Genomic DNA, 57,671 nt, shown 5'->3' with positions numbered 1-57,671 from the left:
GCGAGGAGCACTCAAGCACCATCAGGTCGATGCAGATCGACTCGGCCGCCGCCCTCGGCCGTCATGCGAAGGTCACCTCCGACCTCTACATCGACTTCCCCGCCGACGAGAACTCCGCCCCCGACCTGGCCATCCTGCGCGAGGACGCGCGCAAGGAAGGCAAGCGCTACAGCTTCGAGGACGTCCTGCTGATCTCGGAGGTCGTCTCCACGTCCTCCGCCCGCAAGGACTACGACGACTGCACCGCGAAGTACGGCCGGTACGGCATCCCCGTCTACCTCGTCGTGGACCCCTACGCCCGGGAGGTCGTCCTGCACACCGAGCCCACCGCAAGCGGCTACAGCACCGCACACACCCGCGCATACGGCACAGGCAGGCTCCCCATCCCCCTGGCCGACGGCCGCACCTTCACCCTCGACCTCGACGAACTCCCCGTACCGGAACCGGAAGCCGACGCTCGCTGAGAAGACGGGGCCCCGTTCCGGTCGGCCCCGGGGGCTCGGGAACCGCCACCGACTCGCCGGCGGATGCCGAACGACGCACCGTGGTGGACAGATCGATCCGACCACCACCGGACGCCGGGTCAGGTGCGGGTGAGGTCGGACAGGAGCGCGAGCAGGAGGCGTTCCTCCATGACCGCGCTTCCCGACGCCTCCATCGCGCGGGCCAGTCCAGGATCCCAGGGGCTGGCCGCGAGCGGTGTGGACTCGCCCTCGCCGAGTGCCGCCGTGTAGTCGGCGGCCGTCATCCGCCAGGGGCGGGCACCGTGGCGGGCCACGGTGCCCGCGGTGATGCGCAGGCCGGCCCAGTCGAAGTCGGCGCGCCAGTTCGGCCGCCTCCCGCGCGTGCGGCGTCAGCGAGCAGTTTTTCGAGCGGGGTGCCGGGGACGAGGGCCTTGGTGCCACCGGTGGCCCACACTCGGCGAGGACCCGCAGCGGCAGGGCGTCGACCGCGTGTCCGGGGATCCGTTCCAAGTCGTCGGCCAGCCTTTCGAGCACGCGTACCGCCGCGTCGAGGAACAGCGCGTCCCCCCGGCGTACGAGACGGGTGAGGGTGCCGTCGGCGGCGATCCTGTCCAGCCACGTGGCGAACCATCCCTGCCCGTCACGGCAGGGGTTGTTCGGTCCAGATGATCTTGCCATCCGTGGTGTAGCGGGTTCCCCAGTGCTGGGTGAACTGGGCGATGAGGAAGAGTCCTCGTCCGTCCTCGTCCGTGTTCCGGGCGCGGCGCAGCCGGGGCGACGTGCTGCTGCCGTCGGAGACCTCACAGATCAGTGCGCGGTCGCAGAGCAGCCGGAGCCGGATCGGGCCGCTCGCGTGCCGGATGGCGTTGGTGACCAGTTCGCTGGCGACGAGTTCGGTGGTGAAGGCCAGTTGGTCCAGCCCCCAGGCGGCCAGCTGCTTGGTGACGGCCGCGCGGGAGCGGGAGACGATCGCTGGGTCGCTGGGCCACTCCCACTCGGCGACCTGCTCCGGCCCCAGGGCGTGCGTACGGGCGACGAGCAAGGCCACGTCGTCACTCGGGCGGGACGGGAGCAGTGCGTCCAGGACCGCGTCGCAGGTGTCTTCCGGCGCCCGGTCGGCACAGGCCAGGACAGCGCGAAGCTTGTCCAGGCCGATGTCGATGTCGCGGCCCCTGTCCTCGGTCAGGCCGTCGGTGTACAGCACCAGTTGACTGCCCTCGGCCAGCTCCAACTCGACTGTCTCGAAGGGCATCCCGCCCAGCCCGAGCGGAGGTCCCGACGGCAGATCGACGAAGTCCACCGCGCCGTCGGGTGTGACCACCGCCGGGGCCGGGTGACCGGCACGAGTGAGGGTGCAGCGCCGGGACACCTGGTCGTACACGGCGTACAGGCAGGTCGCACCGACGATTCCGGAGTCCTCGTAACTGGGCTCCACCGCCCAGCCCTCGCCCCGGTCGAGCCCCCCGACCAGGTCGTCCAGCTGCGTGAGGAGTTCGTCGGGCTGCAGGTCCAGGGAGGAGAAGTTGTGCACGGCGGTGCGCAGCCGGCCCATGGTGGCCGCGGCGTGCAGGCCGTGCCCGACCACGTCGCCGACCACGAGCGCCACGCGGGCGCCGGACAGCGGAATGACGTCAAACCAGTCGCCGCCCACCCCGGCCTGCGCGGGCAGGTAGCGGCAGGCGACCTCGACGGCCGTCGGCTCGGGCCGACCCCGGGGCAGCAGGCTGCGCTGCAGCGCCAGGGCGGTGTTGTGCTCGCGCGTGTAGCGGCGGGCGTTGTCGATGCAGATCGCGGCGCGGCCGACCAGCTCCTGGGCGAGGGACAGGTCGTCGTCTTCGAAGGGGGCGGGCTTCTCGGAGCGGTAGAAGCTCGCCACGCCGAGGATCGTGCCGCGGGCCCGCAGGGGCACCGTGATCAGGGAGTGGATGCCCTGCGCGAGGGCCTGCCCGAACCGTGCCGGATCCTGGGCGACCCAGCCCTCGGCGTCGGCCAGGACGGGTTCGAGCACAGACTGCCCGGTCTCCAGGCAGCGGACCTGCGGGGTGGAGGGAACGTACTGGACGGAGTCGCCGATGCCGTACACGGGCAGCTCCGCACGCACGGTGCCGATCGCGACACGGCGCAGCGAAGTATCCCCACCTAGCGGCCCGGGCTCCTCGCCGAGCAACACGGGGTCGGGCAGATCGACGACCATGAGGTCGGCGAACCGGGGAACTGCCACCTCCACCAGTTCCTCCGCGGTGCGGGTGACGTCCAAGGTGGTGCCGATACGCACACTGGCGTCGTGCAGCAGTTCCAGTCGCTTGCGGGCCAGTACGGCCAGCCTGCCGACGCCGGGCTCGCCGACGAGCAACACCCAGCCGTCTGCTGTGCCGGGGCCGCTGCCGTTCCCGTCGGTTCCGGCCTGGATCCGGGGTTGCGTGCCGGCCACGGGCGGCGCCGCTGCCGTCTGTGGGAGCGGTGGTCGGGCAGCATGTGGGGAGGCCGGGTATGTTCCGCTCCGCCTCGATACCGCGGAGACCGGCCCCAGCGGGATGGTCAGGGGCGGCACGGTCACCGGCGCCGGCTGGGTCGGCTCGGCCGGCGCGGTGAGTCTGACATGACGCAGGTTCGGGCCGCCGAGGACACGGACCTCCACGACCGTACCCGTCTCACCCGCCGCTCCCGTGACCTGGCGGCTCAGCAGTGTGGCGACCCGCCCGCCCGAGAGGACCACCTCGTCGAGGGTGCGCTTCGGTGAAGCGATGAGCTCTTCGGCTTTCTCCCGCAGCACGGCCAGATCGATCGCCCCGAGGCCGCCGCCCTCGGGGCCAGGCCCCGGGAGTGCCTGCGGGGGCTGCTGCGGTAGGCCACCGGCGCCGCACGTGTCGCGACGGGCCCGCCGGTACGCGGCGAGAAGCGCCCGTTCCCGTTCCGTGGCCTGTTCCAACAGCCGCGCCTCGATGTCGCGGGCAGCCTTCCGCACCAGTGCCAGCATGGCGGGGTCGCCGTCGCCACGCAGGCAGGTGAGGTCGAGGACGGCCTCGATACGCCCGCTGAGGGGGTCGCGGATGGGCGCGCCCGCACAGGTGAACGGCTGCAGGCAGTCGGCGAAGTGCTCACGACCGGCGAGATAGATCGGGCCCCGCCCGGCCAGCGCCGTGCCGACACCGTTGGTGCCAGCGACCCGCTCCGAGGCGTCGAAACCGGGGGCGAAGTTGATGTCGTCGAGGCGTTCGAGCAGCTGCCGGCCACTGCCGTACCGATGGACCATGCGGGCCTGCGCGTCGCAGAGCGCGACCGCCATGCTCACGTTGGCGAGCGCCCCGGTCAGGTCTTTCAGCACCGGGGCGCTCGCACGCATGAGGCGGTCGTCCAGCGTCAGGCCAGAGGCATACGGAAGCTGCACCCGGTGCGGCTCGACCCCTTCGGACCTGGACCGCATCCAGGATTCGAGGACCGAGCCCCGTACGTTCGTCTCGACTCGTGCACCGGCCAGAAAACGCTCATGGGCATCGGCGAGTCCGCCGATGTCGTCCCAGGCGACCGACACCGTGCTCACTTCCCTCACCTGGAGGCCCTGTCGCGGGCCGCCTTTCGGGCCGCTTCAGGGATGCCCTCCAACCACTGTGTGGTTAATCCCATTATGCGCGGATCGCGGTGGAAGACGCAGAGACCGAAGGCCCTCGCGAAACCGGCGGTACCGCTCCGCCGGGCACGGTCCCGGTAGCCGCTCAAGAGAGCCCCGGGGAGCCGTCGGCGCACGGACGACCACGGTGAGTTACATCACCAAGCGTGTGATCACGAGCTCGCCCGGCCCAGGAAACGTCGGACTTTGCCGAGCCTCCGGCCGAGCGGGGTGGCCCGGATGCCCTTGCCCCGCTCCCGGCAGCCGATGCGCCTGTGGCACCGGCGATCTCTGCGCTTGACGGCGGCCTCGTTCGACGACCCGACGGGACATCGCCCGGATTCGTGAAGGCCGTCCCCGCCGCCACGGGCGAGGAGGTGTGGCGGCGGCAGAGCGCGATGCCGATGTGCGCGTCGGTGCTGGCCACGCACGGCGACCTGGTGTTCACCGGCGAACCGTCGGGAGAGTTCGACGCGTTTGACGCGCGCACCGGGGAGCTGCTGTGGCAGTTCCAGACAGGAAGCGGCCACCACAGCAGCCCAACCGCCTACAGCGTCGACGGACGGCAGTTCATCGCCGTTCCGGTGGGTTGGGGAGGCTGGCGCTCGTGCTGCTGCGCACCGACGCCGGGCAGCGACAACAGTCCTGGTACGGCGGCCCGGTCCTGGTCATGTCCTGCTCGACGACGGCGACATCGACGCTGCCCGGCAGGCCGCGACCGAAACGCGCGGCCACGACCGACAGTGCTCGTCCTTGCCGACCGGGCCCACGCTGTCCGTCCTGCCGATGTGCCTGCGGTCTACCTACGCGCCCGGCCCAGCCGCTCATGAGACAGATGGACAACGCCATCTACGAGCAGCTGCCCCGTCTGCTGCTGAGTATGCGCGACCGCTGTCGCCGCCTGGGCACCGAAGACGAGTACACCGCGTACCTCAATGCTCTGCGTCCGGCCAGAAGCGCAAGCGGCACCTGATACGGCTCCTCGACCAGCAACGACAGGGGAGACAAGCAGCTCGTCGACGTCGCCCCGGACGCCCATGGATCATGAAGTGGCGGTGACAACCAGTACGGCCTCGTCATCGAGGGTGGCATCGCCCGCGAACGCGGTGACTGCGGCGGTGATGGACTCCATGAGGACGGCGGCGGTGGGCGTGGTGGTCCGGACGGCGGCAAGTCCGTCGGCCAAGCGGTCCTCGCCGAAGAACTCACCGTCGGCCGAACGAGCCTCGGTAATGCCGTCGGTGACCAGGACCAGGCTGTCGCCGGGGTGCAGTTCGATGCCGCACGGACAGACTCCGGGGTCGGGACGGATGCCCAACAGCAGGCCCGGTTCGACGAGTTCCACGACCGTGCCGTCGGCGCGGCGCACGAGTGGCGGGACGTGGCCGGCTCGGATCAGATTCAGCGCGAGATGAGACGAGGTGTGCCGCAGCTCACCGTAGGTGAGCGAAACGAACTGGTCCTCATCGGCGGTGCTCGCCATCAACGCGTCGTTGATGGCGGCGACCACCGCCGCCGGGTCGTTCAGAAGACGTGCGGCGGCGCGTGCGGTGTGCCGGACGATTCCGGTGGTCGTGGCGGCCAGCGCGCCGCGCCCGGACACATCGCCGATCATGAGCACCCAACGGTCGTCGGCCAGTGGGAAGACGTCGTAGAAGTCGCCACCGACGTCGAGTCCTTCACCTGCCGGACGGTACGAGGCCGCCAGGGTGGCGCCGGGAATCCTCGGCAGTTCGGGAGGCAGCAGACCTGCCTGCAGATCGCGGGCCAGCCGGACACGGTCGGTGAACTGGTGAGCGTTGTCGGCACTCGATGCGGCCCGGCGGCCGAGTTCCTGCGCCAGGGCGATCGTGCGGTCGTCCAGGGGAAGGTCGGTGGCCAGAAGGGTCAGCGCGCCAAAGGCGTGGCCCCGGGTAGCCAGTGGCACGCACACATAACCCGTGACACCGAGCTGCGCGCAGCGGCCGTCGGTGTGGGCGGTCTCGGTGGTGCCGGAGGCCAGCACGCGGGCAACCACGGCGTCCACCTCGTCACGCAGTGCGCGGGAAGAGAGGAGCTCTTCTCCGTCCCGGGCCGCCGCGGCGACGGCGATGCGCTGCGCCTGGCCGCGCTCGACGACGTGGACGGAACACAACGGCGCCAGAGCCGGAACGGTCAGCCGCGCCATGCGCTGCAGGCTGTCGGCATAGTGTTTCTCGTGCGCGATGGCGGTACTGGCTTCCAACAGGAAGGCCAGATCCTCATGGGCTGCCCTCTCGCGCTCCTGAGCGGCGTGACTCGCCTCCACCGCGGAGTGGCGTTCGACGGCCAGCGCGGCAATGCGGGTGAACGCCGCGCTGAGCGCGACGTCCTTGTCCGTGGGAGCCCTTCGGGTGCGGTGGTACATCGCGAAGGTGCCCAGCACCCGGCCGTCCGCGTCCTGGATCGGAGTGGACCAGCAGGCCGCGACCCCGGCCCGCGACGCCAGTTCGCGGTAGTCCTGCCACAGGGGATCGGTGGCGATGTCGGTGACGATCACCGGCCGACGCCGGTAGGCGGCCGTGCCGCACGAGCCGACTCCCTCGGCGATGGGCGTCCCGTCGATCGCCTCGTTGTAGAAGTCGGGCAGGCGCGGGGCGGCGCCGTGCCGCAGGCGCTGTCCGTCGGCGTCGACGAGCAGTACCGAGACGATCACGTCCGGGGAGAGCGCCTCGATCGCCGTGGTCATGCCGACAAGGATCTCGTGCAGCGGGGCGTCGCGTGCGATCTGCTCCAGCAGCACTCGCTGCTCGGCCGCCAGGAGATGCGCGTGGTGGTACGCGGTGGTCTCGACTGCGATCACCACGACCCCGTCTATCCGGCCGCCGGCGTCGCGGCGGGGCTCGTAGGTGAAGTCGAAGAACCCTTCCCGCTGTCTGTCCGACCCGCCCAGCAGGAGCCGCCCGTCTCGGGCCCGGTACGCGACGCCGGTGCGGTAGACCTCATCGAGCCGGTTGAGGACGCCCTGCGGAACCAGTTCCGGAACCACCTCTGCGAGCGGCTCGCCGACGCGGCCGCGGTCGCAGCCGACGGTCTCGAAGAACGCCGAGTTCGCCGCCTCCAGCAGGTGCCTGGGGCCAGTGAGCGCAGCGAAGATCACCGGGGCCTGGTCAAACAGGTCCGCATACTCCTCGCTCCGCCGCTCGACGGAGACGGAGTGTGCCGTGACCGAACCGCAAGGTTCGAAATATGTGGACATGACAGGCACCCTCTCCTGCCCCATTCCTCCACTCTGACACGTTTCCGCGTTTCCAGACCCACCGTTACCAGACTTGTACTGCCCGAGATGCACGCCGTCCACGAAGGCGTCTGCGCCCTTTGGCCTCATCGCTACATGTAGAACACACAAGAAAAAAGATATTGAAAGCACACAGGAGGCCCGAACGGGCAGGTGGTTTAGACCAGAATCCATTCAAGAGAATGACCAAATCCCAGGTCACCCGCTATGCGATCTGGGCTTTTTCAGAGCCGCCTTCGGGATTCGAACCCGCAGGCGTCTCGCGCGGCATGGGATACGTTGCAATCAGCTCTCGACAGGAAGTCCCAAAAAGTCCCCGGCGTGATCCAAGGCAACTCCGAGCATGCCAAAACTGGAGGTCAACACCATGATCAACAGCCGTCCGCATGTACGTCAAGTACTCGGAGACGGCGCGCGGGGGGGCTCGCGGTGGACATCATCGAGTGTTAGGGAAACGGGCCCTGACCGGAACGTTCCTGTCTTTCGGTACTGTCGGGACCTTCCCTGCTTGCTGAGGACCGCGCACCGCATCGCGGAAGCGCGCTCCTTGCGCCGGGCCCTGTACCGAAGGCCGGGGTGGGTCGCCCCTGTTCGGGAGCGTCCCACCCCGGCTATCGGTCGTTCTCTACTTTCTCTTGAGGGTGAAGTCCTTGGTGACGGTGGACTTCTTCTTGATCTTCACCGTCGCGACGGTCGGCTGGAAGCCGTCCTTGGCGACGATGACGGTGAGCGGGTTGTTGCGGACGTCGAGCCACAGGGCGTACCCGCCGTGGGTGTCCGTCGTCAGCGTGTAGCTCGTGGCCCAGGTGTCGATCTGGACGGTGGCCCCGGCGATCGGCGCGGTGCCGCCGTTCGCGGTGACCCCCAGCACGGTGCCGGTGATCTTGCCCCAGGTTTTGGGCGGGGCGACGTCCATCTCCACAGGGAGACTGGGCACGGCGTACGGGGTGTCGGAGCTGACGGTCAACCGGGCGGTGAAGGCTCCCGGCTGGGTCACCTCGGCCACGGAGGCGTCCAGGGTGATCGTCACCTTCGAGCTCTTGCCGGGCTGGAGGGTGAGCTGCTGCTCGCTCTCGCTGAGCCAGCTGACGTCGGCCGTTCCTCCCTGGTCGTAGCCCGGCAGCACCTCCACCGTCGTTGCGGGGGTCGCGAGCGCGACGCCGCCCCCGACCTTGAAGAAGCCGAGCGCGCCTCCACCGCGGTAGGTGGCGGTGTCGGTGTTGGGGAGGGCGGTCCAGGTGCCGGCCTCCGGGTCGAAGGCGAAGGCCTGGTTGGTGATGCTGTTCTGGGTGACGCCACTGGCGGTGACGAGCAGGCCGTTGGCGGAGGTGTAGGCGGCGCCCCAGAGGGTGATCGGCAGGTCGGCGACCTGTGACCACGCGTTGGTGGCGGGGTCGTAGACGTAGGAGTGCTTGTCCTCGCTGTTGCCGTTCAGACCGCCGGCGCAGTAGAGCTTGCCGCTGATGCCGGCGCAGGAATTCCAGGAGATCGACTCCGGGTAGTCGGCCACCGTGGACCAGGTGTCGGCGGCCGGGTCGTAGACGGTGACGTCCGTGCTGCCGCAGGATTCCGCCCCGCAGCCGCCGACCACGTAGAGCTTGCCGTCGAGCACGGCGTTGCCGGAGCCGGCGTAGGGCTTGGGCGAGGCGGCGCCGGTGGTCCAGGTGTCGCTTGCCGGGTCGTAGATCTCCAACTTGGAGTCGGGGTCGCCGCTGGCTCCCCAGCCGCCGACGGCGTAGAACTTGCCGTCGATGAAGCCGTGGGCGGGATCCTCCCGGGTGTCCGCCGCGCCGGCCAGCTTGGTCCAGGTACCGGCGACCGGGTCGAGGACGTACATGTCCTTGGTGTCGGCGCTGCCGTTGAAACCGAAGGCGGAGTAGACCTTCCCGTCGTTGGTGGCGACAGCGTTGTCCATCAGCTTGACCGGCAGGTCGGGGGCCGCCTGCCAGGCGTCACCGGCGGCTCCGGGAGCCACCTTGGCGGTGGTGCCCGCGGCGGTCGCGGCGGCCTTGCTCGACAGCGGGGAGTAGGTGCCCTTGACCAGTTTCAGCGGGGCGCCGCCCGCGGACTCGATGCTGAACCCGCCGGACTGTTCCCCCAGTTTGACGGTGGCGGCCGCCGTGCCGGTGTTCTTGACGGTCAGGGTCTGGGTGGTCTGCTGGCCCCAGCCGACCGACGCGGTGAGCGAGGTCTTGTCGAGCGTCAGCTGCCCGGCACCGAGTGCGAAGTCCGCGCCGACCGCACTGTCGGCCGCCACCTTCACCGTCTTGTCGAGGCCGGTGTAGTGCGGCTTCGCCGCGGTGAAGCCGTGGCTGCCGAGGGAGGAGAACAGGGCGTAGACACCGTCGCCCAGAGCGGGGTCGTCGGGAGTGGCGAGGGTGACGGTGCTCTGCTTGTCGTCGTCCTTGTTCGTCACGGTGGCGCCGACCAGGCCCGTGGCGGTGTTGGCATCCGTCACGGTGCCGGTGAGCAGACCGCCGGGCAGGGGCGTGACGTGGCGCTCGCCGACGAAAACGTTGTCGACCTTCCACCACCAGCCGAACGAGCCGGTGAAGTGGAAGCGCAGCTGGACCGATGCCTTGCCGGCGTAGTCGGTCAGCGGGAGCTCGACCTTCTGCGCGCCGAAGGTGGTCTCCGTGGCGGACCAGAGACTGGTCCAGGTGGCACCACCGTCGGTGGTCACGTCGACGCCCGCGCTCTGGCCCCCGATGGCCGAGTAGTCATTGGCGAAGGCGATCTCGGGTGCGGAGTTGTCGGTGAAGTCGTATACCGGGCTGAGCAGTTGGGAGTCCTGGTGCGCGCCGTTGCCGTAGTGGTCGCTGTCGACGACGGCGAACCCGCCGTCGCCGCCGGTGGTGTTGCCGCGTGAGCCCGGGTCGTCGAAGGCCCAGCCGCCGGTCGTCCCGTCGGCGTTGACCACGCTCCAGCCCTTCGGGGCGGAGTCGGTCGAGTCGAACGTCTCGGTGGTGCCTTCGTCGTGCACCGAGTAACCGGTGGGCGCGGTGGCCCCCCACGGGTCGACCGGGACCGCGACGTTCAGACTCTGGTCGGAGTCCGCGACGGTGATCTTCTTGGTGGGCGACGTGTAGCCGGGATAGGCGCTGGTTACGTGCAGGGTGTAGTCGTGGCCCTGGGGCAGCTTCAGGTCGAAGGCGCCGGTGAGCGGGTCGGTCCACACCGGGCCGCCGGGGACGCCGTCCGCGGTGATCTTGGCGTAGAGCGGCCAGCCGTGGCCGGAGCCGTCGGTGACCTTGCCGGAGACCGTCCGGCTGGGGACCGGGGTCAGGGCGAAGTTCTTGGTGAGGGCGTCGCCGTCACCGAGGGACACGCCCGAGGCGGTGCCGGTGGCGTAGCCGTAGGCTTCGACGGTGATGTCGTAGCTGCCGACCGGCAGGACGAGCGAGTAGGTCCCGTCGGCAGCGGTGTGTGCGGTGCCGCCGCCCTGGGTGGTGACGGTGGCTCCGGCGACCGGCTTGCCGGTGCTGTCGTCGGTGACGGTGCCGGAGAGCTTCCCGTGCGGGCCGCTGCGGAACGCGGCCAGCCCGTCGGGGGTGCCCAGGCCGGTCGGGCCGTCGTAGCCGGCACCGGCGGTGCACAGGTACGCGGGGGTGCAGGTGCCGTTGTCGCCTGTGGTCACGTCATTGAGACCGGTACCGGAGGCGTACGGGTAGGAGTTGGGGTACGTACCCGCGACGGGGGTCCCGGCGTCCGCGTACACAGCGGCGATGATCGGTGAGGAGGCGCTGGTGCCGCCGTACACCTGCCAGCCGCCACCGCCGTAGGTCTGGTAGACCGCGACGCCGGTGCCCGGGTCGGCCACGGCGGAGACGTCGGCGACGGTGCGCTTGTCGCATCCGGTGTCCGTCTGGAAGGCCGGCTTGGGCTCGTAGAGGGAGCAGCCGGATCCCGGGCCCAGGCCATCGCGGTTCCAGACCGACTCGGACCAGCCGCGTGCGGTGCCGGAGTCCCGGACCAGTGAGGTGCCGCCGACGGAGGTCACGTAGGGGGAGACGGCAGGGTAGGCCACCCCGTAGTCGCTGTCACCCGAGGAGGCGACCACAGCGACACCGGGGTGGTTGTAATGGGCGTCGTACGTCGTCTCGTCCGGGGTCTCGCCGCTGCCCGGGGTGCTGTTGTAGTTGGTGCCGTAGGAGTTGGAGACGTACTTGGCACCGAGCGCGACCGCCTGGTCGACAGCCGCCCCGAGGTCCTCGAAGCTCGGCTGGTCCGCCTCGACGAGCAGGATGTGCGCGTTCGGCGCGGCCGCGGAGACCATGTCCAGGTCGAGTGAGATCTCGCCGGCCCAGCCGGAGTCGGGCGCGGGGTAGTCGGTGCCGCCGCGCTCGTCGACCTTGGTGAAGCAGCCGTTTGCCGTGGTACAGGCGGGCAGCCCGTACTGCTCGCGGTAGACGGCCAGGTCGGCCTCGGCGCTGGGGTCGTCATAGGCGTCGACGATGGCGATCGTCTGGCCCGCACCGCCGTCCGCGGGAAGGCTGTAGGCGCTCTGCAGGTCCCCGGCGCCGTAGCCGCTGGGGCTGACGGAGGCGGCCAGCAGGCCCTTGACGGCCTTGGTGTCGGTGCGGCGCAGGGCGAAACAGGCGGCCTCGCCCTTCTTGGGCGTGGAACAGGAGGGTTCGAGGGCGACCTTCTTCTTGGCCGAGGACGCCGAGGCAACGGACGGGGGCGCCGCGTGGGCCGGGATCTGCATGCCCAGGACCGTCATTGCGGCGGCACTCAGGACCGTCAGGCAGGCGGCGGCTCTTCGGCGTAAAGCTGAACCGGTTCTCGGTGAGAGGCGCAAAACGTTACTCCTCAGTCTGCATTGCAAGGGTCGACTCGTGTGCGATTCCCGGTCGACGGCGGATACGTGAAGTCGCATTCGCCACCATCAATTGGCGTACCCCGAAGGGCAATTGACAATAAACGCCGTGTTACATGTACATGTCGTTGGATCGAATCCGCACAAGGGGACTGCGATCCGGGTCGGAAATTAATTCCCATGCCAAAGGAACCCCGCCGCTAAAATCAAAGAAGCGTGGGGCCTATTTCTGCACGGTAGTGATTTCCAGTCGGCTGCGGCGGCCTGGGACCGGGGCGCACGCTCTGCGGCGGCCACGGGAGTTGTCGGTCCGGACATGTGGTCAGAACGGAGATCACCGCACCGGTGACCTGCGATCATCCTGATCTCGGCAGCCTCGCCTGACAAGATCCGCCGCCTGCGGGCCCGCGCAGTTGCACACTTGCGTAGCATCGGCCTGAACCTCGTTCCGATCTTCCGAGGAGTCGCTGGTGGACGTGTCCTCCCTAGATGCGTTGTGGCCAGGCACCGGCCTGGGCGCCCTCGCCCGGCAGGCACTGGAATACCTGGTCGGCCATCCGGACGCGGACGAGGACGCGGTCGCGGCAGGGATCGGCGTGCCGGTCCCGGCGGCCCGGACCGCCCTGCGGTCCCTGGAGGCCGAACTCCTGGCCGTACGCGTCAGGGAACGGCCCACGCGCTGGAGCGCCAGCCCGCCCCGCTCCTCGCTGGGCGCCCTACTCGCCCGTAAACGACAGGAGTTGGCCAGGGCAGAGCTGTACGCGGAACAGCTCCACGAGGTCTATCGCACGGCCCCGGGCCGGCAGATCGCCTCGGACCTCTTCGAGGTGGTCGAGAGCGATGAACAGGTCGGCGCCCGCTATGCACACCTTCTGAGGAGCAGTCGGCAGGAGGTCCTGCACTTCGCGAAGCCGCCGTATGTGACCTCGCGGATCGCCCCTACCGACGCTTCCACCGCGGCGGGCGCCACGGTCCGTCCCGGCGTCCGGCTCCGGTCCGTGTACGACAGCGACGGAATCGCGGACGACGGATGCCTGGAGACGGCCCTCCGGGGCAAGGCTACGGAAGGGGAGCTGCGGCTCGTGCCCGGACTGCCCATGAAACTCGTCATCTTCGACGGCGTCGCGGCGATCATGCCGCTGCGGCGGGACGATCCTGCCGCGGGGTCACTTGTCGTGCACTCCTCGACACTGCTGGACGTACTGACCGCCCTCTTCGAGAGCGTATGGGAGCGTGCGGTGCCCCTCTCGCTGGAAAACCGGGCCGCCTCGTCCACCGCGAGCGCCGAGAGACAGGATGGCGCTCTCCACAGTCGGACGCGGGACATTCTTCGCCTGATGTCCGCCGGAATGAAGGACGATGCCATCGCGCGCGCCTTGCGGCTCAGTCGCCGGACCGTTCAGACCCACATCAGCGATCTGGGTAGACAACTGGGCGCACGGACCCGCTTCCAGATAGCCCTGCTGGCCCAGGAACGCGGCTGGTTCGGGGATCCGGAGGATTGACGTGCCCCCGCCCCGAAGGACTTGTCGGCGGATCCGATGACCGCTCTCGGGCGCCTGCACGCGCATCCGCCGCCGTCACGAACCGCCCGCCTCCGCAGACTTGGGGTGCCGGACCCAACCGACGACATCGGGCCGACCGCGCGAACGACGGAGCCCCGACCGCCACCGGCCGAAAATCCCCCGAGAAAACCCCACTGATCGGTTCGATCAAGAAAATCCCGGCAAACCCGCATGCCAATGGGCTTGTCGCGTCCGCCGCCCCCTACTCCGTCAAGTACCAGGAGACGGCACGGGGGGCTCGCGGTGAACATCATCAAAGTGCTAGGGGAATGGGCCCTGACCAGCGCGTTTGTTCCTTTCGGCGCTGTCGGAGCCTTCCCTGCTTCCGCGGCGGAAAGTCCGCGGAAAGTCCCTGAGACAGGCTTGAAAGTCCCCGGGATGTCCCCACGGAATGGGCGCTTGATCTGCGGATCGCGGCACATGGCCAACGCCGTACACGGTGCCCGCCCACCACTGGACGTATCAAATCGATCCCCTGAGCACACCTGGTGGGCACCATTCGATGGGGCTTGACCCGGAATCTCGGACACGGGTTACGCGGCTTGGACCAAGGTAGTTGATGTTGCGTTGAGTGCCGTCTCGTAGGCAATGGGACTGCGTTGTCCGAGGCTGGAGTGGCGGCGTCGCGTGTTGTATCGGTGCAGCCGGCGGAACAGGTCGATGCGGGCTTCGTAAAGGGCCGCCAGTTCGCTGCCGAACAGGCGGGCGTCGAAGGCCATGTAGTGGAAGACCACGGGGGATTGGCTAGACGGGACGTACTGGTTCGGGGGTCCGTGCCTCGGCGGATGTCGCCGCGGAGCCTTCGTGGCTGCCGTTCTTGCCGGGCCGGGGCGACCAGGCGCGGTCGCCGAGCAGGGTCATGGCGGCCGGCAGGAGGACGCCGCGGACGACGGTGGCGTCGACGAGGATGGCGACCGCCATGCCGACGCCCATCATCTTGTACTCGATGGCGGAGAGACTGACGAAGACCGTGAACACACCGATCATGATCACGGCCGCGCTGCTCACCACACCCGCGCTGCTGCTGATTCCGCCGATGACCGCGGCACGCGCGTCGGCACCGCCCACCCAGCGCTCCTTGATCCGGCTGAGGATGAAGATGTGGTAGTCCATGCTCAGCCCGAAGAGGATGACGAACATGAACAACGGCAGCCAGGCGACCACACCTCCGTAGGAGGTGAAGCCGAGCAGCGACCCCAGATGCCCGTCCTGGAACACCCAGGTGAGGACGCCGTACGCCGCGCCGATCGAGAGCAGGTTGAGCAGGATCGACACCAGCGGGATAGCCCAGGAGCGGAAGGCCACCACCATCAGGACGAAGGCCAGGGCGAGGATGAAGACGAAGATCACCGGGGCGCGGCCGTTGAGCTGGTGGGCGAAGTCGTACGGCGTCGCCGTCTTGCCGCCGACCGCGTAGTCGATGCCCTGCACCTGGCCGAGGGTGGCGGGCAGCACCTTGTCCCTCAGCTTCTCCAGGGACGCGTTGGAGGTGTCGTCGGTGCCCTTGCCGACGAGCGGTACGCGCACCACCACCACGTCGCCGACGGAAACCCAGGTGATCGGCTCGGCGATTCCGCTGCCGGCCGTGGCGGCCTCCCGGTGCAGGCCGTCGATGGCCGTACGCAGGGCGGGGGTGTCGGCGCTCGAGCCGTCGTCGGCGGCGATCGCCACCCGGGCCGGGCTCGCGGCACCCGGGAACGCGTCGTTCATGCGTACCGCGGAGTCCACCTGGGCGACGCTGCGCGGCAGGCTGTCGGTCGTGGCCGGGTCCTGGAGCCGCATCCCGAACGCGGGCAGCGCCACGAGCAGCAGGACCAGGGCGGCGACGCCGCCCGTCAGCGCGGGGCGCCGTACCACGGTGCGGGCCACCGAGGACCAGATGCGCGACTCGCGCGCCGCGGTCCGGCGCCGGCCGAGCCAGGGGATGCGGGCCTTGTCAATCCGGTGCCCCAGGGCGGCGAGCGTCGCGGGCAGCACGGTGACGGAGCCGAGCACCGTCATGCCCACGACGATCACGGTGCCGGCGGTCAGGCCCTTGAAGACATCGAGTCCGGAGAACAGCAGGCCGAGCACGCACACCATCACGGTGAGGCCGGAGACCACCACGGCGCGGCCCGAGGTGCGGGCCGTGATCGCGAGCGCGTCCCGGGTGTCATGTCCCGCCAGCCGTTCCTCCCGCTCCCTGCGCAGGTAGAACAGCGAGTAGTCGATGCCGACCGCCATGCCGATGAGCAGCACGATGGAGGAGGCGGCGCTGTTGACCGGTACGAAGTGCCCGACGGTCTGCAGCAGTCCGAAGGTGCCGATCACCGCGGTCGCGGAGAGCAGAAGCGGAATACCGGCGGCGATCAGCGAACCGAACACGACGAGCAGGATCACCAGGGTGAGGGGCAGCGAGGTGACCTCGGACTTCTTGAAGTCGTCCTTGATCGCGTCGTCGACCACGGCGTTCAGGCTGCGGTCGCCGGCCGGCACGATCCGCAGGTCCGGGTTGCTGTCCTGTACCTGCTTCAGCAGGCTGACGACCTTGGCGTAGTACTCCTTCTGTTTCTCCAGCGGTCCGCCGAGTTCGAAGGTCACCAGGCCCGACCGGCCGTCGTCGGACAGCCATCGCTCGCCGTTGTCGCCGAGCGGCGAGCCGATGTCCCGCACCCCGGCGTCCGCGCCGCGCAGCTTGGACACCAGGTCCTTGGCGGCGCTCTGCAGCCGGCTGCTCTCGGTGAACTTGGGGCCGTCCGCCTCGCGCGACTGGAACAGCACGTTCTCGCGGATCGAGTCACCGCTGTCCTCGGTGCGCACGATCTGCTGGGCCCGGCCCGCCTCACCGGGATCGGTGGACCGGGCGTCGGAGCCGCTGATCAGCGCGCTGGAGAGGATGGCGACGATCACCAGCGCGAGCCAGCCCGCAATGGCGAGGCCCTTGTGCCGGACCGACCATCCGGCGACGGTCTCCACGACCCCGCGAGCAGGTCCCACCGGGTCCAGGGCCCGCGATGCGTCCGGCCGCTCTTCTTCTGCGGGCAGCCCGCGGTCTGACTTGCCTTTGCGCAGCATGAGCTGCTCTCCTTAAACGAGGAGGAGCGTATCCAGGGAAAACTCGCCCAGCGGCGAGGGACATGCCTTCCGGGCACTGGGTCGCCGAGTTGCAGCTCGGCGACCCAGTTATGCGTCTACTCGACTTCTTTGAGGATCCGCTCCAGCGACGCCATGCGGCCGTCCATGTCGGCCAGGCGGCGTTCCGTCTCCTGCTGGGCCGCGAGCGACTGCTCGGCCAGCTTGCGGTACTCCTCTTCGCGGGCCAGCACGGCCTTCGCGCGCCAGTTGGCGCCGAACTGCCAGACGATCACCGTGAGTACCACGGTGATCAGCAGGAAGACGCCGATGACGCCGAACACTTCCTGCCAGTCGGTACCGGTCTGATAGTCGGTGGCCTTCATCAGACAGTCCCCTCCCCGTCCCCACGGGTCGTGTCGACACCGGTCAGCTCCGGTACCACGGCCGCGATCGCCTCCGGTGTCAGGTGCACCGAGAACCGCGTCACCTCGTAGAACTTCATCGCTTTCCCATCAGGTGAGATCTCCAGCTGCGCCGACACCAGTCCCGCGGCCTCCAGCTTCTTCAGGTGGACCTGGAGAAGCGCGCGGCTGATCCCCATGTCCCGAGCCAACTGGCTCACGTACTTTCGCCCGCCGGCCAGCATCGCCACCACCCGCAGACGGTGTGGGTTGGCCAGCGTCGCCAGCGTCAGCACCAACTCGTCTCCGCTTGGCAGAGGCGCCTTCATAGCAACACCCAGCACATGCCAAGAAACGTTAGCAGGTACCAATCAGAGTTGGCACCTGCCAGGCAGAGACTCGGCCTGCCTGGTCACCACGGGCCGGACCGCCCGGCATCCTGGGCCAGTGCCGTACTCGACGGTCACGGGGCCGGCCTCGGCCGGCCGGGTCTCCAGATCCCGGAGCTCCGCGACGATGCCGACGCCACAGACCTTGAGCACCGCCTCCTTGCGCGTCCAGGCCCGGCAGAACAGCTCCGGCGCCGCTCGGGCAGATCCGCGCGCCGCATGAGGCCGAGCTCGTCGTCGGCCAATGCCGCCTCGGCCACCTGGTCGGGGGGCGCACCGCTCGACGTCGGCTCCGACCTTGTCCCCCGCCGTCACGGCGAGCAGCCAGTGCGGCCCCGCCCTGCAGAGGCTGAAGTCGAGGGCGGTGGCGGGATGCTCGATCCGGGGGCAGCCGTGCCCAAGATCGGCGCAGCGTTCGAAGATCTCAGCGTACGAACCCGCAGCCCACAGAGTGCCGACCGGGACAACGACCCGACGGTCCGGCTCGAACACGCTGTTTGAGCCGGATCCCCAGCCGCGTGTTTTCGGGAGTCGTGTCTCACCGACCGCCGGTCAGCGCGCTTCCCGGGCCACGGAACACGGCCGAATCGCCGTGAGCGGATGCGCAAGCGACGTTCGCCGTCGGCCGCCGGTCAGCCCGCCGTCAGCCACGCGCGCGTGCCGAACGAGGCGCACGCGCGGGAGGCCACCGCCGCGGCCCGTGCCAGGGCTTCGGTGAAGACCGGTCCGTCGATGCGGTCGTGGGCGCCCAGGTGGTAGGCGAGGGCACCGTGCAGGACGTCACCCGCGCCCAGCGTGTCCACCACGCGGGTCTCGGGAACGTCGACCAGCCCACCGCCGCCGGGGCCCGCCCACACGATCGGCGCCCCGCCACCGGTGACCGCCGCCCAGGTCACCCCGTGGTCCCGGAGGAACTCCAGGGTCTCGGCGGGCGTGCCAGCGCCGGGCGGGTGGAAATCCGCCGAGCACACGGCGATGTCGGTCGACGCCAGCAGCCTCTCCGTGCCGTGCTTCCAGCTGCCCCCGTCGAGGACGGTGGGCCGGCCGGCCGAGCGGGCGGCGTGCGCGACGTCGACGGCCAGTTCCATGTGATGCCCGTCGAACTCGGCGATGTCGCAGGACACCACCAGCTCCGCCAGATCGGCCGGGGCCCGCAGCCGGTGCCCGGTCGCGTTGGTCGAGGCGACCGCGCGCTCTCCGGTCGCCTCGGTCACCAGAACCGAGGACACCGCGGGCGGCTCCGCACGGCCGGCGGCGAGGTCCGAGACGCGCACGCCGAGCGCGTCGAGATCCGCCCGGACGCCGAGCGCCAGCGGATGGGAGCCGAGGCCCGTGAGCAGCCGGGGCAGACCGCCCAGCCGGCCGAAGGCCACCGCCGCGCCGGTGGCCGGGCCGCCCGCGGCCACCACCTGGTCACGGGCCGTCAGCTTCTCGTCCCGCCCCGGCACATGGTCCACCAGCTGGATGACGTCCAGGGTGCACAGCCCAACGAACAGCCCCGCGGGCCGCCGCCCCGCCACCGGATCCGACCCCACCAGCGCCTCCTCCGGCCTCGGCATGCGGTCAGCGTACGTGCGGCCCCCCGAGTCCCGAGGGAGTCCCGAGGGAGTCCCGGAGGCCGATGTTCCTCCAGGGGCTACCGCTCAGTAACCGTCTGCTTCTACGCTGCCGCCAACTCACCAACAACCCAAGGGAGTTGGGTCATGCGTGTACTGAGACGGCTGGCGGCCGTCGTGGGTGCCGGGGTCCTGTTCGCGATGGCGGGCTCCGCCGCGCACGCGGACACGGGCCTGAACGCGGCGAAGTTCTCCGAGACCACCACCATCGGCACGCACAACGCGTACGAGAAGGACAAGTACACCTACTGGGCGCAGGCCCTGGACTCCGGGGCCTCGCTGCTGGAGCTGGACGTGTACGTCGACAGCATCAGCAAGCGGTGGCGGGTCAGCCACAGCAACCCGTGGGGCGACGACAACAACTGCGAACACGCCAACACGCCCGGCCAGTTGTACAGCCAGGCCACCAGCCAGGACCTCGGCAGCTGCCTCGACAACATGGCGGCCTGGGAGCAACTGCACCCGGACCACGCGCCCGTCGTCGTCAAGGTCGAGATGAAGGTCGGGTTCAACCAGACCATCGGACTCGGGCCCACCGCGTTCGACACGCTCGTCTCGCAGAAGCTCGGCAGCAGCGTGTACAGGCCGGCCGACCTGCTCGGCTCCTCGTACTCGACGCTCGACGCCGCCGCCAAGGCCAACGCCTGGCCCACCCGTGACCAGCTCAAGGGCAAGTTCATCTTCGAGCTGATCCCGGGCACGGTGGAGGAGGCCAACCCGTTCGACCACTACTGGACGGACGAGGAGTACGGCGACCACCTGCGGGACCTGTACGCGGCCGGGAACATCTCCCAGGCCCAGGCCTTCCCCGCCGTGCTGGGCGCCGCGAACGGGGATCCCCGGACCAGCAGGTACGACGCCTCGATCCGGCCCTGGTTCGTGTTCTTCGACGGGGACGCGGCGACGTACGTGAACAACGGCTACGACACGTCGTTCTACGCCACGAACCACTACATCCTGATCATGACGGACGCCTACAACGTCTCACCTGCGATCTCCTCGACCGCTCCGACGGACGCCGAGGTGGCCGCCCGGCTGGCGCTGCTCGCCTCGGACCACGCCGGCATCATCACCTCCGACTGGTCGACGAAGTCGGCGGCCGTGCTCGGCGAGGTGGCGGCCCGCGGCTGACAATTCACGGGCCCTCGCGGATCCCTCTCGGCGTGTCGGGGCATACGACCTACGCAGTTGCAATTCGTGTCACCCCACTGGCACCCAGGGAGCCCCCGCACATGCTGCACGGAATCGACGTGAGCGCGTACCAGTCATCGGCCTACGACACGGACGGCCTCTCCTTCGTCTTCATCAAGGCGACGGAGGGGCGTTCGTACGTCAACCCCAAGCTCGCCGCCCAGACCAAGACCGGCCGCGACGCCGGACTGGTCGTCGGCTACTACCACTTCCTCTGGCCCGGCAACCTCACCGCCCAGGCCGAGTACTTCGTCCAGCACGCCCCCGAGAAGGCCGGCGAGATCCTCGCCGTCGACTGGGAGACCACCGGCGACGGCACCCACGCGAGCAACGCGGAGAAGGACTCCTTCATCCGCAAGGTGAAGGCCCTGCGGCCCAGCCACCGGGTCGTGCTCTACACCAACCGGAACTTCTGGCTCACCATCGACACCACGTCGTACGCCGGCGACGGGCTCTGGATCGCCGACTACGTCAGCGCCGGCCACCCCCGCATCAAGGCCGACTGGCGCTTCCACCAGTACACCAGCGACCCCCACGACAAGGACGTGGCGGACTTCGCCAGCAAGGCCGCCCTCAAGGCGTGGGCGTCGAAGGAGGACTGAGCAGCGGCGCCCGTCCGGGGCGGCGGGACGGGGCTCCCCGGTTCGATCCCACCGCCGGCCACCCCGGCGGACCCGGCCGGCCGTCAGCCCCGGAAGTTCTCCTGACGCTCCGGGGACGCCTCCGCCAGGGCCTTGCGTACGCCCTCGACGCCGGCGCGCAGGCCGTACACCGGGGTGCCCGGCTGCTGGCGCCAGGAGTCGTCGATGCCGCCGTTGTCGACCGTGTCGAAGCCGAGCTCGTCGACCAGGGCGCGGACGACCCGCTTGGCGGCCTCGTCGTCGCCGGAGACCGGGACGGCCTGGCGCTCGGGGTCCCCGGCGGGACGGCCGCGGTCCAGGATGTCCTGGGCGAAGGTGCCGTTGAAGACCTTGATCACGGGGTGGCCGATCTGCCGCTCGGTCCAGCGGCTCTCCGTGATGCCCTCGTCCTCGATGCCGGCGATCCGGCCGTCCCGCTCCCGCGGGTAGTAGTTGCCGGTGTCGATCACCGCGACGTTCTCCGTGGCGCCGTCCAGGAGCCCGGACGGCAGGTCCGGGACCGCCTTCACCGGGACCGTGACCACCACGACCTCCGCGCCCCGCGCGGCCTCCTCGGCCCGTACCGCCGTCGCTCCCGTCTCCTCGGCCAGGGCGGCGAGCGTCTCGGGGCCCCGCGAGTTCGCCACGGACACGTCGTGCCCGAGGGCGGTCAGCCGCCGGGTGAGGTTGCCGCCGATGTTCCCCGCGCCGATGATGCCGATCTTCATGACACGCCTTTCGAGAGTCCATGCGCCTGCATACATACGCTGCTGTGCGGCGACAACCTCGGGCGTGCGCGGCCTATTCCACGGCTGGGCCGAGCGGGTGAGACCCGGTTCCGGCCACCGGGTCCCGCCGCTCAGATCCGTACGACGATCTTGCCGATGTGCGTGTTGGACTCCATCAGGCGGTGCGCGTCCCGGATGCGGTCCAGGCCGTCCAGCACCTCGCCGACGACCGGGCGGAAGCCGCCGTCGGCCAGGCCCGCGTTGAGGAAGGCGGTGGAACGGCGCCGGCCCTCCGGGGTCGAGGTGAGGGCCTGGTTGGCGTAGGTGTGGATGGTGAAGGGCCAGTTCCAGGGGATCTCGGCGGGGCGGCGGTCCAGCCAGCCGTAGACCACCACCGAGCCGCCCGCGGCCAGCCCCTCCGCCAGCGGGCGGAAGTCCGGGCCGCCGATCGCGTCGAACATCACCTCGGCACCCCTGCCCCCGGTGAGCCGCCTGACCTCCTTCGCCACCGCCTCCGCCGTCGACTCCCCGGTGACGATCACCTCCGCCGCGCCCAGCTCCAGCAGCCGCTCGCGCTTGGCCTCGGTGCGGGTGGTGGCGAGCGGGACCGCGCCGACGCGGCGGGCGACCTGGATCGCCGCGGTGCCGACGCCGCTGGACGCCCCGGTGATCAGGACGTGGTCTCCGGGCCGCAGCCCCGCGGTCTCCAGCAGCCCGCCGTACGCCGTCGTGTACGTCAGCCAGGCCGCGGCGCCGGTGACCGCGTCCACGCCGTCGGGGCGCGGGACGACGGAGGACGCGGGCAGCACCACGCGCTCGGCGTACACGCCCCGCGCGCTCATCTCGATGCCGGGGCCGGTGGTCACCGGGTCGCCGACGGCCGGTTCGGTGACGCCCTCGCCGACGGCCTCGACGATCCCAGCGGCCTCGTAGCCGAGCCGGGAGGCGGGCAGGGTCGGCTGGTAGTAGTAGGTGCCCGAGCGGAAGAGGGCTTCGGCCCGGTTGAGGCCCAGCGCCTCGACGCGTACGACGACCTCGCCGGGGCCGGGGTCCGGGAGCGGCACGTCCTCGACGGTCAGGACGTCGGGTCCGCCGGTCTCATGGAAGAGCACGGTGCGTGCGGTGTTCGACATGCCATCGACGCTAGGCGGCGCCCGCGAGACGATCCATGCCCTGCTGTCTCGCTTTCCTGTCCGAGCGTCTCGCCGGGCTACGGTGTGGACATGGACGTACTGAGCGACGCGGTCGCCGCGATGCGCACCGGGCGGCCGCACTCCTCCCGCCGGGACAAGCACGCGCCCTGGGGGATGCGGTTCGCGGCCTCGGCGGGCGCCGGGTTCCATGTGGTGCTGCGCGGGTCGGCATGGCTGCTGCCGACGGCCGGCGAGCCGCTGGCGCTGGGGCCAGGGGACGTGGTGTTCCTTGCCCACGGTCACGGACACGCGCTGGCCAGCGGACCGGACGTGCCGCTGCAGGACGTGCGCCCGGGACCGGACGGCCGCTGGCCCGTACCGCCGCGTACGACACGGGAGGCGGAGCCGGACACGGTACTGCTGTGCGGCGCCTACCAGTTGGACCGCTCCCGTGCCCACCGGCTGCTCTCCGAGCTGCCGGAGGTGGTCCATCTGCCCGCCCGGGTGGGCGCCCAGCGTTCGCTGCGGGCCGCGGTGGAGCTGCTCGGAATGGAGCTGGAGGAGCGGCAGCCGGGCGCGGACGCCATCGTCACCTCGCTGCTCGACACCCTGCTGCTCTACATCCTGCGGGCCTGGTGGCAGCGGGAGCGGGGCGGCGAGCAGGGCAGGGGCTGGTCCGCCGCGCTGGCCGACCCCGCGGTCTCGGCGGCGCTGCGTGCCGTCCACGGCGACCCGGCCCGCCCCTGGACGGTGGCCGAGCTCGCCGCCCGGGGCGGCCTGTCCCGGGCGGCCTTCGCCCGCCGCTTCACCGCGCTCGTGGGCGAACCGCCCCTGGCCTACCTGACCTGGTGGCGGATGACCAGCGCCGGCCGGCTGCTGCGCGACAACACCCTCACCCTGCGCCAGATCGCCGAACGCACCGGCTACACCTCGGAGTTCGCCTTCGCCAAGGCCTTCAAACGGGAGTACGGCACAGCACCGGGCCAGTACCGCAGAGCCACCGGCGGCCCGACGACCGGCACCCCGGACGAACCCACAGCCAGCACCGCGGACCGCCCCGCGAACCGAACCCCCCGCCCTGCCCACCCCGCCGGCTGACCCGCGAACGGATCCGCCGGATCCGCCCGCGGCACCTCCGCCGCCGCGGCGCCCTCGGACAGCGCGCGTGCCGGCGCCTCATGGGCCGCGTCCCCGGTGTCCGGGTCCGTCGCCGGACGCGCTGACCGGCGCGGGACACGCCAGGGAGATCCTGGAGGCGACCGGCCGCGGTCCGTACGCCTTCGCCGAGTGCCGGGTGAACGGCGCGACGACGGTCTGGGGCGCGGCGAAGGGCCCCTCCCCGCCGGCCGCGTCCGTCGGGGCGGTCCTGTCGGCGGTGAACCGGGCATGAGAAAGGGGCGCCCGCGCTCCAGGAGCCGGGCGCCCCTCCGCTCCTGGGACCTACTTGTTCAGGTAGGCCCAGTACTCGTCGAACGACAGGACCTTGTCGCCGTTGAGGTCGCGGGTCTTGATGATGGCCTCGGCCACCGCCTCGGTGACGTTCCAGTCGCCCCCCTGCGCGAGAGCGGACTTGAACTCGGCGGCGGTGATGAAACCGTCACCGTCCGCGTCGATCCGCTCGAAGTGCGCGCGTGCCTCGTCGATGTCCGCCACCGATCCGCCCCTTTATGTCCGTGTTTCCATTGCCGTACCGGCGTACTGCCGCAGGCCAGGTTAACGGCCCGGCCAGGCCTTCAGCGCAGCGACCACCCAGCCGAACTCCTCCTGGTACTGCGGCGGCGCCGGAGCGCCCTTGATGATGTTCACCAACTCCCGGTAGCGGGCGACCTCGTTGCCCAGGTCGATCCGGCGCAGCACCGCCGCCCGGTCGGTGCCCGCCCCGAACACCTCGGTCAGCACGGCGTCCGCCTCCGGCGCCTCGGGCGCCACCCCGCGCTCCCGGGCCGCGCCGACGACGTCGACCAGCTTGCGGAAGAACCACTGCGAGGCACCGGCCGGGGTGTCCGGCCCCCGGTCCGCCGCGTTGAACTCGATCATCCTGCGCATCGCCGCCCGGAAGTCCGGGTTCCGCAGCAGTTCGGCCAGCTCCACCCAGGCGTCCACCTGTGCGGGGCCGGGATCGTCGGGCAGCGCCACCCCAAGGGTCCGGGTGCGCTCCCGGATCCACGGGTCGGCCGTGTCCAGCCCCTCGAAGATCTCCTCCACGAAGTCGTCTACGATCCGCTGCCGCTCGGCGGCCGACAGCCGCGCCAGTCTGTTCATCAGGGTCATCTCCTCCGCGTCCGAACCGCGTCGCGCCACGGTCGACAGCACCGCACGGGTCACCTTCAGCGCCCGGATCTGCGCGTCCAGCGCCGCCACGTGCGTCTCGGCGACCTCCGCCACGGTCCGCTCGCCGGAGAGCACCTGGCGCACATGCCCCAGGCCGAGCCCCAGCTCGCGCAGGGTGCGGATCAGCTCCAGGCGGGCGAACGACTCGGCGTCGTAGAGCCGGTAGCCGCCGGCGGAGCGGGTCACCGGGGCGAGCACGCCCTCGTCGGACCAGTAGCGGATGGTGCGCACGGTCAGCCCGGTGGCCTTCGCCAGCTCTCCGATGGTGAAAAGTCCGGTGCCGTCTTCGATCATGTCTGCGAGTGTGGGCCTTCCAGTGGGTGGAGACTCAAGGAGCACGGTGACAGAGACCCTGCGGGACATTCTGGACGCGGCGGCCCGGGGTGTCTTCCCGCCGCCCGACGGCCGTACGACGGTCGTACCGCAGCCCTCCCCGCGGGACGCCGGGGTCCTCTCCTTCACCGCCCACTCGGTCGTCTTCGTCGACGAGGACCCGCAGTGGGTGTACGACACCCTGCGCGCGACCCCCAGCGACCCGCTGGCCGCGACGATGAACTCGCGCTTCCTCACCGCCCTGATGGACCGCACCGGCCGCGAGCAGGAGACGATCGACGCGCTGCTGGTGGCCGGTCCGCTGCCCGGCCGCCCGGACCTCCCCCTGACCGAGCTCACCGGCCCCGACCACTCCCGGGTCGCCTACGCCCGGGCCCGCCGGGACGAGGTGCGCGCCTGGACGGCGGCGGGCGGGGTGCTGACGCTGGGGCGCGGGGTCGCGGGACGCCTCGAGGTCTCCGTGGAGGTGGACGAGGAAGTACGGCGGCGGGGGCTGGGCCGGGCCCTGGTGACCGCCGCCCGGCAGCTCGCGGACGAGCCCCTGTGGGCGCAGGTCGCCCCGGGGAACGCCCGCAGCGTCCGGGCGTTCCAGGCGGCCGGCTATGTGCCGGTGGGCGCCGAGGCGTTGCTGCTCAGGGCCTGAGGCCGGGCCTCAGCGGAAGATGCCGGTGTGGCCGAGCGAGTAGCGGCCCGGTTGCGGGTAGACGGCGAGGCCGTGCGGGCCGCTGCCGACGTGGATGCGGGCCAGTTCGGTGCCGGTGCGGGTGTCGATGGCGTACACCTCGGAGTTGTAGCGGCCGGACAGCCAGAGCACCTTGCCGTCCGCCGAGACCCCGCCCATGTCGGGGCTGCCGCCGCCCGGCAGCCGCCACTTCCCGGTCAGCCGGTTCCGGGCGAAGTCGAAGAGGGAGATGGTGCCCTCGCCCCGGTTGGAGATGTACATCACGCGGGAGTCCCGGCTGACGTACAGCCCGTGTGCGCCCTTGCCGGTGGCCATGAAGGTCGGCCTGGTGAAGGCGTCGCCGTCCAGGACCCACACCCCGTCGGCCATCATGTCGGCGATGTAGAACCGCTTGCCGTCCGGCGAGACCTTGACGTCCTGCGGCATGGCGCCGTGGTACGGCAGTTTCTCCTGCCGGAGCACCTTCATCTGCTCCGTGTCCACCTTGAGCACTTCGCCGCTGAACTCGCAGGAGACGATGAAGTACCGGCCGTCGAGGGAGAAGTCGGCGTGGTTGACGCCGTAGCAGCTGACCGGGACGGCCTTGACGGTCTGCATGGTGTGCGCGTCCCGGAAGACCAGCTGGCGGTCGTTGGAGGCCATCACGATCGCGTACCTGCCGTTGGGCGTGAAGTACAGGTTGTACGGGTCGTGCACGGCGACGGGCTTGCCGACCCTGCCGGTCCTGGGGTCGATGGGGGTGAGGCTGTTGCCCAGGTCGTTGTTGACCCACAGGGTCTTCAGGTCCCAGGACGGCACGACGTGCTGCGGCTGCCGGCCGACCCGGACGGTCTCGATCACCCGGTACGTCTTCGGGTCGATGACCGAGACGGTGTCGGAGTTGGTGTTCGGGACGTAGACCAGGGACGGGAAGCCCTTGACGACGGGTGAGAGGTTGCCGGGGCGGTCGGCGGCGTACACGTCCTTCGGGTCGAGGACCGGGGGCATCCCCGGCAGTCCGTCGACGGCCTGCTCCGCCTTCTTCGCCGGCGGCTGCACGGCCGCGGTGGTGCCGGCGGCCGGTGTCCCGGGGCTCTCGGAGCCGCCGCTGCACGCGGGCAGCAGCGCCAGGGCGGCGAGGACGGCACCGGCGGACAGCAGACGGGCGGCGTTCGTGGTTCGCATCAGCTGAGCAGCTCCGTGGTGGTGACCGCGCGCAGTCCACGGCGGTGGAGTTCTTGGAGGACGTCGGGGAGGGCGGCGACCGTGTCCGGATACCCGAAGTGCATGCTCACCACCGAGCCGCCCGTGACCTCCGCGAGCACCTTGCGGGTGATGGCCGACGCACCGGGCCGGGTGTAGTCGAGCGAGTCGACGTCGTACGACAGCACGTGCGGGTAGCCGGCCTCGGCCGCGAGCCGGGCGACGAGCGGGGAGGCGGTCGGCGCCCTGGAGGGGCGGAACCAGCTCCCGATCGATCCGGTGAGCCGCCTGAGCCGCTGTGCGCAGTCGGTGATCTCCTTGCGGGCGTCCACCTCCGCCATGGCGTTGATGGAGACGTGCCGCTGGGTGTGGTTGCCCAGGTCGTGGCCGCCGTCGAGGACGCGGCGGGCCATGGCGGGGTACGCGTCGAGCCAGCTGCCGACGGCCAGCACGGTGAGGTGGGCGCCGTGCTGCTCGGCGGTGGTGAGGAGCCGGTCGGCGAGGGCGGGGTCGCCCTGGCCGTGGAAGGTGAGGGCGACGGATGCGGTGGCGCGGGGGCCGTGGGTGACCTGGAAGGGGAGCCGGGTGAGGGAAGCCGACGGTGACGTGGGGGTGGTGGCGGGGGGTGCTGCGGTGGCCGTACCGGTGTTGCCACAACCGGTGATGAGCGCGCCTACGGCGGTGAAGGCGGCGCCGGCGCGGAGGAGGTCACGTCGGTGGGTGGGGGTCACCTGCACTATTTAAGGGTGCACAGGTAAGAAAATTGGCTATTGACCCGAAAAGGGTTGTTCTTGCACGTTGCGGCCGGTGGGGGCCGGTCACGCCCACGCGGCGGCAGCCGCACATCGGTACAGCACCCCTTCGGGGCGCGCTCGACCGGGCCTCATCTGTCAGCCACCCGCATCTCGAACCACGTCGTCTTGCCCCTGGGCAGCAGATCGACACCCCACCGGTCCGACAGCTTGTCCACCAGGAACAGTCCCCGACCGCTGATGTCCGTCTCCTGAACCGGCATCAGGCAGGGCAGTCCGCGCGACGGATCGCGGACCTCCACCCGGATCCATCCGGGGCGGCGGCGCATCCGCAGGCCGAAAACCCGGGCACCGGTGTGCCGTACGGCGTTGCCCACCAGTTCCGAGACGAGTAAGACCGCGTCCTCCGTCATCTTGGGGCTGAGCCGCCACTGGCGGAGGACGACGACCTGGGCGAGCCGGCGGGCGGTCGCCGCGGACTCGGGGCGGGACGGCAGCGGAACCTCCGCGTCCGTCGGGTTGCCGAACAGTTCGATCGCCTTGAGCGCCCGCTCGTCCTCGACCGCAGGCGACCAGCGCGCCGCGGCCGCACGGCTGTGTCCCCGCGGCTGTTCGATGCCCTCCAGCCCCGCCATGCCCCCATCATGGCCGCCCGGAGCGCCCTCCGTGGCCGTTCCTGGGGAATACGCCCCCGCAAACCTTCTGCCGGTTTCCGGGTGATCGGCATATGCCATCGGCATTCCGCACGCCTCGACAGCCGGTCCGACCTGCGCAGACGTCCCATCTCCGGGCAATCGCCAGACCCCCTCGACAAGGCGGACTTAGGGTTGCCTTAAGGCTCCCATAATCCGCCCCATCGGGGGACCCGGAATCAGACATCGCGTCAATTGCAAGCGGTTCGGGGCTTTCACAACAGGGCGAAGATCACAGGAACTTGGCCTTGCCCGGCCCCTCCTCGACGAAGCTCCGCATCCCGCGCTCCCGGTCCTCGGTCGCGAACAGCCCGGCGAACCAGTTCCGTTCGACGGCGAGCCCGGTCTCCAGGTCGGTCTCGAGACCGGTGTCGACCGCCTCCTTGGCGGCCCGCAGCGCGATCGCCGGCCCCTGCGCCAGCTTCGCAGCCCAGGCGTGCGCCTCGGTGTAGACGTCGGCGGCGGGCACGACACGGTCGACCAGGCCGATGGCGAGCGCCTCGTCGGCCTTGACCATACGGCCCGTGAAGATCAGGTCCTTGGCCTTCGACGGCCCGACCAGCCGGGGCAGCCGCTGGGTGCCGCCGGCCCCCGGGATGAGCCCGAGCAGGATCTCGGGCTGCCCGAGCTTGGCGTTGTCGGCGGCGATGCGGTAGTCCGCACAGAGGGCGAGTTCGCAACCGCCGCCGAGCGCGTAGCCGGTGACGGCGGCGACGACCGGCTTGGGAATCCGGGCGACGGCGCTGAAGGAGTCCTGGAGGTCACGGGAGCGCAGAACCATGGCGGCGTGGTCCATGTGCTGCATTTCCTTGATGTCGGCTCCCGCCGCGAAGACCTTCTCGCCGCCGTAGATCACGACGGCACGAACGTCTTCGCGACGGGTGGCCTCTGCGGCCAGCTCCTTGATCCGGTCCTGGGTGGCGACGTCCAGCGCGTTCATGGGGGGCCGGTCGAGACGCAGCGTGCCCACACCTGACGAGACTTCGAGGGTTACAGTCATGCCTCGCAGGTTAGCGGGCGTTCACCACCCCTACCTCAGGGGCGCTGGGGGTACCCCGGCCGAAGGCTGCGGGAGGAACTGCGCGACCAGCCCCCACGCGCCCGCGGCAGACGAACTACTTGGTCCACTCGGCCCAGGACATGTTCCACCCATTGAGCCCGTTGTCGGGCGAAACCGTCTGGTCGTTGGAGTGCTTCACCGTCACCACGTCCCCGATGATCGAGTGATCGAAGAACCAGGCGGCGGGCAACGCACGGTCACCCCCACCCCGGATGTCCCGAAGGCCGACGCACCCGTGGCTCGCGTTGTAGTTGCCGAACGCGTCGCCGCCCCAGTAGTTGCCGTGGATGAACGTCCCGGACGTGGTCAGCCGCATCGCGTCCGGCACGTCCTTGATGTCGTACTCGCCGCCGTAGCCGACCGTCTCGCCGTTCATACGGGTCACGCGCAGCTTCTCGCTGATGACCATCTGGCCGTTCCACGTGTCGTAGCCCGGCTTGCCGGTCGTGACCGCGAGGGTCTTCACGACCTTGCCGTCCTGCATGACCTTCATCGTGTGCTTCTTGGCGTCGACGATCGACACCTGGTTGCGGCCGATCGTGAACTTCACGGTCTTGGCCTGCTCCCCGTACACCCCGTCCCGGCCCTCGACACCGTTGAGGTTGAGGGAGACGGAGACCTTCGTGCCGGACTTCCAGTAGTTCTCGGGGCGGAAGTCGAGGCGGTCGTTGCCGAACCAGTGGCCCTCGACGTCGACCGCGGGCTCGGTCTTGATGGTGATCGCCTTCTCCACCGCGTCCGGATCGGTGATGCCCCGGGTGAAGTGGATGGAGAACGGCATGCCGACGCCGACGGTGGAACCGTCCTCCGGCGTGAAGTAACCGACGAACGTGTTCTTCGGGGTCAGCGTCGTGAAGCTGGAGTCCTCCGCCGACTCACGGCCGTCGGCGTCCTTCGCGACCGCGTGCACCGTGTACTTCGTGGAGTTGGCGAGGTGCGTCGAGGGCGTCCAGCTGGCGCCGTCCGCCGCGATCGCCCCGGCTATCTCCTTGCCCTTGGCGTCCTTGACCTCGACGTCGGTCAGCTTGCCCTTGGCGGCGCTGACCTTGAGCGCACCGCTGGTGTCCACGCCGGTCGCACCGGACTTGGGGCTGATGCTGACCGTGGCCACGGACTGCTTGCTCGCCTGGGTGGTGGAGTCCTTGGCCTTGCCCTGGTCCGCCCCCTTGTCGGAAGAGCCGCCCCCGCCGCAGGCGGTGACGGCCATGAGCAGGACTCCGGCGACGACCGCCATCCCCTGCTTCCTCCGCGCCCCCCGAACCGACGCCCCCGATATCGGCCGCTCGTTCAAAGTCGTTCTCCCCTCCCAGGGCCTGGTCAGGCCCACCCCGGCGCGTCAGGCGCGCGCTCTGGCGCATAGTAACCGCAGGGTTTTGAGCTTGGTGTTGGGCGAATGTCACCGTTGCGTCGCAACTTCTCGCCCCCACCGACCCGCCCCCCACCTGGTTACTTGACCGCGCTGCCCGCCTTCCACTCCTTCCACCCCATGTTCCACCCGCCGAGACCATTGTCGGGAGAGACCGTTTTGTCCTCGCTGTTGACGACTTCGACCACGTCACCGATGAGACTGCGGTCGTAGAACCAGCCCGCGGGCGTGTCCGAGCTGCCGCCCTTCACGTCGCGCAGGCCCACGCAGCCGTGGCTGACGTTGACGTGGCCCGGGGCGTCCGGCGCCCAGTAGTTGCCGTGCAGGAAGGTGCCGGAGTCGGTGAGTTTGAGGGCGTGCGGGACGTCGGGGATGTCGTACTCGCCGCCGAAGCCGACCGTGCGGCTGTTCATGCGGGTCACGTCGTGCATCTCCATCACCACCATCTTCCCGTTGTAGGTGGTGTGGTCGGGCGCCCCCGCGGTGATCGGCACGGTGGCGAGCAGCTCGCCGTCCCGGCGGACCTCCATCGTGTGGGCGGCCGCGTCGACGAGGGAGACCTGGCTGCGGCCGACGGTGAAGGTGAACGTCTTGGACTGGAGGCCGTAGACACCGCGGGCGCCCTCCACGTCGCGGAGGTTCAGGCCGACGGTGACGACCGTGCCGGGTTGCCAGTAGCGCTCGGGGCGGAAGTCGAGGCGGTTCTTGCCGAACCAGTGCGGGCGGACCTCGACCGCGGGCTTGGCGGTGACCTGGATCGCGCGTTCGACGGCGGCACGGTTCTCGATGTCGCGGCTGAAGGCGAGGGAGACGATCATGCCGGTGCCGACGGTGGCCCGGTTCTCCGGGGTGACGTACCCGATGAAGCGTTCGTCGGGGACGAGTGTGGTGAAGGTGGTGTGGCGGGCCGAGCGGTGGCCGTCGCCGTCCAGGGCGACCGCGTCGACGGTGTACTTGGCGGCGAGCGCGAGTTTCGGGTCGTCCGGCCGCCAGGTCCTGCCGTCCGCGCCGATGTGCCCGGGGACCGGGGAGTCCTGGGCGTCCTGGGACCTGACGACCCTGACGGACTCCAGGCGGCCGGCCGGCACCCGCACCGTCAGCCGTCCGTCGGGCCGTACGGCCTTGGTGCCGTCGTCCGGGGAGATGCGGATGACGTCCTCGGGGGCCGGGGGTTTGCCGCCGAGGGCACGGTCGATGCCGAGCCCGTCCGTGCCGTCCGAGGAGCAGCCGGCGGCGCCCGCCAGCAGCCCCGCCCATGTCAGTGCCGCGGCCAACGCGGCCCCCGCGCGCCGTGCGCGCCCTTGTGGATGCCTCACGTGCGGCTCAACGAGCGGGCATGCCCCTGGGAAACGTGAGTGCGACGCCGGCACTGGGCAGAACAGAGGGAAGGACGACGAGCTGGGGAGCCGCCATGCCCGTGCGAGAGCCGTCGCGGGCATGTCCGTAGCGAGCCGCCGACCGTGCCCGGGACCGGGAGTCCGGGCGCCGTCGGCTGCTCGGACACGGGTGGGCGCGCCCCGGTGGTCGGCGAACCGCGGAACACAAAGAGGGGCCGACAGGTGACGAGCGCAGCCGAGCAGCAGGGGGCACCGGCGCGGGCCCCGAGGGCGGACGGCACCGCGGTGCACGCCCCCGCGGTGAACGGGACGGCCCTCCCCGTCCCGGCGGCGTGGCCGGGGGCGTCGACACCGCTCGGCGCCCGGTTCCGGGTCGGTCCGGACGGGGTGGCGGGCACCAACTTCGCACTGTGGGCGGCCGGGGCGGAGGCGGTCGGGCTCTGCCTCTTCGACGAGCAGGGGCGGGAGACCCGCATCCCGCTGACCGAACTCACGCACGAGATCTGGCACGGGTTCGTCCCCGGTGTGCTGCCGGGACAGCGGTACGGCTACCGGGTCGACGGCCGCTGGGACCCGTGGACGGGCGCCCGCTGGAACCCGGCGAAGCTGCTCCTGGACCCGTACGCGCGGGCGGTGGACGGCGAGTTCGCGCTGCCGCCCGAGGTGTACGGGCACGTCCGGGACTGGCCGGACCAGCAGGTCGCCGACACCGTCCGCGACGACCGCGACTCGGCGCCGTACGTCCCGAAGGGCGTGGTCGTCCACGATGACGACGACTGGTCCGACGACCACCGCCCGAAGACGCCGTGGGCGGACTCCGTCATCTACGAGCTGCACGTGCGCGGCTTCACCAGACTGCACCCGGGGATACCCGAGGAACTCCGCGGCACCTACGCGGGACTGGCCCACCCGGCCGCGATCGAGCACCTCGTCGGCCTGGGCGTGACGGCCGTGGAGCTGCTCCCCGTCCACCAGTTCGCCCACGAGGACCACCTGCTCAGGCGCGGCCTGAAGAACTACTGGGGCTACAACTCCATCGGCTACTTCGCCCCGCACGCGGCCTACGCCGCCTCCGGTACGAGGGGACAGCAGGTCGGCGAGTTCAAGCGGATGGTGCGCGCGCTGCACGCGGCCGGGATAGAGGTCATCCTCGACGTGGTCTACAACCACACCGCGGAGGCCGGCGAGCTGGGCCCGACGCTGTCCCTGAAGGGCATCGACAACCGGGGCTACTACCGCCTCCAGGACCACGACGCCCGGCGCTTCGCCGACTACACCGGCTGCGGCAACACCCTGCACGTGGTCCGCCCGCACGTGCTGCGCCTGATCACCGACTCCCTCCGCTACTGGGTCACGGAGATGGGCGCGGACGGCTTCCGCTTCGACCTCGCCGCCGCGCTGGCCCGCTCGATGCACGACGTCGACATGCTCTCCCCCTTCCTCGCCGTCATCGCCCAGGACCCGGTGCTGCGCCGGGTGAAGCTGATCGCCGAGCCGTGGGACGTGGGCTCGGGCGGCTATCAGGTAGGCGCCTTCCCACCCCTGTGGACCGAATGGAACGACCACTACCGCGACGCCGTCCGCGACTTCTGGCGCGGCGCCCTCCCGGACGTGCGCGACCTCGGCTACCGCCTCTCCGGCTCCAGCGACCTCTACGCCTGGGGCGGCCGCCGCCCCTACGCCTCCGTCAACTTCATCACCGCGCACGACGGTTACACCCTGCGCGACCTGGTGTCGTACGAGCGCAAGCACAACGAGGCCAACGGCGAGAACAACCGGGACGGCTCCGGCGACAACCGCTCCTGGAACTGCGGCGCGGAGGGCGAGACGGACGACGAGGACGTACGGGCACTGCGCAGGCGCCAGTTGCGGAACCTCCTCACCACCCTCCTCCTCTCGACGGGTGTCCCGATGCTGGTCGCCGGCGACGAACTGGGCCGCACGCAGCGCGGCAACAACAACGCCTACTGCCAGGACAACGACATCAGCTGGCTGGACTGGAGCCTGCTGGACGACCCCGCCTGGCGGCCGCTGTTCGACCTCACCTCCCGCCTCATCCGGCTCCGCCACCGCCACCCGGTGCTGCGCCGCCGCGCCTTCTTCTCCGGCCGCGCGCACTCGGCGGACGGCCTGCGCGACCTGGCCTGGTTCACGGCCCACGGCGAGGAGATGACCGCGGGCGACTGGTACGCGCCCGCCGCGACCCTCGGCATGTACCTCTCCGGCCGGGACATACCCGGCCGCGACGAACGCGGCGCCCCGGTGGTGGACGACAGCTTCCTGACGATCCTCCACGCCGGCGACCGCCCGGCGGAGTTCGTCCTGCCGGGCCCGCCGTGGGCGGAGCGCTACGAGGTGCTGGTGGACACCTCACTGGAGGAGCAGGACGCGGAGCCGGGGGTGGTGCACGAGGGGGGGACGGTGATCACGGTGCCGGGGCGGGCGGTGCTCTTCCTGCGAGTGGTTGGCTGAGGCAACGTTTCAGGCGCATGAAATCGACGCGGCACTTGCAGGCAGAATCGAAGGCATCCCGGGAGCGGATCGCCTCAGGGCTCCTCCCCTACCCTGGTTGGGCTCCGGGAGCGAAGGATTGAGGGCCGAGTGCTCGGAGAGCAGCCAGTACCGCCCGTATCCGAGGAACTTCGTGGGTACGGTAGACACCTGTTCCCCCAAGATGCGCCAGCACTGTGAAGAAGCCTTCGGCGGTACGGAACTCGTCCTCGAAGAGGCTGAAGGCATGCGGCAGGGAGTGGCAGATGGGAAGACCCATCCGTCGAAGCCGGAACGTGTTCAAGAGGGCACGGCCCTGATAGTGAACACGGGCATCGGCGGATATGTGCCCGTCGTGGGAGAAGCCGATCCCGGGGTCGATGACGATTCGATCGACCCCGGCCGAGCGGGCGTGATCCACGCGCCTCCCGAAGTAGTCGAGCATCCCGGGGATGGGATCCTGGTCGATGCCCTTGGCGCGCACGTCCCGGGAGTTCTTCCCTTCGACATGGCACAGGACAACCGTCGCTTCATGGTCGGCCAGCATGGGGAACATCTCACCGTCCGATGCCAGCCCGCCGGAGTAGTTGAGCAGGAGCGCCCCCGCCTCCAGGCACGACCGGGCGACGGCAGGCTCGTAGGTCTCGATCGACACGGCGATGCCTTCCGCGGCGAGCCCCTTCACGACCGGCACCAACACGGCCACCTGTTCCTGCACGGAGACCTGCCGAGTGCGGGGATTGCTCGACTCGGCACCGATGTCCACGATATCGGCGCCTTGTGCCGCTAGGACGCGACCTTTCCTGACCGCGGACTCGGTCGAGGTCGCGACGCTCTCTCGATAGGTGGAGTCCTGAGAGAGGTTGACGCATCCCATGACGGCGGGGGTGGTGTCGACATCGATTTCTCGGTCCCCCACTCGAAGTGGTGCGACGGGTAAGGAGAGATCACCCTCGAATCGCCGTGCCAGATCCAACAAATGCGCAAGGGAAATCATCCGACCTCATTCCTGTACGACCGCCCGAGAAGCACCGCGCTATCCCAGAATCCCCCGCTGGTACCCCGTCGCGACCGCCGCCGCGCGGTCGTTGACGCCCAGTTTGGCGTAGAGGTGGGTGAGGTGGGTCTTGACCGTGGCCTCGCTGATGAAGAGTTCGCGGGCGATCTCGCGGTTGGAGGTGCCCCGGGCGACCAGGGCCAGTACCTCGCGTTCGCGGGCGGAGAGCGGTTCGTTGCCGGGGGCGGCGGGGGTGCGGACGGCGGAGACCAGGCGGGAGGCGACGGCCGGGGAGAGGACGGTGCGGCCCTGGGCGGCGGCGCGGACGGCGGTGAAGAGCTCCTCGCGCGGGGCGTCCTTGAGGAGGTAGCCGGTCGCGCCCGCCTCGATCGCGGGGAGCGTGTCGGAGTCCGTGTCGTAGGTGGTGAGGACCAGGACCTGCGCGCGGGCGTCCCGCCGGGTCAGTTCGCGGATGGCGTCGACTCCGCCGCCGCCCGGCATGCGGAGGTCCATGAGGATCACGTCGGGGTCCAGGGCGGCGGCGAGCGTGACGGCCTCGGCGCCGTTGGACGCCTCGCCGAGGACCGTGAAGCCGGGGGCGGACTCGAACATGCCGCGCAGGCCGTCGCGGACGACCGGGTGGTCGTCGACGATCAGCAGCGTGATCGGGGGCTCAGTTGTCATGGCGGACCAACGGTACGCGCGCCGACAGGGCGGTGCCGAGCCCCGGTTCGGACTCCACGGTCAGGGAGCCCGCGATGCGCTCGGCGCGGGCGCGCATCCCGTCCAGGCCGAAGCCGCCGGCCCGGCTGCGGGCGGGCACGGTGAGCAGGTCGAAGCCGGTGCCGTCGTCGCGGATGTCGAGGATGACCTCGTCCCCCAGGTAGGAGAGGGTGACGCCGACCCGGGAGGCGTGCGCGTGCCGGGCGGCGTTGGACAGCGCCTCCTGGACGATGCGCAGGAGGGTGGCCGCGACCTCCTCGTGCAGTTGCTCGGCGGTGCCGGTGACGGTGAACTCGGCGCGTATGTCGGTCCGTTCGCCCCATTCGGCGACCGTCTTCTGCAGCGCCTCGGGCAGCCCGTCGTGCTCCAGGGCCACCGGGGCCAGGTTGTGCACGGAACGCCGTGCCTCGCCCAGGCTGTGCCGGGCCAGGGCCAGGGCGCGGCCCACGTGCTCCTCGGCCGCCTCCGGATCGGGGGTGTTGATGACGACCTGGAGCTGGGCGATGATCCCGGCCAGCCCCTGGGCGATGGTGTCGTGGATCTCGGCGGCGAGCCGGCGGCGCTCGTCGGCGACCCCGGCCTCCCGCGCCTGGAGGAGGAGCTGGGCGTGCAGGGCCGCGTTCTCGTCCAGGGCCTGACGCAGGGCGGCGATGGTCTCGGTGCGCTCGTGGGACCGCCGTTTCTCCTGGTCGTCGAGGTGGGCGATCCCCACCTGGAGACCGGAGTTGACGACCAGCAGCACACCGAAGAGGACCCACTGGACCACGCTCTCGAACGGCATCCCGCCCGTCTGCGCACCGGCCACGGTGACCGCGCTCGCCAGCAGCCCGAGCCGCCGCCACCGCCGCGGCAGCAGCTCGTCGGCGTCCATGTAGCCGGAGGCGGCGTAGAACGCGAAGAACGGGTTGAGCCAGGTGAGAGCGAAGCCGAGGGCCCAGCGGACGACGTAGTACAGACCCCCGGCCGGGGAGGGGGTACGGCCGCGGCCGGGACGGCGGGACCGGGTGCCGTGCCACCACAGCTGGAGCGCGACCGCGACGCCGACCAGGGACCAGCCGGTGTACCACGTGGCCGCGCTCGCGTGCGGGTCGGCGGAGGCGATGCCGAGGACGATGCTGATGCCGAGGAACCCGTACGGCGCCCAGGTGTGCAGCTGCTCCCAGCGCCGGTCGAGCCGGTTGTCGTCCGCGGTCATGTCCTCAGTCTGCACGGCGGTCCGCCCCCTACTCCCAGCGGAACCAGCGGGCGGCACCCGCGGTCAGCAGGACCGTCCAGGCCGCGAGCACGCCCAGGTGGTCCCAGCCGGGCCACTGTCCGGCGGCGGCCCGGTCCAGGGCGCGGGCCGCCGCGCCGAACGGGGTCAGCTGCACCACCCGGGCCATCGCGTGCGGCATCTCCCGCACCGGGATCCACACGCCCGCGCAGAACATCATCGGGAAGAACACCGCCGAGCCGATCGCGCCCGCGATCTTCGTGGTGCGGGACAGCGCCGAGACGACCGAGCCGAGGGCGAGGGCGGCCGCGGCCGCGAGCAGCAGGGCCAGCAGGTAGCCGCCGGGCTGCTTCGGCAGCCGTACGTCGAAGGCGAGCCGGCCGACGAGGAGCGCCAGCAGCGCCGAGCCGAGGGCGACCGTGCCCTGCACCACCATCTGCGCGGACAGCAGCGCGGAGGGCCGTACGGGGGTGAGCCGCATCCGGCGCAGGATGCCCCGCTCCCGGTGGCCGGTGAGCGCCTGGGGCAGGGTCTGGACCCCGGACATGATCAGGGCGATCAGCACGGCGATGGGCACGTACGCGTCGACCGGGCGCAGCCCGCCCAGGGACGTGTCGGCCTCCCGGAACGACGGGATCGAACCGAGGATCACCAGCAGCAGCGTCGGGAACAGGAAGACCCAGAAGACGGCGCCGGGTTCGCGGCGGAACAGGCGGAACTCGGTGCGCAGGACTGCGGTGTTCATGCTGCTTGCTCCTTCGTCAGGTCGAGGAACGCGTCGTCGAGGGTGGCGTCCACGACCCGTAGCTGGTGGGCGGTGATGCGGTGCCGGGCGAGCAGGGTGATGACGGCGTTGACGGTCTCGTCGGTGCCGGAGAGCGTGATCCGGCCGTCCTTGCGCTCGATGGAGGCGAGGGCGGGGAGGGCGGCGAGGTCGTGGTCGTCCAGGGGGGCGGACGGTGTGAAGCTGATGACGGTGGCCCCCGCGCTGCGGCGGATCAGCCCGGCCGGGGTGTCCAGGGCGGCCACCCGCCCCCTGTCGATCACCGCGACCCGGTCGCAGAGCCGCTGCGCCTCCTCCATGAAGTGGGTGACGAGGAGGACGGTGACGCCACGGTCCCGGACGTCCTCGATCAGCTTCCAGGTGTCCCGCCGGGCCCGCGGGTCCAGCCCGGTGGTCAGCTCGTCGAGGACGACGACCCGCGGGTTGCCGATCAACGCCAGCGCGATGAACAGGCGTTGCCGCTGCCCGCCCGACAACTTCCCGAACCGGGTGGCGAGCTTGTCGCTGAGCCCGAGGCGCTCGGCGAGCGGCGCCCAGTCGAGCGGCGTCGGATAGAAGGAGGCGTACAGCTCGAGGGCCTCGCGGACGGTGAGCTTGGGCTGCAGCTCGCTCTGCTGCAACTGGGCGCCGAGAACGCGGGAGACCTTGTCGTGGTCGGCGACGGGGTCGAGCCCGGTGACCCGGACCCGCCCCGCGTCGGGCACCCGCAGCCCCTCCACACACTCCACCGTGGTGGTCTTGCCGGCCCCGTTCGGCCCGAGGATCCCGAAGATCTCGCCCTCCTCGACGGCGAGACTCACCCCGTCCACGACGGCCCGGCCGCCGTAGGACTTCCGCAGGTCTGTCACTTCGATCACGGTTGGCATGCTCCGAGGGTCCCGTCCGCCCCGGGTCCGCCACATCGGCCGTCCCGCTCGAACCGCCATCAACCGATCGGCTGATGCCGTGGATCCACCCGTACGACCCCTCGAACGCCCAGGTCGTAGGACCAGCGGCCGACTGCGGTCCGGCCAAAACTCGGTAGGCGTTGTCAGTGCCGATCCGTAGGCTCGCCCCTGATGCCTCCGACACGTGCAACCACCAAGGACCGGTCCGCCGTCCGCACCCTGCTGCGCCTGTGGCCGTACGTACGGCCGGTGCGGGTGCGGCTGTCCATCGCCGCGTTCGTGGCGATAGTCGCCTCCTGTACGGGGCTCGTCATCCCCCTCGTCCTCAAGTGGATGGTGGACGGCCCGGTCGCCGACCGCGACCCGGCCGGGGTGTGGCTCGGCGCGCTGTACCTGCTGCTGCTCGGCATCGCGGAAGCGCTGCTCTTCGGCCTGCGCCGCTGGCTGGTCGCCCGGCCCCTCTCCCATGTCGAGGCGGGGATGCGGGCCGACCTGTACGGCCACCTCCAGCGGCTGCCGGTCGCCTTCCACGACCGCTGGGCCTCCGGCCAGCTGCTCTCCCGGGCCACCACCGACCTGATGCTGCTCCGCATGTTCCTCGCCTTCCCGCTGACCTTCCTCCTGGTCAACGGGGTGACGATCCTCGTCGGCGTGCTGATCATGCTGGCCCAGGACTGGACGCTGGGCCTGGTCATCCTCGGCCCCACGATCCCGGTGATCTGGACGTGCGTGATCTTCGAGAAGCGGTACGCGGAGGTGGCGCGGCTCGCCCAGGACCAGGTCGGCGACCTGACGACGGTGGTCGAGGAGAGCGTGCTCGGCATCCGCATCATCAAGGGCTTCGGCCGCCACCGCAGCCAGGCGCACGCGTTCCGCGAGCTGGTACGGACCCTGCGGGGCACGGAGCTGCGCAAGGCCCGGATGCTGGCGATGATCTGGGGCGTCATCGTGACCCTGCCGGAGGTGGCGATCGGGGCGGCGCTGCTGTGGGGCTCGATCCAGGTCGCGGAGGGGGAGCTGAGCGCGGGGACGCTGGTGGCGTTCCTGTCGACGGCGCTGGCGCTGCGGTGGCCGGTGGAGTCGATCGGCTTCCTGCTGGCGATGAGCCAGGAGGCCGCCACTGCCACTGAGCGGTACTTCGAAGTGCGGGACGCGTTGCGGGAGGACGCCGATTCGTCGTCGGCTGCGGGTGCGTCGGAGCTGGTCGCGCAGTTCCCCGCGCCCCTACGGGGCGCTCTCGAACCGGCGGCTGAACAGCGCCCCGTAAGGGGCGCGGGGCGAGACAATGTGCGGCTCCGCCCCGCGGGCGCGACCAGCCCCCACCGGCCCGCACCCGACCACGGCCCCCTCCCTCCGGCTCCCGACAACGATGGCATCCGCTTCCACTCCGTCTCCTTCCGCTACCCGGACGCCTCCCCCGACGCGCCCCCGACCCTCGAACTCGTCGACCTCCACGTCCGCCCCGGCGAGTCCATGGCCCTCGTCGGCGCCACCGGCAGCGGCAAGACCACCCTCACCGCCCTCATCCCCCGCCTGCACGAGGCCACCTCCGGGCGGATCACCCTCGACGGCCGGGACATCACCGCCATGCCCCGCGAGGAACTCCGCTCCCTCGTCGCCGTCGCCTTCGAGGAACCCACTCTCTTCTCCGCCTCCGTCGGCGAGAACGTGCTCATGGGAGCCGGGGACGGCGCCGGCGAGCCCGAGCTGGCACGGGCCCTCGCCGTCGCGCAGGCCGACTTCGCGCACGCCCTCCCCCAGGGCACCGGCACCCAGGTCGGCGAGCAGGGCCTCAGCCTCTCCGGCGGCCAGCGGCAGCGCCTCGCGCTGGCGCGGGCGGTCGTCGGCCGGCCCCGCTTCCTCGTGCTCGACGACCCGCTCTCCGCCCTGGACGTGCACACGGAGGCCGCCGTGGAGGCCGCCCTGCGCGACGTACTCGCCGACACCACCGCGCTGATCGTGGCCCACCGCCCCTCCACCGTCCTGCTCGCCGACCGGGTCGCCCTGCTCTCCGGCGGCCGGGTCACCGCCGTCGGCACGCACCACGAACTCCTGCGCACCAACGCCGAGTACGCCCACCTGATGTCCGGGGAGGATCACCGCCGATGACCACAGCCACCTCCCTCCCCGCCCCCGACGAGGACGACGAACGCCCGTACCCGCACCCGGCCGACACCGCCGGCGGCGACCCCTTCGACCGGGACGTCCTGCCCACCCCGCCCGGCGCCACGGCCACCCTGCTGCGCTCGCTCCTCGCCCCCATGAAGGCGCGGGTCGCCGTCACCACGCTCCTCCTGCTGCTCCAGCAGGCGGCGGTCCAGGCGGGCCCGCTGCTGGTGGCGTACGCCATCGACACGGCCGTACCGGCCTTCCGCCGCCACGACCACGGCCCGCTGTTCGCGGTCGCGGTCGGCTACGGCCTGAGCGCCCTGCTCTCCGGCGGCCTCCAGTACGCGTTCGTCAAGGCCTCGGCCCGCGTCAACCAGGACGTGCTCCTCGACCTGCGCGGCCGCATCTTCCGCCACGCGCAGGCGCTGAGCATCGACTTCCACGAGCGCTACACGTCCGGCCGGCTCATCTCCCGGTCCACCACGGACGTCGAGTCGCTCCGCGAGCTCCTGGCCGAGGGCCTCCAGGAGCTGGTCACGGTCATCCTCTCCTTCCTCTACATCTCGGCGATGCTGCTCTGGCTGGACCTGGGCCTCGGCGCCGTCGCGGTGGCGAGCTTCGTGCCGCTGTACCTGCTGGTGCGGCTGTACCAGCGGCGCGCGGTCCGGGTGTACAAGGCGCGGTCCACGGCGATCGCGTCGGTGATCGTGAAGTTCGTGGAGACGATGAACGGCATCCGCCCGGTGCGCGCGTTCCGCCGGGAGGCCGCCAACGACGCCGAGTTCGCCGTGCTGAACCGCCGCCACGAGCGGACGAACGGCGACGCGCTCCTCGAGATGGCGCGATACGTGGTCGGCTCCCGGCTGGTCGCCAACACCTCGGTCGCGGTGATCGTGCTGTGGGGCGCCTACCGGGTGGCGTCCGGCTCGTTGGAGCTGGGCGTCCTGGCCGCGGCCGTCCTCTATCTGCGGCGGCTGTACGATCCGATCGACCGCCTGGGCATGTTCCTCAACTCCTACCAGTCGGCCGCGGCCTCCCTGGAGAAGATCGCGGGCCTGCTGGCCCAGACCCCGTCCGTCCCGGAGCCCTCGGTCCCGAAGGAGCTGCCCCCGCCGGCGACCGAACTGCCAGGGCGCGAGGTCGTCTTCGACGGCGTCCGCTTCGCCTACCGCACCGGCGGCGAGGTGCTGCCCACTTTCGACCTCACCCTCCCCGCCGGGCAGACGGTCGCGGTCGTCGGCTCCACCGGCGCCGGAAAGTCGACGCTCGCCAAACTGCTCGCCCGCTTCTACGACCCTTCCGACGGACGGGTCCTCCTGGACGGCGTGGACCTGCGCGAACTGACCGTGCCCGAACTCCGCCGCGGGGTCGTGATGGTCACCCAGGAGGCGTTCCTGTTCTCCGGCACGGTCGCCGAGAACATCGCCATCGGCCGCCCGGACGCCACCCGCGAGGAGATCGAGCAGGCGGCCAAGGCGATCGGCGCGCACGAGTTCATCGCCGCCCTGCCCGACGGTTACGACACGGACGTCCGCAAGCGCGGCGGGCGCATTTCGGCCGGGCAGCGCCAACTGGTCGCGTTCGCACGCGCCTTGCTCGCCGACCCGGCGGTGCTGATCCTCGACGAGGCGACCAGTTCCCTGGACATCCCCGGCGAACGGGCCGTGCAGCGGGCCATGTCGACGGTGCTGAAGGGCCGTACTGCGGTGGTGATCGCGCACCGGCTGTCCACCGTGGAGATCGCCGACCGGGTGCTGGTGATGGAGCACGGCCGCATCGTCGAGGACGGCCGTCCGGCCGAACTGATCGCCGGCACGGGCAGGTTCGCGGATCTGCACCGGGCGTGGCGGGACAGTCTGGCCTAGTCGGGAGAACGCCGGGAGAACGGGGGTCGCAGGATGATCGACGCGTACGAGGATCCGGGCACGCCCGACACGCGCGGCGGTTGGTCCTACCTGTGGTGGCTGGTGACCCGCCAGCGGGGCCGTTCGCTCGCCGGGGCGCTGCTGGCCAGTGTCTGGCTGACGCTGATGGCCGCGACGCCGTACATGATGGCCCGGGCCGTGGACGACGGTCTGGTGCCGGGCCGTATGGGGGTGCTCGCCGGCTGGACGGCGGCGATCTTCGTCCTCGGGGCGGTCAACGCGTGGATCAGCATCATGCGCCACCGCACGATGACCCGGGTGCGGATGGACGCGTACTTCCGCACGGTCAAGGTGCTCGTCGGGCAGACCGTACGGCTCGGCGCCGAACTGCCGCGCCGGGCCGGCGCCGGGGAGGTCGTGACGATCGGCGTCGGCGACGTGCACACCATCGCCCAGGCGCTGACCGTCGTCGGCCCCGGGGTGGGCGCGGTCGTCGTGTACGCGGTGGTGGCCGGCCTCCTGCTGACGATCTCGCCCCTGCTGACCGGCGTGGTGCTGCTCGGGGTGCCGGTGGTGGCCCTGCTCGCGGGCCCGCTGGCCCGGCGGCTGCAGGGCAGGGAGACCGAGTACCGGGAACGCCAGAGCGTCCTCACGGCCCGGATCGGCGACCTCGCGGGCGGCCTCCGTGTCCTCAACGGCCTCGGCGGCAAGGGGCTGTTCGCGGACGCCTTCCGCCGCGACTCCGTGCACCTGCGCGCCCAGGGCTACCGGGTGGGCGCGGTCGCCAGCTGGGTCCAGGCGCTGGGCATGGGGCTGCCGACGGTGTTCCTGGCGGTGGTGACCTGGCTCGCGGCCCGGATGGCCGCCCGCGGCGACATCACGGTGGGCCAGCTGGTGTCGGTGTACGGCTATGTCGCGGTCCTGGTGGGCCCGGTGGCCTTCTTCCTCGACATGGGCTACCAACTCAGCCGGGGCGTGGTGGCCGCCCGCAGGGTCGTACACCTCCTGCGCCACGCGCCGCAACCGGACGAGGGCACCGAGCGGCCCCCGGCCGACCCGGCCGTCCTGCACGACCCGGAGTCGGGCGTATGGGTCCGGCCCGGCCGCCTGACGGCCCTGGTGACCGCCGGCCCGGCGGAGGCGGGAGCGGTGGTGGACCGCCTGGGCCGCTACACCCGCTCGGACGTGACGTGGGGAGGGGTACGACTGGACGCCGTACCCCTGGCGGAGGTACGCGCGCGCATCCTCGTCGCCGACAACGACGCCGACCTGTTCGCAGGCTCCCTGCGCAATGCGATTGGCGCGGGACGGTGCGAAAAGGGCGCCCGCAACGCGCCCCAGAAGGGCGCGGGGCTGCAACCAACGTGCGGCTGCCGCCGCGCGGGCGCGACCAGCCACGACCCAACCGACCACACATCTCAGGACGCCGGCCACAGCGCGCCCCAAAGGGGGGCGGGGCTGCAGCAAACGTGCGGCTGCCGCCGCGTGGGCGCGACAAGCCCCCACTCACCCGCACCCGCCGAGGCACCTCAAGCCGCACCCCCTGACGCGCACATCACCCGAGCCCTCCACGCGGCCGCGGCCGACGACATCGTCCAGGCCCTCCCCCACGGCCTCGACTCCCCCATCGACGCCCAGGCCCGCAACCTCTCCGGCGGCCAGCGCCAACGGATCCGCCTCGTAAGGGCGTTGCTCACCGACCCCGAGGTCCTCCTCGCCGTGGAACCCACCTCCGCCCTCGACGCCCACACCGAGGCCCTCGTGGCGGAGCGCCTCCGTGCCGCCCGCGACGGCCGCACCACCCTCCTCACCACCACCTCCCCACTGCTCCTGGCCCACGCCGACGAGGTGGTCTTCCTCGTCGACGGCAAGGTCGCCGCGACCGGCACGCACGAGGGACTGCTGGAGGACGAACCCGGCTACCGCGCCCTCGTGGCCCGGGACACGGAGGACGAGGAGGTCGTACGGTGACGACAGGTCAGCTGCCGGTCGCCGGACGCGCCGACGTACGCCGGGCCACCCTCCGCCTGGTGAAGGCGGACCGCGGGCCCTTCGCCGCCGCGCTGCTGCTGAACGCGGCGGCGGCCGGCACCGGCCTCGCAGGCCCCTGGCTGGTGGGCCGGATCGTGGACGAGGTACGGGCCGGCCGCGGGGTCGGCGCCGTGGACCGCCTCGCCCTGTGGATCCTGCTCTGCTCCCTCGCCCAGCTGCTGCTCGCCCGCTCCGCCCGCTACCTCGGGCACCGCTTCGGCGAGCGGACACTGGCCCGCGTCCGCGAGGAGTTCGTGGACCGGGCACTGGCGCTGCCCGCGTCGGTCGTGGAGCGGGCCGGCACCGGCGACCTGACCGCGCGCGGCACGGGCGACGTGAGCACCGTCGGCACCACCCTGCGGGACGCCGGGCCCGAACTGCTGGTCTGCACGGTGCAGGCGCTGTTCGTGATGGGCGCGGTGTTCGTCCTCGACCCGCTGCTGGCCGCGTTCGGGGTGCTCGGGCTGACCCCGGTCTGGTTCGCGCTGCGCTGGTATCTGCGCCGGGCCCGGGACGGCTATCTCGCCGAGGGCGCGGCCACCAGCGGCGTCGCGGAGATCGTCACGGCGACGGTGGCGGGGGCCCGCACGGTGGAGGCGTTCCGGCTCCAGGAACAGCGGATCGCGGCGAGCCGGGACGCGCTGGAGACCAACCGGAAGGCCCGGTTCTACACCCTGTGGCTGCGGACCGTGTTCTTCCCGGCCGTCGAGGTGTCGTACACGGTGCCGGTGGCCGGGGTGCTGCTGGTCGGCGGGCTGCTGCACGCCGGCGTCGGCGTGGTGGTGTCGGCGGCGCTGTATCTGCGGCAGTTCACGGAACCGCTGGACCAGATCCTGATGCGGGTGGAGCAACTCCAGTCCAGCAGTGCCTCGTTCGCCCGGGTGGAGGGGCTGGCACGGGCCCCGCGGGCGGCGTCGGACAGTGCGGCGCCGGCTCCGGCGGACGACCGGATCGACGTGCGCGGGGTGCGGTACGCCTACGAGCGCGGCGGCGAGGTGCTGCGCGGGGTGGACCTCACGGTGCGGCCCGGTGAGCGGCTCGCGGTGGTGGGACCGTCCGGCGCCGGGAAGACGACGCTGAGCCGGCTGCTGGCGGGCGTCGACGCGCCGGGGTCGGGCACGGTGACCGTGGGCGGGGTGCCGATCGCCGGTCTTGAACCGGAACGGCTGCGCCGCCAGGTCGTCCTGGTCACCCAGGAGCATCACGTCTTCCTCGGCACGGTCCGGGAGAACCTGCTGATCGCCGAACCGGCCGCGACCGACGCCGACCTGTGGGCGGCGCTGACCGCCGTCGGCGCCGACGACTGGGTGCGCGGCCTGCCCACCGGCCTCGACACCCCGATCGGCACGGGCGGTTCGGGCGGGCCGGCCACCGACGGCTCCCGGGCCCAGCAACTGGCGCTGGCCCGGGTGGTGCTGGCCGACCCGCACACGCTGATCCTGGACGAGGCGACCGCGTTGCTGGATCCGGCGACCGCCCGGCACACCGAGCGCGCCCTGGCCGCCGTACTCGAAGGCCGTACGGTCATCGCCATCGCGCACCGCTTGCACACCGCCCATGACGCCGACCGGGTGGCCGTGATGGAGGACGGCCTCCTCACCGAACTCGGCACGCACGAGGAGCTGGTGGCGGCGGGCGGGGCGTACGCGGCGCTGTGGGCGACCTGGCACGGCGACAAGGCACCCTGAGGCCCCGGTCCCCGCGCCCGCCCTCGGCGCCGCCCCGGCGCCTCCCTCTACGTCCCCTCAACAATCCGCATACCGAACATGAACATCCGGACAACGGACGATTTCCGGCCAAGTTTGTGACGCGGTCCTGACAGGTGGCGTTTTCTGCTGCCACTCTTCCCACGGCCGACTCACAGCAACCCCACAGATTCACCCCACCGCTGCTGTCGGGTCCGGCACTGCACACGCACATGGTTCCGCGTTTCGCCCAGTTCTGCCCGGCCGGCCCACCCGCCGTCCGGATCTCCCCTGGCCGTGTGACCCACGGCCACGCAGAAGGAGTCAGTGTTGAGAAGCAGTTCCTCTCGCAGACGCACCCCCCACAGCACGTACCGCCGCACCGCAGCAGTGGCCCTCGCGGGCGTCAGCGCCCTGATCGCCGCCGCCGTCCAGTCGGGCGCCGCCAGCGCAGCCCCGGCAGCCCCGCAGACCGGCCGGATCAACCCGGCGCACGCGGCCGTCAAGCTCTCCCCCTCGCAGCGCGCGGAACTGCTCCGCGACGCGAGCACCGAACGGGCCGCCACCGCCAAGGCGATAGGCCTCGGCGCCCAGGAGAAGCTGATCGTCAAGGACGTCGTCAAGGACGCCGACGGCACCCTGCACACCCGCTACGAGCGCACCTACGCCGGTCTGCCGGTGCTCGGCGGCGACCTGATCGTCGACACCGCCAAGTCGGGCGCCACCGAGCGGGTCGTCAAGGCGAACGGCCACACGCTCAAGGTCGCCGACCTCACCCCGGCCAAGAGCCCGGCGAGCGCCGAGAAGACCGCCCTCGCCGCCGCCAGGACGCTGGGCTCGACCAAGTCCGCGGCCGACGGCGCCCGCAAGGTGATCTGGGCCGGCTCCGGCACCCCCGTCCTCGCCTACGAGACGGTCGTCGGCGGCTTCCAGGACGACGGCACCCCCAACCAGCTGCACGTCATCACCGACGCCGCCACCGGCAAGAAGCTCTTCGAGTACCAGGGCATCGAGAACGCCACCGGCACCGGCAACACCCAGTACAGCGGGACGGTGTCGCTGTCGACGACCCAGTCGGGCTCGACGTACAACCTGACCGACGGCGACCGCGGCGGCCACAAGACGTACAATCTGAACCACGGCACCTCGGGCACCGGCACGCTGTTCTCGCAGTCGAGCAACACCTGGGGCAACGGCACCACGTCGAACGCCGCCACCGCGGGCGCCGACGCGCACTACGGGGCCGCCGAGACCTGGGACTTCTACAAGAACACCTTCGGCCGCAGCGGCATCAAGAACAACGGCGTCGGCGCCTACTCCCGCGTCCACTACGGCAACTCGTACGTGAACGCGTTCTGGGACGACAGCTGCTTCTGCATGACCTACGGCGACGGCTCCGGCAACGCGGACCCGCTGACCGCCCTCGACGTGGCCGGCCACGAGATGAGCCACGGCGTCACGTCGAACACGGCCGGTCTCAACTACAGCGGCGAGTCCGGCGGCCTGAACGAGGCGACCTCCGACATCTTCGGCACCGGCGTCGAGTTCTACGCCAACAACTCCTCCGACGTGGGCGACTACCTCATCGGCGAGAAGATCAACATCAACGGCGACGGCACCCCGCTGCGCTACATGGACAAGCCCAGCAAGGACGGCGGCAGCGCCGACTACTGGTCCTCGTCGGTCGGCGGCCTCGACGTGCACTACTCGTCGGGCGTGGCCAACCACTTCTTCTACCTGCTGAGCGAGGGCAGCGGCGCCAAGGTCATCAACGGCGTCAGCTACAACTCGCCCACGAAGGACGGCCTTCCGGTCACCGGCATCGGCCGGGACAAGGCGCTGCAGATCTGGTACCGGGCGCTCACCACCAAGTTCACCTCGACCACCAACTACGCGGCCGCCCGCACCGGCACCCTCGCGGCGGCGGGTGACCTGTACGGCACCACGAGCACCGAGTACAAGGCGGTGCAGGACGCCTGGGCGGCCGTGGCGGTCGGCTCGCGGTCCGGCGGCGGTGGCGGTACGGGCACCTCGTACGAGAGCACCACACCGGTGTCGATTCCGGACAACGGGCCCGCGGTCACCTCGTCGATCACGGTCTCCGGGCGGACCGGGAACGCGCCGAGCAACTTGCAGGTAACGCCGAATATCAGCCACACGTGGCGCGGCGACCTGGTGATCGACCTCGTCGGTCCGAGCGGGACGTCGTACCGCCTGAAGAACTTCAGCTCGTCGGACTCGGCGGACGACGTGACGGACACCTACACGGTGAACGCCTCCTCGGAATCGGCCAATGGCACCTGGAAGTTGAAGGTCCAGGACCAGGCCGCGCAGGACGTCGGCACGATCAACGGGTGGAAGCTGACCTTCCCGTAACCACAGGTAACAGCCGCGCGCACCGGGCGCCGTCCAGGGGAACCTCCCCTCGGGCGGCGCCCTTTTTACATGGCCGCAATGTTCACCCAACACCTGCTTTTCGGCCAACATCACTTCAGGGTCCTGACATGTACGCGACCTTGATGTCACTCTTCCTTCACCCGTCGCACAGCACAGCAACTTCACATCACCAAAGCCGGGCCGGTAACCCCACGCCGCCCCGACTCCCCACATCCTGAAGGAGCTTGAGTGAGCCCCCTCTACGCGCGTCACAAGCGCACCACGCTCGCCATCGCCACTGCTGTCGCCGCCGGCGCCCTCCTCACCACCGGTATGACTGCGAACGCCTCGGCCGTCGACAAGAAGCCGCTGGCCGCCGCCCCCACGCTGCTCTCCAACGCCGCCCGCACCGCCCTGATCCAGAAGGCGGACGCGCACGTCGCCGAGACGGCCAAGCAGATAGGCCTCGGCGCCAAGGAGAAGCTGGTCGTCAAGGACGTCGTGAAGGACGTCGACGGCACGGTCCACACGCGCTACGAGCGCACCTACGCGGGCCTGCCCGTCCTCGGCGGCGACATCGTCGTGCACACCTCGAAGGCCGGCAAGACCGAGGGCGTCACCAAGGCGACCAAGGCGACCATCAAGGTGGCCTCCCTGAAGCCGCAGCTCACCGCGGCCAAGGCCGAGAAGACGGCCCTCGCCGCCGCGAAGACGCTGGGCTCCACCAGGTCGGCCGCCGACGGCGCCCGCAAGGTGATCTGGGCCGGCTCCGGCACCCCCGTCCTCGCCTACGAGACGGTCGTCGGCGGCTTCCAGGACGACGGCACCCCCAACCAGCTGCACGTCATCACCGACGCGGCCACCGGCAAGAAGCTCTTCGAGTACCAGGGCATCGAGAACGCCACCGGCACCGGCAAGACCCTGTACTCCGGCACGGTCAGCCTCACCACCACGCTGTCGGGCTCGACGTACTCGCTGACCGACGCCTCGCGCGGCGGCCACAAGACGTACAACCTGAAGCACACCACCAGCTCCGGCACCGGCACCCTGTTCACCAACACCACCAACACGTGGGGCACCGGCACCGCCTCCAGCTCCACCACCGACGTGACCGCGGCCGCCGACGCCGCCTATGGCGCGCAGGAGACCTGGGACTTCTACAAGGACACCTTCGGCCGCAGCGGCATCAAGAACGACGGTGTCGGCGCCTACTCCCGCGTCCACTACGGCAGCTCGTACGTCAACGCCTTCTGGGACGACAGCTGCTTCTGCATGACCTACGGCGACGGTGACAGCAACACCCACCCGCTGACCTCGCTGGACGTGGCCGGCCACGAGATGAGCCACGGCGTCACCGCCAACACCGCGGGCCTGAACTACTCGGGCGAGTCCGGCGGCCTGAACGAGGCCACCTCCGACATCTTCGGCACCGGCGTCGAGTTCTACGCCAACAACACCTCCGACCCCGGTGACTACCTCATCGGCGAGAAGATCGACATCAACGGCGACGGCAGCCCGCTGCGCTACATGGACAAGCCCAGCAAGGACGGCGGCAGCGCCGACTACTGGTCCTCGTCGGTGAAGAACCTGGACGTGCACTACTCGTCCGGTGTCGCGAACCACTTCTTCTACCTGCTGTCCGAGGGCAGCGGCTCGAAGACGATCAACGGGGTGTCCTACAACTCCCCGACCTACAGCGGCTCCACGGTCACCGGCATCGGCCGGGCCAAGGCCCTCCAGATCTGGTACAAGGCCCTGACCACGTACTTCACCTCGACCACCAACTACAAGTCGGCCCGCACCGGCACGCTGTCCGCGGCGGCCGCGCTGTACGGCTCCGGCTCCACCGAGTACAACGCGGTGGCGGCGGCCTGGACGGCGGTCAACGTCAGCTGACCCCGCCTGAGCAGCACGGGCGGGCCCCCGGGGAGAAGACGTCCCGGGGGCCCGCCCTACGCTCTCTCCCATGTCCTTCACGTACGAGGCGGTCGGCGCCACCCGCGACAACCTCGCCGCCTGCCCACCGGGCTTCCACCCCCTGCACGTGCGCACGCGCATAGGCGAGGGCCAGGAAGTCTTCCACCGGGCCGCCGAGGCGGTCCTCACCTGGGAACTCCACCGCGCCCTCGGCGTGGGCATCGACGCCACCGCCGACCGCGCGGCCCCCGGCGTCGACGTCACCGTCACCCTGGCCGGTCTGATCAAGGCGCCCTGCCGGATCGTCTGGACGGCCGAGGAGTCTCGCCGCGCCGGCTGGGCGTACGGCACCCTCACCGGCCACCCCGAAAGCGGCGAAGAGGCCTTCGTGGTCGACCGCACCGGCGACGGCACGGTCTGGCTCACGGTCGCCGCCTTCAGCAGACCCGCCAAGTGGTACGCCCGCGCGGGCGGCGCCGCGGCCCGCGGGCTGCAGCACGCGTATGCGCGGCGGTGCGGGTCCGTGCTGCGCCGCCTCTGCGCTGATCCGGCTCCGGAATTCTGACGCGATTCCGACAACCGGGCCCCCGAACGGACGGGAGCGAGGGCGAGCGGAGCCCACCCGCCCTCCGGGCCTCTCCGAACCTCAGCGCATCAGCACCCCGGCCCCCGTCACCGCCCCCTCCGCAGGCACCACCACCAGTCCCAGCTCCGCGCCGGACGCCAGCAGGCGGTGGGTGGGGAGGATGCGGACCGTGTAGCCGTAGGGGCCCGTGCGGTCCAGGGAGAGGGGGCCCTCGAAGGTCCAGTGGCCCTCCAGGTCGGGGCCGGCGATCGGCTTCAGCGGGACCGTCGTCGCGTCCGTGATGCGGTCCTCCGGGTCGACCCGGCCGGAGACGGCCTGGACCTCCACGTCGTCGGGGGCGAGGTCGCCGAGGCGGACGCGGACGCGCAGGGCGAGGGTGGTGCCGAGTTCGGCGGTGGCCGTGGCGGTGGCCGTCTCGACGTGGTCCACCGAGACGCCGTGCCAGGCGGCCCGCACCCTGCCCTTCCAGGCGGACAGTTCACGGGCCGTGTCCGGGGTCATGGACCGGTGGGCGTGGGCCGCCGGGGTGTAGAGGCGCTCCACGTACTCCCGGACCATGCGGCCCGCCAGCACCTTGGGTCCCAGCAGGGTCAGGGTCTGCCGGACCATCTCGATCCAGCGGTCCGGCAGACCGCTGCGGCCACGCTCGTAGAACCGCGGGGTCACCCGCTGCTCCAGCAGGTCGTACAGCGCGGCGGCCTCGATGTCGTCCCGGCGGTCGGGATCGGTGCCGGCGCCGTCCGCCGTCGGGATCGCCCAGCCGAAGTCCGGCTGGAACCATTCGTCCCACCACCCGTCCAGGACGGAGAGGTTGAGGCCGCCGTTGAGCGCCGCCTTCATCCCGCTCGTCCCGCACGCCTCCAGGGGGCGGAGGGGGTTGTTGAGCCAGATGTCACAGCCGGGCAGGAGTTTCTGCGCCATCGCCATGCCGTAGTCGGGCAGGAAGACGACGCGGTGACGGACGCGCGGGTCGTCGGTGAAGCGGACCAGTTCCTGGACCAGCCGCTTGCCGCCGTCGTCGGCCGGGTGCGCCTTTCCGGCCACCACGATCTGGATCGGCCGCTCGGGGTGCAGCAGCAGGTCCATCAGCCGGTCGCGGTCGCGCAGCATGAGCGTGAGGCGCTTGTACGAGGGGACGCGCCGGGCGAATCCGATGGTGAGCACGTCGGGGTCCAGGACGCCGTCGATCCACCCCAGCTCGGCGGTACCGGCGCCGCGCTGCCGCCAGGACGCCCGCAGCCGCTCCCGCACCTCCAGCACCAGCTGCTCCCGCAGGCTGCGGCGCAGCTCCCAGATCTCCTGGTCGGCGACCTCGGCGACCGCGTCCCAGCGTTCCGGACCGCCTACGGTCAGCGCCTCCTCGGTACGGCGGTCGCCGAGCTGCCGGGCGCCCAGCCGGACCACCTCCGGGGCCACCCAGGTCGGGGCGTGCACCCCGTTCGTCACCGAGGTGATCGGCACCTCGTCGGGGTCGAATCCCGGCCAGAGCCCGGAGAACATCTCCCGGCTGACGTTGCCGTGCAGCAGCGAGACCCCGTTGGCGCGCTGGGCGAGCCGCAGCCCCATCACGGCCATGTTGAACAGGTTGGGCTCGCCGCCGGGGTAGGTCTCCATGCCGAGCCGCAGGATGTGCTCGACCGCGATCCCGGGGAGTTCGGCGTCGGCACCGAAGTGGTGGGCGACCAGCTCACGGTCGAAGCGGTCGATACCGGCCGGGACGGGGGTGTGGGTGGTGAAGACCGTGCCCGCGCGGACCGCCTCCAGGGCCGCGTCGAAGTCCAGCCCGGCGGCCACCAGTTCGCCGATCCGCTCCAGGCCCAGGAAGCCGGCGTGGCCCTCGTTGGTGTGGAAGACCTCCGGCTCCGGGTGGCCGGTGAGACGGCAGTACGTCCGGACGGCCCGCACACCCCCTATCCCGAGGAGCATCTCCTGGAGCAGCCGGTGCTCGCTGCCGCCGCCGTAGAGCCGGTCGGTGACCCCGCGTTCGCCGACGTCGTTCTCCTCGACGTCCGAGTCCAGCATCAGCAGTGGCACCCGGCCGACCTGGGCCAGCCAGATACGGGCACGCAGCAGTCTGCCGCCGGGCAGTGCGAGGGTGACGTGCGCCGGGGTGCCGTCGGCCTCCTTCAGCAGCGCCACGGGGAGTTCGTTGGGGTCGAGGACGGGATAGTGCTCCTGCTGCCAGCCGTCCCGGGACAGGGTCTGCCGGAAGTAGCCGTGCCGGTACAGCAGGCCGACGCCGATCAGCGGTACGCCGAGGTCGCTGGCCGACTTGAGGTGGTCGCCGGCCAGGATGCCGAGGCCGCCGGAGTACTGCGGCAGGGCGGCGGTGATACCGAACTCGGGTGAGAAGTAGGCGACGGCGGCCGGGAGTTCGGCCGACTGCGGCCGGGTCTGGTACCAGCGGTCGCCGGTCACGTAGTCGCCGAGGTCGTCGGCGACCGCGGTCAGCCGGCGCAGGAAACGGCGGTCACCGGCGAGTTCGGCGAGGCGCGCCGGCGGCACACTGCCGAGCAGCCGCACCGGGTCGCCCTCCGAGGCGGCCCAGCGCTCGGGGTCGACGGCCTGGAACAGGTCACGTGTCTCGGCGTGCCAGGACCAGCGCAGATTACGGGCCAGGTCGCTGAGGGGGCGGAGGGGGTCGGGGAGAACGGGACGGACGGTGAACCGACGGATCGCCTTCACATTCCACCTCGTGCAGTTCGCAAGGGGAGCCGTACAACCCTGTGCGGCTCGGCGTCTGTCCGACAGTACCGGTGTCGGGGGCACCACTGGGGGCTGCCGCCCCCAGACCCCCGCTTCGGCCTGAACGGCCTCGTCCTCAAACGCCGGACGGGCTGGATGTGGTGCGGAGCGGTCTTCGTCCCCGGGTGCCGGACGGGCCGGATGCGGTGCAGGCCGGTCTTCGCCCCCAGGCACCGCACGGGCCGGATGCGGTGCGGAGCGGCCTTCGCCCCCACGCACCGCACGAGCCGGATGCGGTGCAGGCCGGTCTTCGCCCCCAGGCACCGCACGGGCCGGATGCGGTGCGGAGCGGCCTTCGCCCCCACACACCGCACGAGCCGGATGTAGTGCAGGCCGGTCTTCGCCCCCAGGCACCGCACGGGCCGGATGTGGTGCGGAGCGGCCTTCGTCCCCACACACCGCACGGGCCGGATGTGGTGCGGAGCGGTCTTCGTCCCCCGGTGCCTTCTTGTCGGCTTTCGCCCCGTACGAGACCCTGCCTCCCTGAGCTGAGGAGGGGGACTCACAGCCATGGCACGGACGTGTATCCGGCGTCTGCGTCTGGTGGGGGGCTTGACCGCGGTCGTCACGGCCGCGGTGCTGTCGGCGGCCACCCTGCCCGCGCACGCCGTACCGGAGGGGACCATCGTCGGCGCCGGCCGGGCCGGTTCGGTCGGCGGGAGTTATCTGGTGACGCTGAAGGAGGGGATCAAGGGGGCGTCGGCGGCCGGGAGGGGCGTCGCCGCCCGGTATGGGGCGAAAATAAGCCATACTTACGGCAGCGTGCTGAACGGCTACGCCGTCGAAGCAAGCGCTGCACAGGCCAGACGGCTCGCCGCGGACTCGCGGGTCGCCTCCGTCGTCCAGGACAGCCGGGTGCGGCTGGCGCGCACCCAGAAGAACCCGCCGTCCTGGGGGCTGGACCGCGTCGACCAGGCGGGGCTCCCGCTGAACAGGTCGTACACCTGGCCGGGGTCGGCGGGCGCCGGCGTCACCGTGTACGTGATCGACACCGGTGTCCGCATCACGCACGCCGACTTCGGCGGACGCGCGAGCTACGGCTGGGACTTCGTCGGGAACGACGGGTCCGCCGGCGACGGCAACGGGCACGGCACCCATGTCGCAGGCATCATCGCCGGCACTCGGTACGGCGTCGCCAAGAAGGCCCGGATCGTCTCCGTGCGGGTCCTGGACGACACCGGAGCGGGCACCGCCGCCCAGGTCATCGCCGGTGTCGACTGGGTCACCGCGCACGCCCGCAGACCGGCGGTCGCCAACCTCAGCCTGGGCGGTTACCACAGCGCCCAACTGGACACCGCGGTACGGAACTCGATCAAGGCAGGCGTGACCTACACGGTCGCCGCCGGCAACGACGGCCTCCCGGCCGCCCGCTACTCACCGGCCGACGTGCCACAGGCCCTCACCGTCGGTGCCACCGACCGTACCGACACCCGCCCGGGCTTCTCCAACTACGGTGCCGACGTCGACCTGTTCGCCCCGGGCGTGGCGATCACCTCGGACTCGTCCGCGAGCGACACCGGCCGGGCGACCTACTCGGGCACCTCGATGGCGGCACCGCACGTGGCGGGCGCCGCCGCCCTGTACCTCGCCCGGCACCGCAGGGCGACTCCCGCCCAGGTCGCCGGGGCCCTGATTGCGGGGGCGGCGAGCGGGAAGGTGTCGGGTGCGGGACGCGGGTCGCCGAACAGGCTCCTGCGGGTGCCGAGATCGTAAAGCGGTTTCTGGTACCCGAACACGCCACCGGCCCCGTTCGCCGAGAACGGGGCCGGTCTTGTGCGTAGACATACGGCTGAGTAGTTAACAAAGTGCCGGATTGCCCACCCGAATAGGGTGGGAAGGCTCCTCCGGTACACCCCACAGACACAGCATTGACACCAGGCAGCGGTACAACACCAGGTACACCCCGCAGGACCCACCTCCCCACCACCCATCCGCCCACACCCTCGTTGCCGCGGACAGGAGCGGTCATGCCCGCCACGCACCAACCGTCAGCACCTCCGACCCGGCGTACGTCACCCGGTGCGCCACCCCCCGCGGACGAGGCCACCGCCGTCGGCCGCATACCCGTCCTCGACGTCCGCCCCCTGGTCCAGCAGGGGCGCCGGCCCGCCAAAGCGGTCACCGGCGAGTCGTTCGAGGTCACCGCCACCGTCTTCCGCGAGGGCCATGACGCCGTCGCCGCCAACGTCGTACTGAAGGACCCGAAGGGCCGCCCGGGCCCGTGGACGCCGATGCGGGAGCTGGCCCCCGGCACCGACCGCTGGGGCGCCACCGTCACCGTCGACGGGAAACCCGGCCTCTGGACCTACCAGGTCGAGGCATGGGGAGATCCGGTCACCACCTGGCGCCACCACGCACAGATCAAGATCCCGGCGGGCATGGACACCGATCTGGTCCTGGAGGAGGGCGCCCGGCTCTACGAACGGGCCGCCGCCGGGGTCCCGAAGGCAAAGAAGCGGGAAATCCTGCTGGCCGCGGCCGCCGCCCTCCGCGACGAGGAACGGCCTGCCCCCTGGCGCCTGGCTGCCGCCCTGACGCCCGAGGTGGACAAGGTCCTGGCGCGGCATCCGCTGCGGGAGCTGGTGACCTCCTCCGAGCCCCTTTTGCTGCTCGTCGAGCGTGAACGGGCCCTGTACGGCTCCTGGTACGAGTTCTTCCCGCGCTCGGAGGGCACGCCGGAGCGGC

Annotated in this window: 44 protein-coding genes and 1 pseudogene; 19 read left to right on the top strand and 26 right to left on the bottom strand. The window is 71.0% G+C overall.

Annotation, left to right across the window (positions count from 1 at the left end; all coding sequences use genetic code 11):
- Positions 1 to 29: 29 nt before the first annotated feature.
- The gene (locus ACFY0P_RS39005) at positions 30 to 464 is read left to right on the top strand and encodes a Uma2 family endonuclease (RefSeq protein WP_388924581.1); all 435 of its coding nucleotides are present in this window, start codon (positions 30 to 32) and stop codon (positions 462 to 464) included.
- Positions 465 to 583: 119 nt separating this feature from the next.
- Here the strand turns inward: ACFY0P_RS39005 and ACFY0P_RS39000 are convergent, their stop codons facing one another.
- Both ACFY0P_RS39000 and ACFY0P_RS38995 read right to left on the bottom strand, forming a co-directional pair.
- Positions 584 to 793, bottom strand: coding sequence for a DUF2399 domain-containing protein (locus ACFY0P_RS39000; protein WP_388924926.1), 210 nt, complete (start codon positions 791 to 793; stop codon positions 584 to 586).
- 311 nt (positions 794 to 1,104) lie between these two features.
- Positions 1,105 to 4,005 carry a SpoIIE family protein phosphatase gene (locus tag ACFY0P_RS38995; RefSeq protein ID WP_388924578.1) on the bottom strand — a complete coding sequence of 967 codons (2,901 nt, stop codon included), beginning with the start codon at positions 4,003 to 4,005 and terminating at the stop codon, positions 1,105 to 1,107.
- Positions 4,006 to 4,346: 341 nt separating this feature from the next.
- Here ACFY0P_RS38995 and ACFY0P_RS38990 point away from each other — a divergent pair, with 341 nt between their 5' ends.
- Together ACFY0P_RS38990 and ACFY0P_RS38985 are read left to right on the top strand one after the other, a co-directional pair.
- Entirely contained in the window at positions 4,347 to 4,901 is a 555-nt protein-coding gene (locus tag ACFY0P_RS38990; RefSeq protein WP_388924575.1) for a PQQ-binding-like beta-propeller repeat protein, read from the top strand.
- 5 nt (positions 4,902 to 4,906) lie between these two features.
- Positions 4,907 to 5,044 carry a hypothetical protein gene (locus tag ACFY0P_RS38985; protein WP_388924572.1) on the top strand — a complete coding sequence of 46 codons (138 nt, stop codon included), beginning with the start codon at positions 4,907 to 4,909 and terminating at the stop codon, positions 5,042 to 5,044.
- Between the two features lie 69 nt (positions 5,045 to 5,113).
- Here the strand turns inward: ACFY0P_RS38985 and ACFY0P_RS38980 are convergent, their stop codons facing one another.
- Together ACFY0P_RS38980 and ACFY0P_RS38975 are read right to left on the bottom strand one after the other, a co-directional pair.
- The gene (locus ACFY0P_RS38980) at positions 5,114 to 7,288 is read right to left on the bottom strand and encodes a SpoIIE family protein phosphatase (protein WP_388924569.1); all 2,175 of its coding nucleotides are present in this window, start codon (positions 7,286 to 7,288) and stop codon (positions 5,114 to 5,116) included.
- Positions 7,289 to 7,952: 664 nt separating this feature from the next.
- On the bottom strand, positions 7,953 to 12,035 hold the full coding sequence (locus ACFY0P_RS38975; protein WP_388924566.1) for a carboxypeptidase regulatory-like domain-containing protein: 4,083 nt from the start codon (positions 12,033 to 12,035) through the stop codon (positions 7,953 to 7,955).
- Positions 12,036 to 12,622: 587 nt separating this feature from the next.
- On the opposite strand from ACFY0P_RS38975, the gene ACFY0P_RS38970 reads away from it, so the two are divergent.
- Entirely contained in the window at positions 12,623 to 13,651 is a 1,029-nt protein-coding gene (locus ACFY0P_RS38970) for a LuxR C-terminal-related transcriptional regulator (protein WP_388924563.1), read from the top strand.
- A gap of 593 nt (positions 13,652 to 14,244) precedes the next feature.
- Here ACFY0P_RS38970 and ACFY0P_RS38965 read toward each other — a convergent pair.
- The 6 genes and pseudogenes from ACFY0P_RS38965 to ACFY0P_RS38940 form a co-directional block, all read right to left on the bottom strand.
- Positions 14,245 to 14,382: pseudogene (locus ACFY0P_RS38965) on the bottom strand (IS3 family transposase); the annotation flags it as partial.
- A 73-nt stretch (positions 14,383 to 14,455) separates the two neighbouring features.
- Positions 14,456 to 16,765 (bottom strand): MMPL family transporter, encoded by a 2,310-nt coding sequence (locus ACFY0P_RS38960; RefSeq protein WP_388924560.1) that lies wholly within the window; start codon positions 16,763 to 16,765, stop codon positions 14,456 to 14,458.
- A 116-nt stretch (positions 16,766 to 16,881) separates the two neighbouring features.
- Positions 16,882 to 17,148 (bottom strand): hypothetical protein, encoded by a 267-nt coding sequence (locus tag ACFY0P_RS38955; protein ID WP_388924557.1) that lies wholly within the window; start codon positions 17,146 to 17,148, stop codon positions 16,882 to 16,884.
- The gene (locus ACFY0P_RS38950) at positions 17,148 to 17,462 is read right to left on the bottom strand and encodes an ArsR/SmtB family transcription factor (protein ID WP_388924554.1); all 315 of its coding nucleotides are present in this window, start codon (positions 17,460 to 17,462) and stop codon (positions 17,148 to 17,150) included. The genes ACFY0P_RS38955 and ACFY0P_RS38950 overlap by 1 nt, the downstream gene beginning before the upstream one ends.
- 75 nt (positions 17,463 to 17,537) lie before the next feature.
- The gene (locus tag ACFY0P_RS38945) at positions 17,538 to 17,870 is read right to left on the bottom strand and encodes a 4'-phosphopantetheinyl transferase superfamily protein (protein WP_388924923.1); all 333 of its coding nucleotides are present in this window, start codon (positions 17,868 to 17,870) and stop codon (positions 17,538 to 17,540) included.
- Between the two features lie 317 nt (positions 17,871 to 18,187).
- Positions 18,188 to 19,114: a PfkB family carbohydrate kinase gene (locus ACFY0P_RS38940; RefSeq protein ID WP_388924551.1), complete on the bottom strand. Its 927-nt coding sequence runs from the start codon at positions 19,112 to 19,114 to the stop codon at positions 18,188 to 18,190.
- A 144-nt stretch (positions 19,115 to 19,258) separates the two neighbouring features.
- Here ACFY0P_RS38940 and ACFY0P_RS38935 point away from each other — a divergent pair, with 144 nt between their 5' ends.
- Both ACFY0P_RS38935 and ACFY0P_RS38930 read left to right on the top strand, forming a co-directional pair.
- On the top strand, positions 19,259 to 20,302 hold the full coding sequence (locus ACFY0P_RS38935; RefSeq protein WP_388924548.1) for a phosphatidylinositol-specific phospholipase C domain-containing protein: 1,044 nt from the start codon (positions 19,259 to 19,261) through the stop codon (positions 20,300 to 20,302).
- A 101-nt stretch (positions 20,303 to 20,403) separates the two neighbouring features.
- Entirely contained in the window at positions 20,404 to 20,964 is a 561-nt protein-coding gene (locus ACFY0P_RS38930; RefSeq protein WP_388924545.1) for a glycoside hydrolase family 25 protein, read from the top strand.
- 83 nt (positions 20,965 to 21,047) lie between these two features.
- Here the strand turns inward: ACFY0P_RS38930 and ACFY0P_RS38925 are convergent, their stop codons facing one another.
- Positions 21,048 to 21,746: an NADPH-dependent F420 reductase gene (locus ACFY0P_RS38925; protein WP_388924542.1), complete on the bottom strand. Its 699-nt coding sequence runs from the start codon at positions 21,744 to 21,746 to the stop codon at positions 21,048 to 21,050.
- 95 nt (positions 21,747 to 21,841) lie between these two features.
- Complete coding sequence (locus tag ACFY0P_RS38920) at positions 21,842 to 22,843, bottom strand: zinc-dependent alcohol dehydrogenase family protein (RefSeq protein WP_388924539.1); 1,002 nt, start codon at positions 22,841 to 22,843, stop codon at positions 21,842 to 21,844.
- Between the two features lie 90 nt (positions 22,844 to 22,933).
- Between ACFY0P_RS38920 and ACFY0P_RS38915 the strand changes: the two genes are divergently transcribed.
- Both ACFY0P_RS38915 and ACFY0P_RS38910 read left to right on the top strand, forming a co-directional pair.
- The gene (locus ACFY0P_RS38915; protein ID WP_388924536.1) at positions 22,934 to 23,941 is read left to right on the top strand and encodes an AraC family transcriptional regulator; all 1,008 of its coding nucleotides are present in this window, start codon (positions 22,934 to 22,936) and stop codon (positions 23,939 to 23,941) included.
- Positions 23,942 to 24,008: 67 nt separating this feature from the next.
- The gene (locus ACFY0P_RS38910) at positions 24,009 to 24,233 is read left to right on the top strand and encodes a hypothetical protein (RefSeq protein WP_388924532.1); all 225 of its coding nucleotides are present in this window, start codon (positions 24,009 to 24,011) and stop codon (positions 24,231 to 24,233) included.
- A 50-nt stretch (positions 24,234 to 24,283) separates the two neighbouring features.
- On the opposite strand, the gene ACFY0P_RS38905 is transcribed toward ACFY0P_RS38910, so the two are convergent.
- Together ACFY0P_RS38905 and ACFY0P_RS38900 are read right to left on the bottom strand one after the other, a co-directional pair.
- Entirely contained in the window at positions 24,284 to 24,496 is a 213-nt protein-coding gene (locus ACFY0P_RS38905; RefSeq protein WP_093498975.1) for an EF-hand domain-containing protein, read from the bottom strand.
- 60 nt (positions 24,497 to 24,556) lie between these two features.
- Positions 24,557 to 25,468 carry a MerR family transcriptional regulator gene (locus ACFY0P_RS38900; RefSeq protein ID WP_388924529.1) on the bottom strand — a complete coding sequence of 304 codons (912 nt, stop codon included), beginning with the start codon at positions 25,466 to 25,468 and terminating at the stop codon, positions 24,557 to 24,559.
- Here ACFY0P_RS38900 and ACFY0P_RS38895 point away from each other — a divergent pair.
- The gene (locus tag ACFY0P_RS38895) at positions 25,467 to 26,150 is read left to right on the top strand and encodes a GNAT family N-acetyltransferase (RefSeq protein WP_388924526.1); all 684 of its coding nucleotides are present in this window, start codon (positions 25,467 to 25,469) and stop codon (positions 26,148 to 26,150) included. The two genes, ACFY0P_RS38900 and ACFY0P_RS38895, sit on opposite strands and share 2 nt — an antisense overlap.
- Positions 26,151 to 26,159: 9 nt before the next feature.
- On the opposite strand, the gene ACFY0P_RS38890 is transcribed toward ACFY0P_RS38895, so the two are convergent.
- The 6 genes from ACFY0P_RS38890 to ACFY0P_RS38865 form a co-directional block, all read right to left on the bottom strand.
- Positions 26,160 to 27,353, bottom strand: coding sequence for a hypothetical protein (locus tag ACFY0P_RS38890; RefSeq protein WP_388924523.1), 1,194 nt, complete (start codon positions 27,351 to 27,353; stop codon positions 26,160 to 26,162).
- A complete protein-coding gene (locus ACFY0P_RS38885) occupies positions 27,353 to 28,102 on the bottom strand; it encodes a polysaccharide deacetylase family protein (protein WP_388924520.1) in 750 nt (249 codons plus the stop codon). Before ACFY0P_RS38885 ends, ACFY0P_RS38890 begins: the two co-directional genes overlap by 1 nt.
- 152 nt (positions 28,103 to 28,254) lie before the next feature.
- Entirely contained in the window at positions 28,255 to 28,758 is a 504-nt protein-coding gene (locus ACFY0P_RS38880) for an ATP-binding protein (RefSeq protein WP_217547724.1), read from the bottom strand.
- A gap of 289 nt (positions 28,759 to 29,047) precedes the next feature.
- Positions 29,048 to 29,815, bottom strand: a complete 768-nt coding sequence (locus ACFY0P_RS38875) for an enoyl-CoA hydratase/isomerase family protein (protein WP_388924518.1) — start codon at positions 29,813 to 29,815, stop codon at positions 29,048 to 29,050.
- Positions 29,816 to 29,930: 115 nt separating this feature from the next.
- Entirely contained in the window at positions 29,931 to 31,166 is a 1,236-nt protein-coding gene (locus ACFY0P_RS38870) for an Ig-like domain-containing protein (protein ID WP_388924517.1), read from the bottom strand.
- A gap of 155 nt (positions 31,167 to 31,321) precedes the next feature.
- Positions 31,322 to 32,557 carry an Ig-like domain-containing protein gene (locus ACFY0P_RS38865; protein ID WP_388924514.1) on the bottom strand — a complete coding sequence of 412 codons (1,236 nt, stop codon included), beginning with the start codon at positions 32,555 to 32,557 and terminating at the stop codon, positions 31,322 to 31,324.
- Positions 32,558 to 32,800: 243 nt separating this feature from the next.
- On the opposite strand from ACFY0P_RS38865, the gene glgX reads away from it, so the two are divergent.
- Complete coding sequence (glgX, locus tag ACFY0P_RS38860) at positions 32,801 to 35,050, top strand: glycogen debranching protein GlgX (RefSeq protein WP_388924511.1); 2,250 nt, start codon at positions 32,801 to 32,803, stop codon at positions 35,048 to 35,050.
- 88 nt (positions 35,051 to 35,138) lie between these two features.
- Here the strand turns inward: glgX and ACFY0P_RS38855 are convergent, their stop codons facing one another.
- Genes ACFY0P_RS38855 through ACFY0P_RS38835 form a run of 5 tightly spaced genes read right to left on the bottom strand, consistent with a single transcriptional unit; the run spans position 35,139 to position 39,651 of the window.
- Positions 35,139 to 36,065 (bottom strand): dihydropteroate synthase, encoded by a 927-nt coding sequence (locus ACFY0P_RS38855; RefSeq protein ID WP_388924508.1) that lies wholly within the window; start codon positions 36,063 to 36,065, stop codon positions 35,139 to 35,141.
- Between the two features lie 39 nt (positions 36,066 to 36,104).
- Positions 36,105 to 36,749, bottom strand: coding sequence for a response regulator (locus ACFY0P_RS38850; RefSeq protein WP_388924505.1), 645 nt, complete (start codon positions 36,747 to 36,749; stop codon positions 36,105 to 36,107).
- The gene (locus ACFY0P_RS38845) at positions 36,739 to 37,983 is read right to left on the bottom strand and encodes a sensor histidine kinase (protein WP_388924502.1); all 1,245 of its coding nucleotides are present in this window, start codon (positions 37,981 to 37,983) and stop codon (positions 36,739 to 36,741) included. Before ACFY0P_RS38845 ends, ACFY0P_RS38850 begins: the two co-directional genes overlap by 11 nt.
- Before the next feature lie 28 nt (positions 37,984 to 38,011).
- Positions 38,012 to 38,746, bottom strand: a complete 735-nt coding sequence (locus ACFY0P_RS38840) for an ABC transporter permease (RefSeq protein WP_388924499.1) — start codon at positions 38,744 to 38,746, stop codon at positions 38,012 to 38,014.
- Positions 38,743 to 39,651 (bottom strand): ATP-binding cassette domain-containing protein, encoded by a 909-nt coding sequence (locus tag ACFY0P_RS38835; RefSeq protein ID WP_388924496.1) that lies wholly within the window; start codon positions 39,649 to 39,651, stop codon positions 38,743 to 38,745. Before ACFY0P_RS38835 ends, ACFY0P_RS38840 begins: the two co-directional genes overlap by 4 nt.
- 192 nt (positions 39,652 to 39,843) lie before the next feature.
- On the opposite strand from ACFY0P_RS38835, the gene ACFY0P_RS38830 reads away from it, so the two are divergent.
- The 7 genes from ACFY0P_RS38830 to ACFY0P_RS38800 all read left to right on the top strand — a co-directional run bounded on the left by ACFY0P_RS38830 (position 39,844) and on the right by ACFY0P_RS38800 (position 52,220).
- Positions 39,844 to 41,781, top strand: coding sequence for an ABC transporter ATP-binding protein (locus ACFY0P_RS38830; RefSeq protein ID WP_388924493.1), 1,938 nt, complete (start codon positions 39,844 to 39,846; stop codon positions 41,779 to 41,781).
- On the top strand, positions 41,778 to 43,646 hold the full coding sequence (locus ACFY0P_RS38825; RefSeq protein WP_388924490.1) for an ABC transporter ATP-binding protein: 1,869 nt from the start codon (positions 41,778 to 41,780) through the stop codon (positions 43,644 to 43,646). The genes ACFY0P_RS38830 and ACFY0P_RS38825 overlap by 4 nt, the downstream gene beginning before the upstream one ends.
- Before the next feature lie 33 nt (positions 43,647 to 43,679).
- Positions 43,680 to 45,617 carry an ABC transporter transmembrane domain-containing protein gene (locus tag ACFY0P_RS38820; RefSeq protein WP_388924487.1) on the top strand — a complete coding sequence of 646 codons (1,938 nt, stop codon included), beginning with the start codon at positions 43,680 to 43,682 and terminating at the stop codon, positions 45,615 to 45,617.
- Positions 45,614 to 47,365, top strand: coding sequence for an ABC transporter ATP-binding protein (locus tag ACFY0P_RS38815; RefSeq protein ID WP_388924484.1), 1,752 nt, complete (start codon positions 45,614 to 45,616; stop codon positions 47,363 to 47,365). The genes ACFY0P_RS38820 and ACFY0P_RS38815 overlap by 4 nt, the downstream gene beginning before the upstream one ends.
- A 327-nt stretch (positions 47,366 to 47,692) precedes the next feature.
- Positions 47,693 to 49,738 (top strand): M4 family metallopeptidase, encoded by a 2,046-nt coding sequence (locus tag ACFY0P_RS38810; protein WP_388924481.1) that lies wholly within the window; start codon positions 47,693 to 47,695, stop codon positions 49,736 to 49,738.
- 249 nt (positions 49,739 to 49,987) lie between these two features.
- Positions 49,988 to 51,634, top strand: a complete 1,647-nt coding sequence (locus ACFY0P_RS38805; protein ID WP_388924479.1) for a M4 family metallopeptidase — start codon at positions 49,988 to 49,990, stop codon at positions 51,632 to 51,634.
- A 70-nt stretch (positions 51,635 to 51,704) separates the two neighbouring features.
- Positions 51,705 to 52,220, top strand: a complete 516-nt coding sequence (locus ACFY0P_RS38800; protein ID WP_388924476.1) for a DUF1990 family protein — start codon at positions 51,705 to 51,707, stop codon at positions 52,218 to 52,220.
- Positions 52,221 to 52,301: 81 nt separating this feature from the next.
- Here the strand turns inward: ACFY0P_RS38800 and ACFY0P_RS38795 are convergent, their stop codons facing one another.
- Positions 52,302 to 54,926, bottom strand: a complete 2,625-nt coding sequence (locus tag ACFY0P_RS38795) for a glycosyltransferase family 1 protein (protein ID WP_388924473.1) — start codon at positions 54,924 to 54,926, stop codon at positions 52,302 to 52,304.
- Positions 54,927 to 55,496: 570 nt separating this feature from the next.
- Between ACFY0P_RS38795 and ACFY0P_RS38790 the strand changes: the two genes are divergently transcribed.
- Positions 55,497 to 56,699, top strand: a complete 1,203-nt coding sequence (locus tag ACFY0P_RS38790; protein ID WP_388924470.1) for a S8 family peptidase — start codon at positions 55,497 to 55,499, stop codon at positions 56,697 to 56,699.
- Between the two features lie 254 nt (positions 56,700 to 56,953).
- The coding region (locus ACFY0P_RS38785; protein ID WP_388924466.1) for a maltotransferase domain-containing protein at positions 56,954 to 57,671 on the top strand (718 nt) is incomplete at its 3' end.

This window comes from Streptomyces sp. NPDC001714 (assembly GCF_042892755.1).
GTDB lineage: Bacteria > Actinomycetota > Actinomycetes > Streptomycetales > Streptomycetaceae > Streptomyces.
Note: the sequence above shows the minus strand (reverse complement) of the source record. Positions and strands in the feature narration are given on the sequence as shown.

Bases quoted from the DNA above. Each gene is read 5' to 3' on its own strand.
- ACFY0P_RS38975 (WP_388924566.1), bottom strand. From the start codon at position 12,035: ATGCAGATCCCGGCCCACGCGGCGCCCCCGTCCGTTGCCTCGGCGTCC.
- ACFY0P_RS38820 (WP_388924487.1), top strand. From the start codon at position 43,680: ATGATCGACGCGTACGAGGATCCGGGCACGCCCGACACGCGCGGCGGT.
- ACFY0P_RS38930 (WP_388924545.1), top strand. From the start codon at position 20,404: ATGCTGCACGGAATCGACGTGAGCGCGTACCAGTCATCGGCCTACGAC.
- ACFY0P_RS38890 (WP_388924523.1), bottom strand. From the start codon at position 27,353: ATGCGAACCACGAACGCCGCCCGTCTGCTGTCCGCCGGTGCCGTCCTC.
- ACFY0P_RS38940 (WP_388924551.1), bottom strand. From the start codon at position 19,114: ATGCCGAGGCCGGAGGAGGCGCTGGTGGGGTCGGATCCGGTGGCGGGG.
- ACFY0P_RS38900 (WP_388924529.1), bottom strand. From the start codon at position 25,468: ATGATCGAAGACGGCACCGGACTTTTCACCATCGGAGAGCTGGCGAAG.
- ACFY0P_RS38925 (WP_388924542.1), bottom strand. From the start codon at position 21,746: ATGTATGCAGGCGCATGGACTCTCGAAAGGCGTGTCATGAAGATCGGC.
- ACFY0P_RS39005 (WP_388924581.1), top strand. From the start codon at position 30: ATGCAGATCGACTCGGCCGCCGCCCTCGGCCGTCATGCGAAGGTCACC.
- ACFY0P_RS38980 (WP_388924569.1), bottom strand. From the start codon at position 7,288: ATGTCCACATATTTCGAACCTTGCGGTTCGGTCACGGCACACTCCGTC.
- ACFY0P_RS38895 (WP_388924526.1), top strand. From the start codon at position 25,467: ATGTCTGCGAGTGTGGGCCTTCCAGTGGGTGGAGACTCAAGGAGCACG.
- ACFY0P_RS38790 (WP_388924470.1), top strand. From the start codon at position 55,497: ATGGCACGGACGTGTATCCGGCGTCTGCGTCTGGTGGGGGGCTTGACC.
- ACFY0P_RS38835 (WP_388924496.1), bottom strand. From the start codon at position 39,651: ATGCCAACCGTGATCGAAGTGACAGACCTGCGGAAGTCCTACGGCGGC.
- ACFY0P_RS38915 (WP_388924536.1), top strand. From the start codon at position 22,934: ATGGACGTACTGAGCGACGCGGTCGCCGCGATGCGCACCGGGCGGCCG.
- ACFY0P_RS38920 (WP_388924539.1), bottom strand. From the start codon at position 22,843: ATGTCGAACACCGCACGCACCGTGCTCTTCCATGAGACCGGCGGACCC.
- ACFY0P_RS38850 (WP_388924505.1), bottom strand. From the start codon at position 36,749: ATGACAACTGAGCCCCCGATCACGCTGCTGATCGTCGACGACCACCCG.
- ACFY0P_RS38955 (WP_388924557.1), bottom strand. From the start codon at position 17,148: ATGAAGGCCACCGACTATCAGACCGGTACCGACTGGCAGGAAGTGTTC.
- ACFY0P_RS38985 (WP_388924572.1), top strand. From the start codon at position 4,907: ATGGACAACGCCATCTACGAGCAGCTGCCCCGTCTGCTGCTGAGTATG.
- ACFY0P_RS38800 (WP_388924476.1), top strand. From the start codon at position 51,705: ATGTCCTTCACGTACGAGGCGGTCGGCGCCACCCGCGACAACCTCGCC.
- ACFY0P_RS38845 (WP_388924502.1), bottom strand. From the start codon at position 37,983: ATGACCGCGGACGACAACCGGCTCGACCGGCGCTGGGAGCAGCTGCAC.
- ACFY0P_RS38830 (WP_388924493.1), top strand. From the start codon at position 39,844: ATGCCTCCGACACGTGCAACCACCAAGGACCGGTCCGCCGTCCGCACC.
- ACFY0P_RS38840 (WP_388924499.1), bottom strand. From the start codon at position 38,746: ATGAACACCGCAGTCCTGCGCACCGAGTTCCGCCTGTTCCGCCGCGAA.
- ACFY0P_RS38855 (WP_388924508.1), bottom strand. From the start codon at position 36,065: ATGATTTCCCTTGCGCATTTGTTGGATCTGGCACGGCGATTCGAGGGT.
- ACFY0P_RS38960 (WP_388924560.1), bottom strand. From the start codon at position 16,765: ATGCTGCGCAAAGGCAAGTCAGACCGCGGGCTGCCCGCAGAAGAAGAG.
- ACFY0P_RS38880 (WP_217547724.1), bottom strand. From the start codon at position 28,758: ATGGCGGGGCTGGAGGGCATCGAACAGCCGCGGGGACACAGCCGTGCG.
- ACFY0P_RS38825 (WP_388924490.1), top strand. From the start codon at position 41,778: ATGACCACAGCCACCTCCCTCCCCGCCCCCGACGAGGACGACGAACGC.
- ACFY0P_RS38935 (WP_388924548.1), top strand. From the start codon at position 19,259: ATGCGTGTACTGAGACGGCTGGCGGCCGTCGTGGGTGCCGGGGTCCTG.
- ACFY0P_RS38875 (WP_388924518.1), bottom strand. From the start codon at position 29,815: ATGACTGTAACCCTCGAAGTCTCGTCAGGTGTGGGCACGCTGCGTCTC.